The sequence below is a fragment of the Streptomyces sp. NPDC093260 genome (assembly GCF_040683715.1).
In the GTDB taxonomy this organism is placed as follows: Bacteria; Actinomycetota; Actinomycetes; order Streptomycetales; family Streptomycetaceae; genus Streptomyces; species Streptomyces sennicomposti.
The window spans coordinates 1-55,497 of record NZ_JBFBEK010000020.1; the positions used below are offsets into that span (position 1 = coordinate 1).

Genomic DNA, 55,497 nt, shown 5'->3' on the forward strand with positions numbered 1-55,497 from the left:
CCTTTCTTCCCCCCCCCCCGCCTCTTCGTTTCTCGGGTTTTGCCCCGGGCGGTGGGGGGCCCGGGGCCGCCGTCCCGCGGCGGCCCGGGACCGCGAGACCCGACGAACCGGCGGGCCGGAACCTCAGGGGCCCAGCGACCCGGCGGGCCGGAACCTCAAGGCCCGGCGACCCGGGACCCCGGCGGGACCTGGGGTCTTCGTCCGGATCAGGCCGGACCAGGGAGCGGGGTCCGGTGAGCGGGGCGCCTTCCACGCCGTCCAGGCGGTGGGGGAGCCTCGCGAGGCGGAGGAGGGCGTCATGGCGGAGCCATGGCGACCGACGACAACGCGGCGCGTGGGGGTCCCCCTGCCCGAAGAGCCTGGGGGAACGGCGCCAGGGCCCGCGAGCCCGTCATGATCCCAACGAGAGACCCTAGTGGCCCGAGGTGACCTTCAGCCCCACCACGGCCACCAGCAGCAGACACACGAAGAAGATCCGGGCGGCGGTCGCCGGCTCCCCCAGCACCACCATGCCGAGCACCGCCGCTCCGGCCGCCCCGATGCCCACCCACACCCCGTAGGCGGTGCCGATGGGCAGGGAACGGGCGGCGTAGGACAACAGCAGCATGCTGGCGACGATCCCGGCGCCGGTGAGCACACTCGGCAGCGGGCGGGTGAAGCCCTCGCTGTACTTCATGCCGATGGACCAGCCGACCTCGAGCAGACCGGCGACGACGAGCAGGACCCAGGCCACGACGGGCACCTCCGGGACGAACCACGGCGGTCGACGGCTCGCGCCGGCCGCCCACGGACAACGGATGCGTCGTCTTTGCCTTCGTCCCGGTACGGCGCGTCTCGTCGGGCTGACTCCCGAGGCTAGCAAAAGCACGCCGAAGGGGCCGGTGACCTCGGTCACCGGCCCCTTCGGACGCCCGCTCACCCCGGGGGCCGGCGCGGGGCGCCGCCACAGGCCCCTACCGGTACAGCCAGGCCCCTACAGGTACAGCCCCGTGGAGTCCTCCGACCCCTCGAACCGGTCCGCGGCGACGGCGTGCAGGTCACGCTCGCGCATGAGCACGTACGCCGTGCCCCGCACCTCCACCTCGGCCCGGTCCTCCGGGTCGAACAGCACCCGGTCGCCCGGCTCCACGGTCCGTACGTTCTGCCCGACCGCGACGACCTCCGCCCAGGCCAGACGGCGGCCCACCGCGGCCGTGGCCGGGATCAGGATGCCGCCGCCCGAACGACGCTCGCCCTCGCTCGTGTCCTGCCGGACGAGCACCCGGTCGTGCAGCATCCGGATGGGCAGCTTGTCGTCGTGGGTGCTGTTCTCGTTTCTGTTGGCGCTCACGCCTCGAACCTACCTGCCTTCAGCACGTCCGTACGCGGTGGGTCAGCCCCGGCGCCGACGGCTGCCCAGGGTGAGCAGCCCGACCACGCCGACGGCCAGCAGCGCGACCGGCACGATCCGCTCCAGCCGGGGCGCGCCCTCGGCGTCCACGAACTGCGCCCGCACATCGCTGACCACGCGGTTGACCTGCACATAGGCCCGTCCGAGGGTGTGGTCGACGTTGGCGGCGACCTTGGCCTTGGCGTCGCCGACGAGCGTCTTGGGGTGTACCCGTACACCGATCTCGTCGAGCGTCTCGGCCAGTACCTCGCGACGGCGCCTGATGTCCGCCTCGATCTCAGCCGGGGTTCTGGTGTCCGCCGTGTCCGCCACCGTACCGCCTCCGATGTCAACTACTGCCTGTTCGGGACAGTCTGTCAGCTCTCGCCGCGACCGCACTGTCGGCACCCCCGGTTACCCTCGGACCGACACGGTATTGGCACGACGAGGAGACGAACTTCGATGACCGAGCGACTCCAGCCCGGGGACGCGGCCCCCGCCTTCACCCTCCCCGACGCCGACGGCAACGAGGTGTCGCTGGCCGACCGCAAGGGCCGCAAGGTCATCGTCTACTTCTACCCGGCCGCCCTCACCCCCGGCTGCACCAAGCAGGCCTGCGACTTCACCGACAACCTCGACCTGCTGGCCGGCGCGGGCTACGACGTGATCGGTATCTCCCCCGACAAGCCGGAGAAGCTGGCCAAGTTCCGTGAGGCGGAGTCACTGAGGGTCACCCTCCTCGCCGACCCTGACAAGAAGGTCCTGGAGGCCTACGGCGCCTTCGGCGAGAAGAAGCTCTACGGCAAGACGGTCACCGGCGTCATCCGCTCCACGGTCGTCGTGGACGAGGAGGGCAGGGTCGAACGCGCCCTCTACAACGTCAAGGCCACCGGACACGTAGCCAAGATCATCAAGGACCTGGGCATCTGACTCCCGCACCTCGGGGAATGCGGCCCGCACCGGAGTCCTCCGGCGCGGGCCGCTCCGCTTCCCGCACGTGACCGTCCGATAACCGGATCGTTGCTCCGTACGAGGCCGCGAACACACGGCCGGAACGGAGGGGATCGATGGGGGCCAGCGCGTACACCAAGGAACGCCTGGAGGCGGCGGCACGCGGGGCGCGGACGCTGTCGGAGGCGCTGGAGCGGCTGGGGGTGGATCCGAGGAGTTCCACGCGGCGCTATGTGCGGGAGCGGATGAGGACGCTCGGCGTGGACGTCTCGCACTTCGAGCGGGAGGGGGTGAAGTGGACCAGAGAAGTCCTGGAACAGGCGGTGGCGGCCTCGACGAGTGTGCGCGGCGTGCTGCGCCACCTGGGGCTCGAACTCGTCGGTGGACACCACACCCACATCAGCCGGAAGATCAAGGCGTACGGCATCGACACCTCGCACTTCACGCGGTCGGTCCGCACGGAGAGGATGCGAACCAACCAACGCCGCCGCTCCGCTGCGGAGATCCTCGTCAGGGACACGTCCGTACACGCCGCACGGGTCCCCAGCGCCCGGCTCAAGAGGGCCATGGCCGAACTCGGCGTCGAGGAGCGGTGCGCTCTCTGCGGGACGGGGCCCGTCTGGCACGGGGAGCCGCTCCCGCTGGAAGTCGACCATATCGACGGCGACTGGCGGGACAACCGAATCGCCAACCTCCGGCTCCTGTGCCCCAATTGCCACTCGACGACGGACACCTACCGGGGTCGTGGCAAGGGACGCGGCAGGGTCGGTGACGCATGAGCAGGGGGGTGCGACGCGGTCCGTTCGACCCGGACGAACTGCGGGCGGCAGTCGCGGAGTCGGACTCCCTCGCGGAGCTGCTGCGACGTCTGGGGCGGCCGGACAACGGCAGGCAACGAGCGGCAGTGCGGGAGCAGATCGCTCGACAGGGCCTGACGACGGCCCATTTCCGCGGGCAGGCACACCGGCGGGGAAGACGGGGCACGAATGCCAAGGACCCGGGAGAAGTACTGGTGCGCCACACGGGCACGTACCGGATCAGGACCTGGCGCCTGCGCCGCGCACTGCGCGAAGCGGGCGTGCCCGAGCGGTGCGCCAGGTGCGGGCTCCGTCCCGAGTGGCTCGGCAGGCCCATGACGTTGGAGATCGACCACGTCAACGGTGACTGGCGGGACAACAGGCCGGAGAATCTGCGGCTGCTCTGCCCCAACTGTCACGCGGTCACCAGCAGCTGGTGTCGTGGAGGGCGGCGAAGGCGTACGCCAACCCCAGTAGAGTAGGACCGCTGCGGGCCCGTACCCCAGCTGGCAAGAGGGCGCCGGTTTAGGTCCGGTGTGTCGTGGGTTCGAGTCCCACCGGGCTCACAGGGTGAAACGCCCCCGCACCTTCGATTCGAAGGTGCGGGGGCGTTGTCGTGGAGTCAGCCCAGCAGCTCCCGCACCACCGGTACCAGGGCACGGAAGGCCTTGCCGCGGTGGCTGATCGCGTTCTTCTCCTGGGGGGTCAGTTCCGCGCAGGTACGGGTCTCGCCGTCGGGCTGGAGGATCGGGTCGTAGCCGAAGCCGTTGACGCCGGCCGGGGTGTGGCGCAGGGTGCCCGTCAGGCGGCCCTCCACGACGCGTTCCGTGCCGTCCGGGAGGGCGAGGGCCGCGGCGCAGGCGAAGTGGGCCGCGCGGTGTTCCTCGGCGATGTCGGAGAGCTGGGCGAGCAGCAGGTCGAGGTTGGCCCGGTCGTCGCCGTGGCGGCCCGCCCAGCGGGCCGAGAAGATGCCGGGGGCGCCGCCGAGGACGTCGACGCAGAGGCCGGAGTCGTCGGCGACCGCCGGGAGGCCGGTGGCCTGGGCCAGGGCGTGCGCCTTGAGCAGGGCGTTCTCGGCGAAGGTGACGCCGGTCTCCTTGACGTCGGGGACCTCGGGGTAGGCGTCGGTGCCGACGAGTTCGTGGGGGAGTCCGGCGTCGGTGAGGATCGCCCTGAGTTCGGTGATCTTTCCGGCGTTGCGGGTGGCGAGGATCAGGCGGTTCATGTCCACCAGTATCGACGCCCGCCCACTTCGCTCCGTATGCGCCCGCCTCGGCGCACGGACTCGTAGGCGGTGTCTCGGCCCGCGGGCGCGTGCGTGTCCACCGCGTGCTCCGTCCGCTGCGTCCGCTCTACGGGGTGCAGACCTTGGAGAGTTCGCCGGCCGCGTCGGTGACGGGGGCGACGTCGGGGGTGCGGTCGCCGTTCCTGATCGCGGTGCGGACGTTCTCCACCGCCGTGCCGAGGTCGTCGACCGCCTGGTTGACGTCCGTGTCGTCGGTCTTGTCGCCGATCTTCTTCAGGTTCTGTTCGATCGACCGCAGCGCCTGGTCGGTCTGCGTGGGGTCGTTCGCCGCGTTCTGCACGGCCTGCTGGAGGTCGGTGACGCTGTCGGCGATGGCGTCGGCGGTCTGGACGCAGTTCAGTGCCTTGTCCATCGCGTCGCAGCCGGTCAGTGCGGTGAGTGTGAGTGCGAGGGCGGCCGTGGTGGCGGCGATGGCGGTCCTGCGGCCCAGGCGTCGGTGGCGGCTCGCGGCCATGGCGTGGGTTCCCTCCCCGGTGTGGTGGCCGGGCGGCACGGCGGTGTGCCGTGCGCCCGTACTGGTAGGGACGCGGGGAGGGCGCCCGCGGGTTGCCCCCGGCGGACGCCGTTCTTGGGGTTTCCTTTACTTTTCCAGTGCGGCCCGCTGGATCGCGGCCAGGTCGGTGCAGCCGGCGACGGCGAGGTCGAGCAGGGCGTTGAGTTCGTCGCGGGCGAAGGGCTCGGCCTCGGCGGTGCCCTGGACCTCGACGAAGCGGCCGTCGCCGGTGCAGACGACGTTCATGTCGGTGTCGGCGCGGACGTCCTCCTCGTAGCAGAGGTCGAGCAGTGGGACGCCGCCGACGATGCCGACGGAGACGGCGCTGACGGTGCCGGTGAGGGGCTGGCGGCCGGCCTTGATCAGTTTCTTGCCCTGGGCCCATGCGACGGCGTCGGCGAGGGCGACGAAGGCGCCGGTGATGGCGGCGGTGCGGGTGCCGCCGTCGGCCTGGAGGACGTCGCAGTCCAGGACGACGGTGTTCTCGCCGAGGGCCTTGTAGTCGATGACGGCGCGCAGTGAGCGGCCGATGAGCCGGCTGATCTCGTGGGTGCGGCCGCCGATGCGGCCCTTGACGGATTCGCGGTCGCCGCGGGTGTTGGTGGCGCGGGGCAGCATGGCGTACTCGGCGGTGACCCAGCCCTCGCCGCTGCCCTTGCGCCAGCGGGGGACGCCTTCGGTGACGGAGGCGGTGCAGAGGACCCTGGTGTCGCCGAAGGAGACGAGGACGGAGCCCTCGGCGTGCTTGCTCCAGCCGCGTTCGATGGTGACCGGGCGGAGTTGTTCGGGCGTGCGGCCGTCGATTCGAGACATGGCGACGAGCCTAGCCCCCCATGCGGAAGGGGCTCCTCCCGCGGGGGGAAGAGCCCCTTCCGGGTGAACCGCGGCGGGCGGTCCACGGCGTCATGGGTTCACATCATGTCTTCGATCTCGGCGGCGATGGGGTCGGCGTCGGTGCCGATGACGACCTGGATGGCGCTGCCCATCTTGACCACGCCGTGGGCTCCGGCGGCCTTGAGGGCGGCCTCGTCGACCAGCGAGGGGTCGTTGACCTCGGTGCGCAGGCGGGTGATGCAGCCCTCGATCTCGTCGATGTTGTCGATGCCGCCGAGCCCGGCGACGATCTTCTCAGCCTTGGTGGCCATGTTCCTTCTCCCTGATCCGAACCGCTTGGTCGCAGTAACCCACAGTTGGCCCATCTTCGCGAGCGGTCGTGCCGTGGGCGGCCGATGATGGCGTTCACGACAGCGGAACCGTTCCGTCGACTGGTCTACACCACCGCCGGGGCGGTGGCCAAACGCGGTGCGGGGAGGACGTTCATGAGTGCGGGCGGCACCGAGATCGGGGCCTCTTCCCTGCGTGCGCGCTGGGGCACGTTGTTCCAGGGGCTCCAGAAGATGGGCCGCAGTCTCCAGCTGCCGATCGCGGTGCTGCCGGCGGCGGGCATCCTGAACCGGCTGGGGCAGCCGGACGTGTTCGGGAAGGACGGTCTGGGCTGGACCGACGTGTCGAAGGTGATGGCGGGGGCGGGCGGCGCGCTGCTGGACGGCCAGTTGGGGCTGCCGCTGCTGTTCTGCGTGGGTGTGGCCATCGGGATGGCGAGGAAGGCGGACGGTTCGACGGCGCTGGCGGCGGTGGCGGGCTTCCTCGTCTACTACAACGTGCTGCACCAGTTCCCGGTCGGCTGCCCGGCGGGGGCGAAGGTGATCGCGACCGGCTGCCAGGCGGCCGACGGCACGGCGACGCCGTTCACGTACCAGAACCCGGGGGTGTTCGGCGGGATCGTGATGGGGCTGCTGGCCGCCTTCTTCTGGCGGCGTTTCCACCGCACCAGGCTGGTGGACTGGCTGGGCTTCTTCAACGGCCGCCGTCTGGTCCCCATCCTCATGGCGTTCGTGGCGATCCTGTTCGCGGCGCTGTGCCTGTGGATCTGGCCGCCGATCGGGCGTGGTCTGGAGGGTTTCGGCGACTGGCTGAGCGACGCGGGGGCGTGGGGTGCGGGGATCTTCGGCCTGGCGAACCGGGCGCTGCTGGTGATCGGTCTGCACCAGTTCCTGAACGTGCCCGTCTGGTTCCAGTTCGGCAGCTACACCGAGCCGGACGGGACGGTGGTGCACGGCGACATCAACATGTTCCTGGCGGGTGACCCGAACGCGGGGCAGTTCACCTCGGGCTTCTTCCCGATCATGATGTTCGCGCTGCCGGCCGCCGCGCTGGCGATCACGCACACGGCCCGGCCGGAGCGGCGCAAGGAGGTGGGCGGGCTGATGCTGTCGGTGGCGCTCACGTCGTTCGTCACGGGGATCACCGAGCCGCTGGAGTACTCGTTCCTCTTCATCGCGCCGGCGTTGTACGCGGTGCACGCGGTGCTGACGGGCGTGTCGATGGCGGTGACGTGGTCGCTGGGGGTGCACGACGGGTTCAGTTTCTCGGCGGGGCTGATCGACTACGTCATCAACTGGAACCTGGCGACCCGGCCGTGGGGGGTCGTCCCGATCGGGCTGTGCTTCGCCGCGGTGTATTACGCGGTCTTCCGATTTGCCATCACGCGGTTCGGTCTGGAGACTCCGGGGCGGGAGCCGGCGGACGAGGTCGAGGACACCACGAAGGCCTGAGTTCCCTCCGGGAGCGGTCCGGGACCGGCCCGGCCGGCCCGCCGAGACCGGCCCGGCATCGGCCCGGAACCGGGCGGTGACCGCCCGCGCGCGCCCGTACGCGGCGTAGTGGTCCGGTAGCGGATTCGCGGGTTCCTTACGTCACCTTCATCGTGCTACAACAGGTCTACACCACTGAGTGGTGTAGACCACCACCCGATGGAGGACGGACGTATGAGCACCGCCACCGCCGAACAGAAGGCGGCCCCCGCGAAGAAGCGGGGATCAGGCCTGTTCCAGGGCCTGCAGAAGGTCGGCCGAAGCCTGCAGCTTCCGATCGCCGTGCTGCCGGCGGCGGGCATCATGGTCCGCCTGGGCCAGGACGACTTCTTCGGCAAGGACGGCCTGGGCTGGGACAAGGTCGCCGCCGTGTTCAACAACGCGGGCGGCGCGCTGACCGGCCAGCTGCCGCTCCTGTTCTGCATCGGTGTCGCCATCGGCTTCGCCAAGAAGGCGGACGGCTCCACCGCCCTCGCCGCCGTGGTGGGCTTCCTCGTCTACAGCAAGGTCCTGGAGGCCTTCCCCCTCACCGAGCAGCACATCGAGAAGGGGAAGATAGTCGAGGCCACCTACAACAACCCGGGTGTCCTCGGCGGCATCATCATGGGTCTGCTGGCGGCCGTGCTGTGGCAGCGCTTCCACCGCACCAAGCTGGTGGACTGGCTCGGTTTCTTCAACGGCCGTCGCCTGGTGCCGATCATCATGGCCTTCGTCGGCATCGTGGTGGGCGTCGTCTTCGCCCTGATCTGGAAGCCGATCGGCACCGGCATCAGCGACTTCGGCGACTGGATGACGGGTCTCGGCTCCGGCGGCGCGGCCCTGTTCGGCGGCGTGAACCGCGCCCTGATCCCGGTCGGCATGCACCAGTTCGTGAACACCGTGGCCTGGTTCCAGCTCGGCAGCTTCACCGACACCGCCGGCCAGGTCTGGCAGGGTGACATCCCGCGCTTCCTGCACGGCGACCCGTCCGCCGGTCTGTTCCAGACGGGCTTCTTCCCGATCATGATGTTCGGTCTGCCGGCCGCCGCCCTCGCCATCGCGCACTGCGCCCGGCCCGAGCGCCGCAAGGCCGTGCTCGGCATGATGGTCTCCCTGGCGCTGACCTCGTTCGTCACCGGTGTCACCGAGCCGATCGAGTTCTCCTTCATGTTCATCGCGCCGGTCCTGTACGTGCTGCACGCCGTGCTCACCGCCGCCTCCATGGCCATCACCTGGGGCCTGGGCGTGCACGACGGCTTCAACTTCTCCGCCGGCGCCATCGACTACGCACTCAACTGGCACCTGGCGACCAAGCCCTGGCTGATCATCCCGATCGGCCTGGTGTTCGCGGCGATCTACTACGTGACCTTCCGCTTCGCGATCACCAGGTTCAACCTCCCCACCCCGGGCCGCGAGCCCGAGGAGGAGGTCGAGGACCTCACCAAGGCGTGAGCCCCCCGCCGGTGACGCCGGAACGTGACGAGGCCCCCCGAGCCGGAGAATCCGCTCGGGGGGCCTCGTCGTACCGTCGTCGCACGGCCCGCTTCGGGTTCAGATCTCGTACGTCGCTCCCGGCGCCGCCAGGGTCACCGGCCCGGCGTAGGCGGCGCGGGCGTGGGCGAGGTTGGTCTGCGGGTCGGTCCACGGCGGGATGTGGGTGAGGACCAGGCTGCGCGCCCCCGCCCGGGCGGCGGCCTCGCCGGCCTCGCGGCCGTTGAGGTGGAGGTCGGGGATGTCCTCCTTGCCGTCCGTGAAGGCGGCCTCGCACAGGAACAGGTCCGCGCCGCGGGCCAGTTCCTCCAGGGCGTCGCTCACTCCGGTGTCGCCCGAGTACGTCAGCGTCCGGCCGCCGTGCTCGATGCGGATGGCGTACGCCTCCACGGGGTGGGCCACCCGCTCGGTGTGCACGGTGAACGGGCCGATCTCGAACGTGCCCGGCTTGACCGTGTGGAAGTCGAAGACCTCGCTCATGGACGAGGCGGAGGGGGTGTCGGCGTAGGCGGTGGTCAGGCGGTGCTCGGTGCCCTCGGGGCCGTAGACCGGCAGCGGGTCGCAACGGCCGCCGTCGTAGCGGTAGTAGCGCGCGACGAAGTAGACGCACATGTCGATGCAGTGGTCGGCGTGCAGATGACTCAGGAAGACGGCGTCGAGGTCGTAGAGACCGCAGTGGCGCTGCAGCTCGCCCAGGGCGCCGTTGCCCATGTCGAGGAGCAGCCGGAAGCCGTCGGCCTCTACGAGGTAGCTCGAACAGGCCGATTCCACGGACGGGAACGACCCCGAGCAGCCGACGACGGTGAGCTTCATGAAGCAGAAACCTCCGCTGGCGGGATGGATACAGAAGGTGACGGGGGTCGTGCGATCCGTCGAGCGTAAGGCGCGAAAGGGCTGGTCGCTCCTCCGGCAAGGGCGGTTGTGGGCGAACTCACCTGCGGTGTCACCGGTTCGGCTGGACGTGGGGCGCATGAGGTCCGGAAGAGGGCGCGCGCCGAGTCTCGCGCGCCGGTAACGTCGTCCTTATGGACACGTCCTGGTGGCTGGCGCTCGCGGCGGTGGTGCTGCTGGCGCTCGTCGCCACGCTCGTCGACGGCTGGGGGCGGGGCCGCCGGCCCGCGGGCCGCAGGTCGCGCCCGCCGGGGCGGCCCGGGCAGCGGACCACCGCCGCGCGCCCGCGCCCGGCGGAGATCTGGTGGGCCAACGTGCCCTACGAGGACGGTCCCGGCTCCAAGGACCGGCCGTGCCTGGTGCTGTCGGTGCACGGCAAGCGGGCCCGGGTGGCCAAGATCACCAGCAAGTTCCACGACGAGCGCGCCGGGGTGATCCCGTTGCCGCCCGGCTCGGTGGGGGACGGACAGGGGCGGACCAGCTTCCTGGAGACCGACGAGGTGCGCGAGGTGCCGGTGTGGGACTTCCGGCGCCGGGTGGGGGTCGTGGACCCGGTCCTGTGGGACCAGGTGCGCTACCTGGCCGGCTGAGCCGCGCCGCCCCTGGTGCGGGTACGGCGTTCATGGCGTTCATGGCCGCGTCACCTTCACCGTGACCGCCCATTCCTGGACGCCCAGGCAGGAGATCTTGCCGGGGCCGGTGGCGCACAGCGGGCGGGAGGCGGAGAGGTGGGCCGTGCCGGGGGCGGTCGCCGTGAACGCGGCAAGGGCGTCGCCCGGCAGGATCACGATCCCGGCGTTGGTGCCCTTGAGGACGCCGCCCTCGGCCCTGACCGGGCTCCACGGGCGTTCCTTGGTGCCGTCCAGGTTCATCCGCACCGATCCGCCGACGGTCAGGCAGACGGTCCGCCCGGTGTCGGCGGCGGTCAGCTCCACGTGCCGCACACAGCCGGAGGGCGGCCCGGAGGCGGACGCGGACGGAGAACCCGACGCGGGCGGCGAGGCCGGGGCGGGCCCCGACGCGGAGCCCGAGGCCGACGCCGTCGCACCGCTGCCCGCCCCCGTCGAGCCGCCCTTGCCGTCGTCGTCCTGCGTGCCGCAGCCCGCGAGCAGCAGAGCCGCCGCGGCCGCTGCCGCCGTGGTGGCGGCGAGGGTGCCGCGGTGGAGGGTGCGCGTGGTGAGCGTCGTACGGCGCATGGGCGTCCGCCTTCCTTGCCGACCCGGTTGCCGGGTGTCCCGTGCCCTGATGCCGATGTGACGTTTTCCCAGCACATCAGGATCCCTTCCCCCACGCACGCCGGGACGCCCACGCACGCGGGACGCCCGGGCACGCCGGGACCCCGGCCGCTGTGCCGGCCGGGGTCCCTCAGGTGCGGTGCGGATCGCGTCGGGCGCCGGTCAGCCGGTCGTCAGGGCGGTGTCGTCCACGACGAAGCTGGTCTGGAGCGAGGAGTCCTCGACGCCGTTGAACTTCAGGGTGACCGTCTGTCCCGCAAGCGAGGACAGGTCGAAGGTCTTCTGCGCGTATCCGGAGGCCTTGTTGAGGTTGGAGTAGGTCGCCAGGGTGGTCGAACCTGCCGTCACCGTCAGCTTGTCGTACTGCGAGGTGGTGGTGGTCTCGGCGGTGTCGATGTGCAGGTAGAAGGTGAGCGTGGCCTTGCAGCCGGCCGGGATGGTCACCGACTGGGACAGCGTGTCGGTGTGCGCGGAGCCGTAGCCGTCGAGCCAGGCCTTGTAGGAGCCGCCGTGCGCCGCCTCGCCGCTGTCGGTGGTGATGACGCCGCTGGAGGAGGTCCAGCCGGTGCTGCCGGACTCGAAGCCCGGGTTGGCCAGCAGCTGGGTGGCCGAGCAGGTGCCCCCGCCGCCGGAGCCGACGGTCCAGGTGAAGGAGGCCGAGCCGGTGGCGCCGGTGGAGTCCTTGGCGGTGACGGTGACCTGGTAGGTGCCGGCGGTGGAGGCGGTGCCGGTGATCAGGCCGGTGGAGCTGTTGATGGACAGTCCGGTGGGCAGGCCGGTGGCGCTGTAGGTCAGGGCCGCGCCCGCGCTGTCGGTGGCCTTGATCTGGAGGCTGGCCGAGCCGCCGGTGGTGGTCGACTGGCTGCCGGGGTCGGTGACGGTCACCGTGTTGCCGGTGCCGCCGCCGCCCGAGGTGAACGCGGCGGTGCCGTTCGGGGTGCCCCAGCCGGTCGGGCCGTCGTAGCCGGTGGTCGCCTTGCAGAAGTACGAGGTCGAGCAGGAGCCGTTGGAGCCGCTGGTCACGTCGTACAGGTTGCCGGCGTGGCTGTAGGGGTACTTCGCCGGGTAGTCGCTCGCGCCCGGGGTGCCCGCGAGGGCGTAGACGCCGGCGATGATCGGGGCGGAGGCGCTGGTGCCGCCGTAGACCGCCCAGCCGGAGCCGCCGTAGGTGTCGTAGACCGCGACGCCGGTGGCCGGGTCGGCGACGGCGGAGACGTCGGCCTCCATGCGCTTGGAGCAGCCGGTGTCGGACTGCCAGCTGGGCTTCGGGTCGTAGGCCGAGCAGCCGGAGCCGGTGCCCTCGGTGGAGTTGGTGTTCCACACCGACTCGCTCCAGCCGCGGGAGGTGGCGGAGGTGGTGAGCGCGGTGCCGCCGACGGCGGTCACGTACTGCGAGGTGGCCGGGTACTCGGCGCCGTAGCCGGAGTCGCCCGCGGAGACGGTGATGGCGACGCCGGGGTGCTTGAAGTACTGGCTGTCCTCGGTGGTCTGGCTGGAGGCCTCGTCGCCGCCCCAGCTGTTGGAGACGAACTTGGCGCCGAGCGCCACGGCCTCGTTCTCGGCGGTGCCGAGGTCGGCGTCGGTGGCGGAGTCGGCCTCGACGAGGATGATGTCGCAGTTCGGGCAGACGGCGCTGACCATGTCGATGTCCAGGGCCTCTTCACCGGCCCAGCCGCTGTCGTTCTTCGGCAGCGAGGTGGTGGAGCCGGTCTGGCTGACCTGCTTGAAGCAGCCGTTGGCCTTGGTGCACGCGGACAGGCCGAACTGCGAGCGGTAGGTGGCGAGGTCGGACTCGGCGTTGGGGTCGTTGTAGGCGTCGACCACGGCGACGGTCAGGCCGGAGCCGCCGGTGCTCGGCAGGTTGTAGGCGCTGTGCAGGTTGGCCGGGGAGAGTCCGGAGGGCGCGGCGGCGGCGACCGCCGACGCGAGCCGCTGCTTGATGTCGGTACGCCGCTGGGCGAAGCAGGACGCGTGGCCGGGCTCGGCGGTGGCGCACAGGTGCTGGGTGGGCACCTTCTGGCCGGCCGTGCCGGTGGTGTGGAAGGTCTGCCGCTCGGGGGCGGTCAGGGCCTTGGCGTTCTGCGTGACCCGGGAGGTCTGGTGCGCGGGAGCGGGTGCGGCCGCGGTCTGGGCGCCCGCCGTGGGCGCCGCCGCGAAGCCGGCGACGGTGAGGGCGAGCGCGGGGAAGGCGAGGGCGAGGAGCCTCGGCAGGCTCCGTCTCGGCCCGCTCGGGCGTGACTCACGCATGGGGTACTGCCTCCATCGGGAAGTGGGGTTTCGCTCTGGTCGGGCAGGCCCGTGACGCGCGTAGCGGCGGCGTGACCGCGCAGTCATGAGCATGACACTCAGACACCTTCGCCATGTCGATGATCGTGACATGACAGGTGCGGTAGGAACGTAGCCCCGGCCCGCGGGAGACCGGCAGTGGCGGAGGGGATTCTTTGCCCCTCCATAGGGTGCGGTTGGCCCCCTCGTGGGAGGGGGCTGGCGCGTCCTTGATTCAACGACCGGCCGGGGCGATCGAGCGCCCGGCCGGGGTCAGGCCCAGAGCTGGCCCTGGAGCGTCTCGATGGCCTCCTCGGTGGTGGCCGCGGTGTAGACGCCGGTGGAGAGGTACTTCCAGCCGCCGTCGGCGACGACGAACACGATGTCGGCGCTCTCGCCGGCCGTGACCGCCTTCCTGCCGACACCGATCGCCGCGTGCAGCGCGGCACCCGTGGAGACGCCCGCGAAGATGCCCTCCTGCTGGAGGAGTTCACGGGTGCGGGTGACCGCGTCGGCCGAGCCGACCGAGAAGCGGGTGGTGAGGACGGAGGCGTCGTACAACTCGGGGACGAAGCCCTCGTCGAGGTTGCGCAGACCGTAGACCAGGTCGTCGTAGCGCGGCTCGGCGGCGACGATCCTCACGCCGGGCTTGTGCTCGCGCAGATAGCGGCCGACGCCCATCAGGGTGCCGGTGGTGCCGAGGCCGGCGACGAAGTGCGTGACGGAGGGCAGGTCGGCGAGGATCTCGGGGCCGGTCGTCGCGTAGTGGGCGCCGGCGTTGTCCGGGTTGCCGTACTGGTAGAGCATCACCCAGTCCGGGTGCTCGGCGGACAGCTCCTTGGCGACCCGTACGGCGGTGTTGGAGCCGCCGGCGGCCGGCGAGGAGATGATCTCCGCGCCCCACATGCCGAGCAGGTCCCGGCGTTCCTGGGAGGTGTTCTCGGGCATCACGCACACCATGCGGTAGCCCTTGAGCTTGGCCGCCATGGCCAGCGAGATGCCGGTGTTGCCGGAGGTGGGCTCCAGGATCGTGCAGCCCGGGGTGAGCCGGCCGTCCTTCTCCGCCTGCTCGATCATGTGCAGGGCGGGGCGGTCCTTGACCGAGCCGGTGGGGTTGCGGTCCTCCAGCTTCGCCCAGATCCGGACGTCGGCGGACGGCGAGAGCCGCGGCAGGCGCACCAGAGGGGTGTTGCCCACCGCGGCCAGCGGGGAGTCGTAGCGCATCGCTGCTCAGCGGCCGATCCGCGCACGCCCGCCCGCCGTCCGGCCACCGGCACCGGCCGGACGCGGCTTCGCCGCGGCGGACCCTCCGGCGACAGCCGGCAGGATCGTCACGTTGTCGCCGTCGCCGAGCTTGGTGTTGATGCCTTCCAGGAAGCGGACGTCCTCGTCGTTCAGGTAGACGTTGACGAAGCGGCGCAGCTGGTCGCCGTCCACGATGCGTGCCTGGATGCCCGGGTGCCGGGTCTCGAGGTCGGCGAAGAGCGCGGCGAGCGTCTCCCCGTTGCCCTCCACCGCCTTCTGCCCGTCGGTGTAGGTGCGGAGGATGGTCGGGATGCGGACCTCGATGGCCATGGTGGCGGGCTCCTGTCAGGAAGGATGTCGTCGGTTCGGGTGGGCGCGCGATCGGGCTCCCGGCCGTCGGGCACCGGGCTGGGCCGCGGCGCACGGCCGTACGGCGGCAGGGAACGTCAACAGATGGCGCTGTTCAACCTGCACAGGTCGACGTGCAGCCGTGCCACGAGCAGCGTGCCCGGGATCTCGTCGCTCACGTCGTTCAGAACCATGCGCTCATCGTAACGATTCCCGGGCCCCGGCCTGGAGTGTGATCTCGCGCCTCGGACACATTCCGTCCACCCTGCGAGACCCGAGGGGTTCGGCGCCCGCTCAGTAGGCCTCGACGACCTTGACCTCCTCCTCGGTGACCTCGCCCTCGACGATGCGGAACGAGCGGAACTGGAACTCGCCCGCGCCGTCGGCGTCCGCGGTGGAGACCAGGACGTAGTGGGCGCCGGGCTCGTTGGCGTAGGAGATGTCGGTGCGCGAGGGGTACGCCTCGGTCGCGGTGTGGGAGTGGTAGATGACCACCGGCTCCTCGTCGCGGTCGTCCATCTCGCGGTAGAGCTTGAGCAGGTCCTGCGAGTCGAACTCGTAGAACGTGGGCGAGCGGGCCGCGTTCAGCATCGGGACGAACCGCTCGGGGCGGCCGGCGCCCACGGGCCCGGCGACCACGCCGCACGCCTCGTCGGGGTGGTCGGCACGCGCGTGCGCGACGATCTGGTCGTAGAGCGACTGGGTGATGGTGAGCATGCGGCACAGGATAGGCCCGGGGCCGAAAGGTGCCGCGCGCAGCGCGTCAGGCAGGGCGGCGGCGGGCGACGGGTGGGCCGTTCCGTACCGGGGAGTGGTACGGAACGGCCCGTATCGCGGACGCCTGAGCGGCAGCGGGAGCGGCTTCCACGAGTATCCGCTCCCGCCGGACGTCCACGCTGGGGGGCTACCGCCGGTTGAAGGCGGCGGCCTCCGGGTTGCGGCGCTTGAGCACCAGGTAGGAGACGGCGAGGATCAGGCCCCACAGCGGCGCGCAGTACAGCGAGACACGGGCGTCCTTGTCGATGCCCATCAGCACGATGACCATGCCGATGAAGGCGAGCGCGAACCAGCTCGCGAAGGGGGCGCCGGGGGCGCGGAACTCCGACTTGGGCAGCTCACCGCGGTCGGACCTGGCCCGGTAGCGGATCTGGCAGACCAGGATGACGATCCAGGCCCACATGCCGGAGATGGTGGCGAAGGAGACGACGTAGTCGAACGCCTTGCCCGGCCACTGGTAGTTGATCCACACGCCGACCAGCATCAGCGCGGCGGAGAACGTGGTGCCGACGAGCGGGGTGCCGCTGCGGGTCAGCTTGGTGAAGAACTGCGGGCCCTGGCTGTTGAGCGCGAGGTCGCGCAGCATGCGGCCGGTGGAGTACATGCCCGAGTTGCAGGAGGACAGCGCGGCGGTGAGGACCACGAAGTTCACGATGCCGGCGCCCGCGGGCAGGCCCATCTTCTCGAAGGCGACCACGAAGGGGCTCGCGCCTGCGTGGAAGCTCGTCCACGGCACGACGGACAGGATCATGATCAGCGCGCCGACGTAGAAGACGGCGATGCGCCACGGCACGGTGTTGATCGCGCGGGGCAGCACGGTCTTGGGGTCCTTGGACTCGCCCGCGGTGACGCCGACCAGCTCGACGGCGAGGAAGGCGAACATGACCATCTGGAGCGTCATCAGCGTGTTGCCGACGCCGTGCGGGAAGAAGCCGCCCTCGTTCCACAGGTGGGCCATGGAGGCGGTGTCACCGGCGTCGGAGAAGCCGATGGTGAGAATGCCGGCGCAGATCAGGATCATGCCGATGATGGCGGTGACCTTGACCATGGAGAACCAGAACTCCAGCTCGCCGAAGAGCTTCACGGAGATCAGGTTGGCGCCGTAGAGCACGATGGTGAAGATCAGCGCCGACACCCATTGCGGGATGTCGAACCAGTACGTCATGTACGCGGCAGCGGCGGTGACCTCGGTGATGCCGGTGACCACCCAGAACAGCCAGTACGTCCAGCCGGTCACGAAGCCCGCGAAGGGGCCGATGAACTCGCGCGCGTACTCCGAGAAGGAGCCGGAGACCGGGCGGTACATCAGCAGCTCGCCGAGCGCCCGCATGATCAGGAAGATGACGAAGCCGGCGACGGCGTACGCCAGGATCAGGCTCGGGCCCGCCTTGGAGATGCCCTTGCCCGCGCCGAGGAAGAGTCCGGTCCCGATGGCGCCGCCGATGGCGATCATCTGGATCTGCCGGGCGCCGAGACCGCGGTGGTAGCCCTCGCCGTCCTGCACGGCCTCTTCGCCGGATTGTGCTTGTTCGACCTGCGCTGAGGTCATGCGTGGTGCGCCTTTCTCCATGCCGACCCGGACCGTTCGTCGGCCGCGGATCGGGTTTCGATCCCCCCGGATGATGGAGTTGAGCGCCCCCGGACCTGCCCGGGCTCGCTCAGCCTGGCCGGCGGTTGCCGGCTCGGTGGCGCACCCGGCTGAACATGGGTGGTGTTCGCCGGGCGGTCGTGAAGATGTACCACGCCCGGGCCGCTGATCGCAGGTATCGACTGTGACGCGCGACACAGAAGAAAACAGGCAAGACCCGCCCTAGAGCGACCATAGAGGTCACAAAGGTGACGGGATCGTTATCCGGATTTGAGCGTCCTCTGAGCGAACACCCGATCGTCGCAAATCGGTGGATCTCGGGGCGGCGGGGTGCGGATCTCAGGGCAGCAGGGTGGAGACCAGGGTCTCCTGGAGCCCGCCGAGCCACAGATAGGCCATCACCATCGGCTTGCGCGGGTCCTCGTCGGGCAGCCCGTACAGCACGTCGGCGTCGTCCTCGTCGGTGATGTCCAGCCGCGCCGCGATGGCCAGCCGCAGGTCGTTCAGCGCGCCGAGCCAGCTCCTGGACTCCTCCGGCGACAGCTTCAGCACCGCCGCTCCCCCGCCGCCGGCCGACAGCTCGTCCAGCGTGCGGATCACCGCGAGGGCGTTCTCCCGCTTGCCGGCCCTCAGGTCGTTCTCGGTGTAGCGGCGGAACTCGGCGGAGTGGTCGCGCCGCTCGGCGGCCTCCTGCTCGGTGGCCGGCGCCTTCTCCGGGTCGGTGTAGGCGTCCGGGAACAGGCGCTTGAGGACGGGGTCGGAGGGCGGCTCGCTCGGGCCCTCGGCGAACAGCTCGGCCAGCGGGTCGGCCGGGGCGTCCTCGGCCGGTCCGGGGCCGATCAGCTCCAGGAGCTGCACGGCCAGCGAGCGGATGATGGAGATCTCTACGTCGTCCAGGGCGACGGCCGCGCCGCCGCCGGGAAGCGGTTCGAAGTGTCCTGGCATGGAGAGGGTCGCTACTTCCGGTCCGGGCGGTCTGGCGGGCTACTTGCGGTCCTGCTGGAGGGTGGCCCACAGACCGTATCCGTGCATGGCCTGCACATCCCGTTCCATCTCCTCGCGACTCCCGCTGGAGACGACCGCCCGCCCCTTGTGGTGGACGTCGAGCATGAGCTTGGTGGCCTTGTCCTTGGAGTAGCCGAAGTACGTCTGGAAGACATACGTCACATAGCTCATGAGGTTGACGGGGTCGTTGTGGACGATCGTCACCCAGGGGACGTCCGGCTCGGGTACGGCGAACACCTCTTCCGCCGACTCGGTCTTCTCGATCTCGATGGGTGCGGCTGCCGTCACAAGGCCCATGCTGCCACCACAGGGGGGTAGGAGCACAAACGAGCAGCACCGGGGGCCCTAAATCGTCAGACTGACGAAATGGGAGTACGATCCTTCGCCAGGACGCTCACGCCGGGGACCGACCCCCGGATTCCAGGTGCGCGGGCGCCTCGAACCGCAGGATTCACGGCTAGGAGAGTTTGGTGGGCGTAGCGGACCTTGGGCTGCCGGTCGATGTTCCCTCGACGGCGCTCTTCACCGATCACTACGAGCTGACCATGCTGCAGGCGGCGCTGAAGGCCGGGACGGCCGAGCGGCGCGGGGTCTTCGAGGTCTTCACCCGACGGCTGCCGGACGGACGGCGCTACGGCGTGGTGGCCGGGACCGGGCGGGTGCTGGACGCGGTGGAGAACTTCCGCTTCGACGCCGGCGTCCTCGGCTATCTGCGCGAGCGGCGGATCGTGGACGAGACCACCCTCCAGTGGCTGGCCGACTACCGCTTCAGCGGCGACATCTGGGGCTACCCCGAGGGCGAGGTGTACTTCCCGGGCTCGCCGATCATGCGGGTGGAGGGCCCCTTCGGCGAGTGCGTGCTGCTGGAGACCGTGATCCTGTCGATCCTCAACCACGACTCGGCGATCGCCGCCGCCGCCTCCCGGATGGCCTCGGCCGCCGGTGACCGGCCGCTGATCGAGATGGGCGCCCGGCGCACCCACGAGCTGGCCGCGGTGGCCGCCTCCCGCGCCGCCTACGTCGGCGGCTTCGCCTCCACCTCGGACCTCGCGGCCGGCTTCCGCTACAACATCCCCACCGTCGGCACCTCAGCGCACGCCTTCACCCTGCTGCACGACCGCGAGCGCGACGCCTTCCAGGCGCAGGTCGACTCGCTCGGCCGGGACACGACGCTGCTGGTGGACACCTACGACGTCACCGAGGCGGTCCGTACGGCCGTCGAGGTCGCCGGTCCGGAGCTGGGCGCCGTGCGCATCGACTCCGGCGACCTGCTGCTGGTCGCCCACCGGGTGCGCCAGCAGCTGGACGAGCTGGGCGCCCGCCACACGAAGATCGTCGTCACCTCGGACCTGGACGAGTACGCCATCGCCTCCCTGGCCGCCGCGCCCGTGGACGCCTACGGGGTGGGCACCCAGCTGGTCACCGGCTCCGGCCACCCGACCGCCTCCATGGTCTACAAGCTGGTCGCCCGCGCCGAGTCCGCCGACCCGAAGGCCCCGCTGAAGCCGGTGGCGAAGAAGTCAAGCGGCGGCAAGACCTCCGTCGGCGGCCGCAAGTGGGCGGCCCGCCGACTGGACGCGGACGGCATCGCCGAGGCCGAGGTCGTGGGCACCGGACCGGTCCCCGCCGCGCTGGCCGACCGGCAGCTGCTGGTCGAGCTGGTCAGGGGCGGAGAGGTCGTCGGGCGCGAGCCGCTGGACGCCGCCCGGGACCGGCACGCCGCCGCCCGTGCGGGGCTGCCGCTGTCCGCGACCCAGCTCTCGCGCGGGGAACCCGTCCTTCCGACGGAGTACGTGACCGAGGGCTCGGGTAACTAAAGCGGGTGCCCGTCCGAAAACGTACGCCCGGCCCGCGCCGGCCCCGACAGCCCTGACCCGACAGCCGAAGGACACCCACCATGCGCCGCGCACTGATCGTCGTCGATGTGCAGAACGACTTCTGCGAGGGAGGCAGCCTCGCGGTGGCCGGCGGCGCGGACGTCGCCGCCGCGATCACCGAGCTGATCGGGCAGGCGCCGGCCGGCTACCGGCACGTGGTGGCCACCCGCGACCACCACATCGCGCCCGGCGGGCACTTCGCGGACGACCCCGACTACGTGACCTCCTGGCCCGCGCACTGCGTGGCCGGCACCGAGGGCGTGGGCTTCCACCCGAACTTCGCGCCCGCCGTCGCCTCCGGCGCCGTCGACGCCGTCTTCGACAAGGGCGCCTACTCGGCGGCCTACAGCGGCTTCGAGGGCTTCGACGAGAACGGCGTGTCCCTGGCCGACTGGCTGCGGGACCGGGAGATCGACGAGGTGGACGTGGTCGGCATCGCCACCGACCACTGTGTACGGGCCACCGCGCTGGACGCCGCCCGCGAGGGCTTCCGCACCCAGGTGCTGCTGGACCTCACCGCGGGCGTGTCCGCCGCGACCACCGACCGGGCGCTGGAGGAGCTGCGCGAGGCGGGCGTCGAACTGACCGGCAAGCCGGTCCTCGCGTAGCCCCACGCCCCCGCGACCTGCGGACCCGGTCCGCGTGACCGCGGTCCGCGGCCCGGCGCGCGGGTGGGTCTCGGTGGTCCGGCGTCCCGGGCGGGCCGTCCCGTGCCGCGGGTGCGGCCGGGCCGGCCGGGGTCTTTCGTCTGGATCAGGCCCCGCGAGCCCCCCGTGATCCGGACGAGAGGCCCTCCTAGGCCCCCGCCCCGGCCGGGGTGTGGCGGCGCAGGAGGGCCCGGATCGGCTGCCACAGCTGCGGCGGGCCGGCGGCGTCGGGCGAGGTGCGCCATATCAGGCCGTCGGGGTGGTGCAGGACCGCGGTGATCTCGTCCGGGGTGGGCGGGGCGCCGTTGCCGCGCAGGTAGACGGCGCGCAGGCCGAGGTTGCGCAGCCTGGTCAGGGCGCGGGCGCGGTTGTGGGCGTGCACCAGCACCCGGACGCCGCCGGCCTCGCCGGGGGCGGTGCCGGGCAGGTTCAGGGCCACGACCACCCGGCCGTTGGGCAGCTTGCAGAAACCTCCTGCGGCCATGCGGTCACTTCCCCGTTCCGGTCGGTGTCAATAAGCGAGTCACAGCAGGCACCTAAACACGATCGGCGGCAACCCGCCAGGGGGGTTGCCGCCGATACGTCTGTGAGCTGCGCTTTTACCGACTACTTCGTCGCGCGGCCGACCTCGAGCTCGATCGTGGAGCCGTCCTTGGCCTCCTTGTTGATCTTGATCTTGGTGTTGGTGTCAGTGACCTTGACGCCACCGGCCGGGTTCGCCGCGTCGTAGTAGGAGCTGGTGTGGTCGTTGAAGACCGACACGCCCTTCGACGACTTGATCGTCGTCGCGACGTCCGCCTTGTGCAGCGTGATGCCGTCGGTGCGGTACAGGCTGAACGGCGAGTCGTAGGCCTGGACGCGGTTGCGCATCAGGGTGCCGTCGGTCCACTTGAGCACGTTCGGGTGCGAGTCGATCGGCAGGATCAGACCGGTGCCCGGGTGGGTGCCGGTGTTGTTGTCCACCTGGGAGGTGTCCCACTTCCAGATCAGCAGGCCGTTCTGGTACGGGTAGTGCTCCACCCAGTCGGGGCGCTTGGCCGAGCCGAAGTTGTACGGGCCGGTCTTCAGCGTGGTGTCGTACGAGACGTACTGGCGGTTCTCGGCGAGGTAGTACTGCTTGTAGTCCTTGGTGAAGGACGCGCCGATGCGGGAGAAGCCGTTCGCCGTCCAGGCCGCGTCCGCGCTCTCGGCGTCGTCGGCGAAGACGGTCGCGCCGTCCGCGGTCAGCGTGATCTCGTCGGCCGCGAAGCCCTTCAGCGCCACGCCGCCGTCCGTCTGGTAGCGGAAGCGGAGCTGGAACTTCTGGCCGGCGTAGGCGCCGAGGTCGTACGACAGCTTCTGGTAGGCGTCCACCGAGCCGGTCAGGGCCGGGGTGCCGCTGGCGTCACGCGGGATCGGCCGGCCGTTCTGGGTGCCGTCCAGGGCGGTCCAGTTGGCGCCGCCGTCGGTGGAGACCTCGGTGTAGAGGTAGTCGTAGTCGGCCTCGATGTCGTACCAGCCGTCGAGGGTGAGGGCGGCCGACTTCTTGCCGGTGAGGTCCACGGACCGGGTCAGCGTGTTCTTCAGGTCGTTGGCGCTCCCGCTCCACCACTGGGTGGCGCCCTGCGCGGGGGCGACGACCTCGGTGGTGACCGCCTTCTCCGGCAGCGAGACGACCAGCGCCTGCTTGTACTTGGTGTTGTACTCGGACACGCCCAGCTTGTGCCAGGAGCTGACGCCCGCCTTGGCGGTGTCGTAGTTCAGCCAGCCGAGCTGGAGCTTGTCCCAGGCGTTCATGTCGCCGGGCAGGTCGCCGATGGCGTCCTCACCGCGGCCGAGCCAGGAACCGGAGGACATCAGGGTCCAGAAGCCGGTGGAGTTCTCGCCGCCCGCGGTGTCGTACTCGTCGGGCAGACCGAGGTCGTGGCCGTACTCGTGGGCGTAGACGCCGAGTCCGCCGTTCTCCGGCTGGATGGTGTAGTCGCCGACCCAGATGCCGGTGTCGCCGACCTGCGCGCCGCCGAGCTTGTTGTAGTTCGGGCCGGTGGCGCCGGCGTCGGTGCCGAAGGCGTACCAGCGGTGCGCCCAGATGGCGTCGGTGCCCTGGACGCCGCCGCCCGCGGACTCGTCCTCGCCGGCGTGCACGATCTGGAAGTGGTCGACGTAGCCGTCGGGCTCGTTGAAGTTGCCGTCGCCGTCGTAGTCGTAGCGGTCCCACTGGTCGTACTTGGCCAGGTCCGCCTTGATGTCGGCGTCGGACTTGCCGGCCGCCTTCTGCTCGGCGACCCAGGCGTTCAGACCGTCGCTGACGACGTTCCACACGCTCGGGCAGTTGGTGGAGCCGCAGGCGTTGTTGCCGTAGCGGGCCTCGTTGTAGGGGACCTTGACCCAGTCGGAGACCTCGCCGTCGACCGAGTAGCGGCCCGAGGACTGCTTCTCGTAGTACTTCTTGACCGACTCGGTGTCCTTGCCGGTGCCGAAGTACAGGTCCTGGAAGTGCTTCTGGTCGTAGTCCTTCTGCCAGGCCGTCGAGTTGTCCTTCTTGCGGTCCGGCTCGGCTATCTGGTTGTGCAGCGGACCGGCCGCGCCGCCGTACTTGGGGTCGGTCTGGTCCCCGAACTCGACCAGGATGGTGAAGATCTTGTCCGTCTTCTCCCGCCCCAGCTCGACGTACTTGGTGTCGCCCTTCTTGCCCTTGAGCTGCACCACCTTGGAGCCGTTGCGGTCCTGGACCTTGCTGCGGCCCTCGATGACCTGGTTCAGCGCCTCCTGACGCTGGGCGTCCTGGGTCTTGCTCAGCGGGCCGTCCAGGTCGTGCTTCTGCTGCTTCACCGGCTGCGGGTCATGCCGGTGCACGGTCGCGGAGGCGCTCGTGGTGGCGGCCTCCGCTACGGCGAACGTCGAGAACGCGGCGGTAGCCGACGCGAGCGCCACACCGATCGCGGCCGCTCTGAACGTCCAGGGTCTGCTGGTCACTTGTTGTCCTCCCCTGACGCGTGTCCATACGCGCGGAAGGGGGGATGGGTGAGGTGCGAGTCCGCGCGCGATCAACGCGTTTAGCCAAGTGCCGCTATTTGACTAGAGGTTTACGAGAAAAGACAGACCTTGACTTGAGCAGATCAAGTGCACTATGCGGAGCAGACGTTCGTTTTACGGACAGGCGGCCGCCACCCGGGGTGCCCGCCGGGGGTGCTGCGTGACTCCGTGCGCCCCCCGTGCACCGGCACCGTGGGTTAGGTCACGCTTACCACGCGTTCCGCTCGGGCATGGAGGCGAATAGAGTCGACTGGCCGGACGCCCGGAATCGGCGGAACGCCAGGCCGTCAACGTCATCCCGTCGCCCCCGAAGACCTTCCGAGGACACGATTGCCATGCCTCGTCCGACCGCCGCACAGCTCGCCTACGGTTCCTGCACCGTGATCATGTCGACGCTCGCCATGCTGCTGCTGTCGCAGACGAGTTCGGGCGTGGGGATCGCCGTCATCGCCCTGGCCGCCCTCGCCCTGGGGCTCCTGGTCGCCCTGACGGTGCCTCTGCCCAAGGCGCGGGAGGCGGCGGCCGGGGCCGCCGGGGCGACGACTGCGGGGCCCGTCGGGTCCGCCGGGGCCGGTGCGGCGTCCGGGCGGGTGTGGGCGCCGGAACGGCGGGAGGCCGTCTCCGCGGGCGCGGAGTCGGGCCGGCGGCGGTCCTCGGGGTCCTGAGCCCCGACGGGACGCCCGGGGCGTCCCCTACGGGTGGGCGACCTCACGGACGGGCGACCGGGCACCGCCCGCGCGTCAGTCCGTGCTGACCACCACCGTCTTCGCCGCCTTGTCGTGCAGGCCCTGCTTGTAGGGCCGGTCGAAGAAGCTCCAGCCGCCGCAGATCGCCAGCCACAGGCAGGCGCAGCAGAACCAGAACGGCACCCAGAGCACGGCGGCGCGGGCCAGCGAGGTCGCGACGGTCGGCGTGGAGCCGTCGGACAGGTTCGCCACCCGCATCCCCAGCCACCGCTTGCCGAGGGTCTGGCCCCGCCGCGCGGTCATGAAGGTGTCGTAGGCGATGTACAGGACCAGGCCGACCGCGGACTGGCCGAGTGACCTGCCGACCTCGATCTGGTCGGCGTTCATCGCGTACTCGTTGACGTGCAGGGCCCAGGTGACCAGCCAGGCGATGACGCCGATCAGGATCAGGTCGATGATCCGGGCGAGGGTGCGGCGGCCGCTGTCCGCGAGCGGGGGCATGCCGGCGAGGGGGTCGTTCGGGTACGGGCCGCCGCCGTGGGGACCACCCCCGTAGGGGCCGCCTCCGCCGCCGTAGGGGCCGCCTCCGCCGCCGTAAGGGCCGCCGCCTTCGCCGTAGGGGCCGCCTCCGCCCCCGTAAGGGCCACCGCCTCCCGGTCCGGGGCCCGGCCCGTAGGGGCCGCCGCCCGGTCCACCGCCGTAGGGGCTGCCGCCGCCCGGTCCGGGACCGCCCTCGTACGGGTTTCCGCCGCCGGTCCCCGTGCCGCCGTCGCCGGCGGGCGGGTGCTCGTCGTACGGGTTTCCGCCGCCCTGGGGCGGGGGCGGGGGTCCGGAGCCACGCGGTGGTTCGGAGCCGGGGGGCGGTTCGGTGCTCATGCGCCGAGTGGATCTCGAACCCGCCCGCGCCGCATCCGGCGAGCATCCGTACGGATGACCCCGAGGGCCTCCCCTACGCCGTCCCGGTCACCCCGCCCGCGCCGGCCCGGTCACCCGGCGACGAACGTGTGCGCCGCCTTGTCGTGCCAGCACTGGTGCCACGGCCGGTCGAACAGGCACCACACCACGCCCACCACCCCGATCACGAGGAGTCCGGGCACGCCGTAGACGAGCCAGCGGCGCAGCGCCGCCCCGAAGGACGGCGGCTCGTGCGCCTCGATGTCCCGCACCTGGAGGCCGCACAGCTTCTTGCCCAGGGTGCGGCCCCAGCGGGCGGTCGGCAGCGCCTCGTAGACCACGCCGAACAGCAGCAGCACGGCCAGCACGATGCCGAGGCAGGTGGCCGTCGTGCCGTCCAGCAGCCAGACGGTGACCGTCTGGCCGGAGCGCTTCGCCGCGTCGATCTTCTCGTCGACGTGGTCGGCCGCCTTGACGCCGAGCGGCACGGCGGCCACGGCGGTGACGGCGCCGAGGACGACCGAGTCGACCAGCCGGGCGGCCAGCCGCCTGCCGAGTCCGGCGGGCCGAGCCTCCGCCTGGCGGCGCGCGGCGGCCTGGAACGGGTCCTCGACCGGCGGTTTCCAGGGGGCGACCGGCTGGTCCTCGCCCGCCCCGGCGAGCTGGTGCACCTGCTGCGCCCAGGACGCCTGCCCGCCGCCGGGACCGCTGGTCGTGGGAGCGGGCACGGCGACGGCCGGGGCGGGGACGGACGCGGGCTGGGGCAGTCCGGACTGGTGGGGCAGCGAGGGGGCGGGCGGCGTGGGCGGGACGGAGGAGGCGGGGGGCGCGGGGGGCGCGGAGTGGGCGGCCGGAACGCCGGGGGCCGGTCCCGGTCCCGGTGTCTGTGCCTGCGAGTGGCGCGGAGCCTGGCCCTGTCCCGGGACCTGGCCCTGCGCGGCCGACGCGCGGGCGGCGGCGGCCTTCCCGGCGCCGAAACCGGGGGCGCCGGCCGACTCCGGGGCGCCGACGGGACCCTGCGGGTCCGGGCCCGCCGGCAGGGGTGAAGCCTGCGCGGGCACGGACGGCGCCCCGGGGCCGGCCGGGCCGCCCCGCCGGGCGGGGCCGGGCACCGGGCGGAAGGTCATGGTGCCGTCGTCGGCGCGGGGCCCTGCCGGCCCGGGGATGCCGGGCCCGCCGGGCGTCTGCCCCGGGGCGTCGTCGTCCGTGGGACGGCGGAACACGAAGGTGCTGCCGGTCTCCGGCCGGCCCTGCGCCGGGCCGTCCTGGCCGTGCGGCGCGTGGTGGCCCTGGTCGTCGGCCCGTGTCCCGGGCGTGGCCGCCGGGCCGCCGGCGTGGGGCAGCCGGGGGTCGGCGGCCGCGGGCTCGCCCCAGGAGACCCGGCGGTCCTGGTCGCCGCCGAAGCCCGACTGCCGGGACGCGTCGGCGCCCCAGGCCGTCGCCGGTTCGGGGCGGACGCCCGTCGCCGGGGCGGGGCCGGGCTCCTCGACGGGGTCCTCGTCGAAGAAGTGCGGGCCGGTCTCCTCCAGCGCGGGGGCCGCCGCCTGCGCGGGACGCACCCCGGGCGGCGGGCTGAGCGCCTCGCCGTCGGCGGGCGCCGGCCGGCTGGTGCCCGGCACCCAGGAGGCGCCGTTCCAGTACCGGACGTATCCGGGGATGGACGGGTCCGGGTAGTACCCCTCGCGGGGCCTGTCGTCACCTGGTGCCGGGGTTGGGGCGCTCATGTCCGTCGTCCCGTATCTGCTCGGGGGTCGTCTTGGGGGCCTCCACATCTACCAGACCCGCGCACCCCTTAGCGCCAGTCCCGCCGGACCCACCCCTTTCCGGGCAACCTCGGGCACGTACTTCACATCGGCGGAAGGAGGCGGAAGTGGGGGGGCGTCAGGGGAAAGCCGGCGGAAGGCCGGTGAGAAGCCGGGGTGAGGCTGGTGCGGAAGGGCGGGCGAAGATCCGCCGGGCGGCGTAATCCCGAAGCCCCCGGACACGGGGGTCAGAACAGCTTGCCCGGGTTGAGGATGCCGAGCGGGTCGAAGACCTGTTTGACCGCACGCTGCATCTCGACGCCCACCGGGCCGATCTCGCGGGCCAGCCACTCCTTCTTCAGCACGCCCACGCCGTGCTCGCCGGTGATCGTGCCCCCCAGCCGCAGGCCGAGGGCCATGATCTCGTCGAAGGACTCGCGGGCGCGCCGGGACTCGTCCTCGTCCCGGGCGTCGAAGCAGACGGTGGGATGGGTGTTGCCGTCGCCGGCGTGGGCGCAGACGCCGATGGTGAGCCGGTACTTCTCGGCGATCCGCTCGACCCCGTCGAGCATCTCGCCGAGCTTCGAACGCGGCACGCACACGTCGTCGATCATCGTCGTGCCCTTGACCGCCTCCAGCGCGGTCAGCGACAACCGACGTGCCTGGAGCAGCAGTTCGGACTCGGTGGCGTCGTCGGCGGGGACGACCTGGGTGGCGCCGGCCGCCTCGCACAGCGCGCCGACGGCGGCGAGGTCGGCGGCCGGGTCGGGGGTGTCGAAGGCGGCGAGCAGCAGGGCCTCGGTGGTCTCGGGCAGACCCATGTGGGCGAGGTCGTTGACGGCCTTGACGGTCGTACGGTCCATCAGTTCGAGCAGTGAGGGGACGTGCCCGCCTGCCATGATCCGGCACACCGCGTCGCAGGCGTCGGCCGCGGAGGCGAACTCGGCGGCGAGGACGAGCTGCTGCGGCGGCTGCGGCTTGAGGGCGAGCACGGCCCTGACGACGATGCCGAGGGAGCCCTCGGAGCCGACGAACAGCCGGGTGAGGTCGTAGCCGGCGACGCCCTTGGCGGTGCGGCGGCCGGTGGACATCAGCCGGCCGTCGGCGAGCACCACGTCCAGACCGAGGACGTACTCCGCGGTGACCCCGTACTTCACGCAGCACAGGCCGCCGGAGGCGGTGCCGATGTTGCCGCCGATGGTGCACATCTCCCAGCTGGAGGGGTCCGGCGGGTAGTACAGGCCGTGTTCGTTCACGGCGCGGGACAAGGCGGCATTGATCACGCCGGGTTCGACGACCGCGACCCGGTCGACCGGGTTGATCTCCAGGATGCGGTCCATCTTCGTCAGGGAGAGCACGATGCAGCCGTCGGAGGCGTTGGCCGCGCCGGACAGTCCGGTGCGGGCGCCCTGCGGGACGACGGGGACGCGTAGTTCGGTGGCGGTGCGCATCACGTGCTGCACCTCTTCCACCGTGCGCGGCAGGACGACGACGGCCGGGGCTCCGGACGGGCAGAAGCTCGCCATGTCGTTGGCGTAGGAGGCCGTGACGTCGGGGTCGGTGAGGACCGCCTCGGCCGGCAGGCCCCTGAGGAGCCGGTCGGTGAGGGGGCCCGGGGCGGCGACGCCCTCGTGGGGGTCGGCTTGGATACGGCTCATGATCACAGCCTTGCACTCGGGACCATCCGTGTGAACCCCGCCGCGCGCACCCCTCCGCCTGCCGGGTGGCGGTCGCCGTGGCCGCCGGGTCGCGGGCCGCCCGGGGGCGGGCGGCGGCGCACAGTGTGCGCCATGGAGAAGCGTCTGCGCGGCCCGGCCACGTCCCTGACGAGCGAGGGCGAACGGCGGTCGCGGCTGCTGCCGAGAGTACTGCTCGGGCTGGGGGCGCTGCTCGTGGTCGCAGGGGCGGCCGGGGTGCTGGCGACGGTGTGGCTGCTGCCGCCGGACCGGCCGGAGCGGCACGCCGGACGGCCCTCGCCCGCGCCCGCGGTGTCCGGTGCGGCGGGGGCGCTGAGCGCGGTGACGGCGGGGGCGCCGGCCGCGCCGCGCGCCCTGGCGCAGCTGATCGCCGACCGGGAACGGCTGGTGCGCCGGCGGCCCACGGACGCGGCGGCGTGGGCGGTGCTCGGGGCGGCCTATGTGGAGCGGGGCCGCCGCACCGCCGACCCGGCCGACCTCCCGAAGGCCGACAGCGCCCTGCGGACCTCGCTGCGGCTGCGTCCGCGGCGCAACGCGGACGCCCTGACCGGGCTGGCGGCGCTGGCGGACGAGCGGCGGGACTTCGGTGCGGCGCGGAAGTGGGCCGAGGCGGCGCTGGAGCTGGAGCCGAAGCGGTGGGCGGCGTATCCGCCGCTGCTCGACGCCTACGGCGGTCTCGGCGACCACCAGGCCGCCCGGCGCGCCCTGGACGAACTGCTGAAGCTGCACCGCTCCCCCGCCGCCGCGGCGCGGGCCGCCGCCGTGTACTGGGACCGCGGCTGGCGGGAGGACGCGGCGGCCCAGCTGACCGACGCGGCGCAGCGGGCGACCGAGCCCGCCGAGCGGGCCGCCTACCTGGCGCAGTACGGGCGGATCGCCTGGGAGCGGGGGGACTTCGCCGAAGCGCTCCGGTACGACGAGGCGGCGCTGCGGCTGGACGGCGGGCAGCGGGAGGCGCTGGCCGGACGGGCCCGGACGCTCGCCTCGCTGGGGCGTACGGCGCAGGCGCGGGCCGCGTACGGCGCGGCGCTCGCCGGCCGGCCGGACCCGGAACTGCTCCTGGAACTGGGGGAGCTGTACGAGGCGGCGGGCGACGAGGAGCGGGCGGCGGCGCAGTACGAGCTGGTGCGGACGCGGGTACGGCAGCAGGCGGCGGCCGGCGTGGACGGCGAGCTGGTGCTCGGGCGGCTGGAGGCGGACCACGGCGACGCGGCCGAGGCGGTGGAGCGGCTGCGCGAGGAGTGGCGGCGCCAGCCGGGGATCGCGGTGGCCGACGCCCTGGGGTGGGCACTGCACCGGGACGGCCAGGACGACGAGGCGCTGACGTTCGCCACGACGGCGACGGACTCGGCGAAGGGGGGTGGCGTACGGAAGGCGCTGTACGCGTACCACCGGGGCGCGATCGAGCTGGCCCTGGGCCGCCCCGGCGTCGCCCGCCGCCATCTGGAGCTGGCGCTGCGCACCAACCCGGCGTTCTCGCCGCTGTGGGCCCCGGCGGCGCAGGAGGCGCTGTCCGACCTGGGCGACCCGCCGCTGACGGAGGCCCCGGAGGGCGTCCTGCTCCAGGCCGCACCAGCGCCTGCGCCTACGGCACCGCCCCCGCCCGCGGCGGCACCGCCGTCCCCGCCGCAGGCGGTCACTCCGACGTCTGCGGCGGGCGGGGACGGGGAGGGCGCGGGTCAGGATTCGGGGACCGGGGCCGGCGCGAGGCGGTGACCGTACGCCGAGCGCGGCGTACGGCGAGGTCCGGCATCCGGTTCCCGTCCGGCACCCGGTGCGCCCACCACGGCACCCGTACCGGTCGCGCACCGACCGGCACCACGCCGAGGCCGAGCACCGACCGAGGCCGAGGACCGGCCGGGGGCGGGCGCGCGGAGGCCGGGCGCGCCGACGCCGGGCACCTGTACGAACGTCAGGCGCGTGCCGGAGACCGGTCAGGCGCCGGGAACCGGGAGCGCGCCCGAAGGAACGGGCAGGCGCCCCAGGCCCGGAGCGCCCCCGGGGCCAGGCGGGTGCGCGAGATCCGGAGCGTACCCCGCGCCGGCGACGCGACCCGAGACCGGCGGGGCCGGGCCGGCCCCCGGGCGCCGGGCCGTCAGAGGTTGCCGCGGCGTTCCTGCTCGCGCTCGATCGCCTCGAACAGGGCCTTGAAGTTGCCCTTGCCGAAGCCCATCGAGCCGTGGCGTTCGATGATCTCGAAGAAGACGGTCGGACGGTCCTGGACCGGCTTGGTGAAGATCTGGAGCAGGTAGCCGTCCTCGTCGCGGTCCGCGAGGATCTTCAGCTCGCGCAGGGTGTCGATCGGCACCCGCGTGTCGCCGACCCACTCACCGAGCGTGTCGTAGTAGCTGTCGGGGGTGTCGAGGAACTCCACGCCCGCCGCCCGCATCTGCCGCACCGTGTGCACGATGTCGTTGCTGTTCAGCGCGATGTGCTGGACGCCGGCACCGCCGTAGAACTCCAGGTACTCGTCGATCTGGGACTTCTTCTTGGCGACGGCGGGCTCGTTGATCGGGAACTTGACCTTGAGCGTGCCGTCGGCCACGACCTTGGACATCAGCGCGCTGTACTCGGTCGCGATGTCGTCGCCCACGAACTCCTTCATGTTCGTGAAGCCCATGACCTTGTTGTAGAACTCGACCCACTCGTTCATGCGGCCGAGCTCGACGTTGCCGACGCAGTGGTCGACGGCCTGGAAGGAGCGCTTGGCGGGCGGTTCCACGATCGGCTTGGCGGCGACGTAGCCGGGCAGGTACGGGCCGGTGTAGCCGGAGCGGTCGACCAGGGTGTGGCGGGTCTCGCCGTAGGTGGCGATCGCGGCCAGGACCACCGTGCCGTGCTCGTCCTTGATCTCGTACGGCTCGGCCACGGAGCGCGCCCCGTGCTCGACGGCGTACGTGTACGCGGCGCGCGCGTCCGGCACCTCGATGGCGAGGTCGACGACGCCGTCGCCGTGCTCGGCCACGTGCTGGGCGAGGAAGGAGCCCCACTCGGTGGCGGGCTTGATCACCGAGGTGAACACGAAGCGGGCGGAGCCGCTCTCCAGGACGTAGCTCGCGGTCTCCCGGCTGCCGTTCTCCGGTCCGGAGTAGGCCACCAGGGTCATGCCGAAGGCGGTGCAGTAGTAGTGCGCCGCCTGCTTGGCGTTGCCCACCGCGAAGACGACCGCGTCCATTCCCTTGACCGGGAAGGGGTCGGCCTGCCGGGCGGTCACTTCGGGAGTGTGCTCTGTGGTCTGCGTCATAGCGGAAGGTTCACCCGGGTCCGCAAGGTGCGCAATAGTTCGCGTATTCACTGGGCAAAGTGACCAGTGACGGCCCGGCACCGGCGGGCTTTCTGTACAGGATGACCACCTCGGGAGGCGGGCTCATGGCGATCGATCGACTGGACGGCCGCATCATCGTGCTGCTGGCGCGCGAACCGCGGATCGGCGTGCTGGAGATGTCCCGGCGGCTCGGGGTCGCCCGCGGGACGGTGCAGGCCCGGATGGACCGGCTCCAGGCGAACGGGGTGGTCCGCGGCTTCGGCCCGGAGGTGGACCCGGCCGCGCTGGGCTACCCGGTGACCGCGTTCGCCACGCTGCAGATCCGGCAGGGGCAGGGCGCGGGAGTCCGGGCCCATCTGGCGACCGTGCCGGAGGTGCTGGAGCTGCACACCACCACCGGCACCGGCGACATGCTGTGCCGGCTGGTGGCCCGCTCCAACGCCGACCTCCAGCGGGTGATCGACCGGGTGGTGGGGATCGAGGGCATCGTCCGCGCCTCGACGGCGATCGTGATGGAGAACCCGGTGCCGCTGCGGATCATCCCGCTGGTGGAGCAGGCGGCGGAGGAGGAGTAGGCGCAGGTCCAGGGGCCTCCCGTCGGAACACGCCGGGGCCGGGAGCCCGGGCCGCCGAGATCCGGAAGACTGCTTGCAAAGAACACGTTGCAAGCATTCCTTTGCAACGCTACCTTTGTACGCATGACGGAGCCCTCACCCTCGGAGTCCCCGCAGCCCTCGGAGCACAACTTCCACCGGCTCGACGCCCGTTCACTGCGCGGCCTCGCCCATCCGCTGCGCGTCCAACTGCTCACCGCGCTGCGTTTCGGCGGCCCGGCCACCGCCTCGCAACTCGCCGGGAAACTGGGCGAGTCGAGCGGTGCGACCAGCTACCACCTGCGGCAGCTGGCGACCTACGGCTTCGTGGAGGACGCCCCCGAGCACGGCAAGGGGCGCGAGCGGTGGTGGCGGGCGGCCCACGAAGGCCTGGTGTTCGAGGAGGAGTTGTTCACGGACACCGACCCGGCCGTGCGCGGCGCGCTCGACATGGTCATGCACGAGGTGGCGACCCGGCACACCCAGGAGCTGTCCACCTGGCTCGGCAACCGGCACACCTGGCCGGAGCCCTGGACCCACGCCTCCGACCTGAGCGACATGACCCTGCGGCTCACGCCCGGGCGCACCCGCGAACTCATCACACGCATGCACGCACTGGTCAACGAGTACCGCGACCTGCCCGAGCCGGCGGACGCCCCCGACGCCGAGCGCGTCCGCGTCCACACCCACGTCTTCCCCACCCACACGGACTGAGAGGCCCCGCGATGCATCCCGAGACTCATCTGATGCTGCACCACGCCCGCGCCGCCGAACTGCGCGCCGCGGCGCAGGCGCGGCGGCCGGCCGCGGAGGCCGGGCGGCCGGGCGAGCTGCGGGCCCGGCTCGGCTGGACCCTCGTGGAGGTCGGCCTGCGGCTGGCCACCGCCCCGAAGCCGACGCTCGCCCACGCCTGAACCCGGGAGACCTGAAAGACCGACGAAACCAGCCGAACCCACCAACCCGACGAGACCGGAGGACCCGGCGAGGCGACCGGCTGCGCCGCGTGGGGCCCCTGCTCGAAGAGCTTGGGGAAGCGGCACCAGACCCCGCGGGCCCGGCAGGATCCAGCCGAGAGGTCCTAGCAGCTCGGGATCGAGCCCTTGCCCGTCCGCAGGGCCGTCAGGGCGTTCACCGCGCCCTTGAGGGTGGTCACCGGGATCAGCCGGAGCCCCTTCGGCAGCTCCGCCTTGGCGTCGGCGCACTCCGCCTTGGGGACCACGAAGACGGTGGCGCCGTCGCGGCGGGCGGCCTGCGTCTTGAGGGCCACGCCGCCGACCGCGCCCACCGTGCCGTCGGCGTCGATCGTCCCCGTACCGGCGATGGTGCGGCCGCCGGTGAGGTCGCCGCCGTCGCCGGCGCCGTGCAGCTTGTCGACGATGCCGAGGGTGAACAGCAGGCCCGCGCTGGGGCCGCCGATGTCGGCGAGCTTCAGCGACACCTTGATGTCCTTGTCGCCGCTCAGCCCCAGGTACTTCAGCGCGGCCTCGGTGGCCGCGTCCTGGGACTGCTTCATCTGCTCGCTGTTGTGCCGCTCGATCTCCTTGACGGTGTCGCCGCTCGGGTAGACCGCGTCGCGCGGCATGACCGCCCGGTCGGTGGCGAACCAGCCGTCCACCACGTCGCCCAGCGAGACGTGCGCGTCGGGGCCGGTCGCCACGATGGTCGTCATCCGCAGCTGCCCGCTGGTGTGCCGGACGGGCGCGCCGGAGATGGTGATCACCTGGCTGCCCTTGAACGACCCGAGCACGTCCGCCGTGGACCCCGGCTGCGCCACCGAGAACGGCAGCGGAGCGAGGGCCGCCGTGGCGAGGAGGGCCACGACGGGCAGCGCGCAGACGGCTACGGCCTGGGGGCGTGTGAGGCGAGAGAGCACGGGGTCAATCTACGCGACCCCCGTGCACGGCCCGTCGCCGCCCGCGAGCGGCGACGGGGCCACGGCACGGGCCGCGCCGCGCACTCCACCGCCCCGGCCGCCGCCCGGCGGCCCGCTCACCGCAGCGCTTCGGCCACCTCGCGGGCCGCGTCCATCACCCTCGGGCCCACCCGCTCGGGTACGGAGTCGGCGAGCATCACCACGCCCACGCTGCCCTCGACGCCGGTCACGCCCAGCAGGGGCGCCGCCGCGCCGCAGGCGCCGGCCTCCAGTTCGCCGTGGGTGAGGGTGTAGCCGGGCTCGGCCATGGGCTGGCGGCGGGCGGACAGGATCGCCTTGCCCGCCGCGCCCCGGTCCAGCGAGTGGCGGAACCCGGCCCGGTAGGCGACGTGGTAGTCCGTCCAGGTCGGTTCGACCACGGCGACGGCCAGCGCCTCGGCCCCGTCCACCAGCGTCAGATGGGCCGTCGCCCCTATGTCCTCGGCCAGCGAGCGCAGCGCGGGCAGGGCGGCCTCGCGCACCAGCGGATGCACCTGCCGGCCCAGGCGCAGCACGCCGAGTCCGACCCGGGCCCGGCCGCCGAGATCGCGGCGGACCAGGGCGTGCTGTTCCAGGGTGGCCAGGAGCCGGTACACGACGGTACGGTTCACGCCCAGCTTCAGGGACAGCTCGGTGACGGTCAGCCCGTGGTCGGTGTCGGCCAGCAGTTTGAGGACCCTGAGGCCCCGGTCGAGCGTCTGGGAGGTCTCCGCGGTCACGACGCCCACTCCTTAAGTGGTGAGGTCGGCGGCGACCGTCGCGGCGGTTGCGTCACCGAGTCCCGTCAGTGACGCGCGACAGAGGCCGCCGATCGGCCGGCGGTCCGGGCCGTCCCGGACTCGGTCGCTTCACGGCTGCGCTCCGCGGCGGCGCTGCCACGGGGCGTGTGCGTAGCGGGACACTAGCGAAGCCGGTTCGCTGAGCGGAAGTCTCCGTCCAGAATCCGGGCAGGGGCGGCCCCGGCCTGCCAGCATTCGTCCCCATACGGCCCGGCGGACGACGCGGGCCGTACACGGGACGCCGCCTGCACCGACCGGCCGCACCGCACACACGCGACACCCCGCCCCGCAAGGGGCGTCACCGCATCCGCGTCGCCCACTCCTGCACCTTGGCGATGCGCTGGCGCAGTTGCCCGGCCGTGGCCTCCGCGCTCGGCGGGCCGCCGCACACCCGGCGCAGCTCGGTGTGGATCACGCCGTGCGGCTTGCCGCTCTGGTGGACGTAGGCGCCGACCATGGTGTTGAGCTGCTTGCGCAGCTCCATCAGCTCCTTGTGGGTGACCACCGGCCGCCGCTCGGCGGGCAGTTCGAGCAGATCGGCCTCGTCGTCCGGCTTCTTTCGGCTGTGCGCGATCTGCCGGGCCTGCCGCTTCTGGAGCAGCAGCTGCACCTGCTCGGGCTCCAGCAGTCCGGGGATGCCGAGGTAGTCCTGCTCCTCCTCGCTGCCGGGATGGGCCTGCATGCCGAACTCGGCGCCGTCGTAGAGGACGCGGTCGAAGACGGCGTCGGACTCCAGCGCCTCGAACGGCAGCATGTCCTGCTCGCCGGTGTCCTCGTCCTGCTCCCGGTTCGCCTCCTCCATCTCCTTCTCGGACTCGGCGTACGGGTCCTCCTCGCCCTCCTTCTTCGGCCTGTCGAGGGCGTGGTCGCGCTCGACCTCCATCTCGTTGGCGAAGGTGAGCAGGTCGGGGACGGTCGGCAGGAAGACGGAGGCGGTCTCGCCGCGCCGCCTGGACCGTACGAAACGGCCGACGGCCTGAGCGAAGAACAGCGGCGTGGAGATGGTCGTCGCGTACACCCCGACCGCGAGGCGGGGCACGTCGACGCCCTCGGAGACCATACGGACGGCGACCATCCAGCGGTCGTCGCCGGCGCTGAACTCGTCGATCTTCTTCGAGGCGCCGGCGTCGTCGGACAGGACGACCGTCGGGCCCTTGCCGGTGATCTCGCGGATCAGCTTGGCGTAGGCGCGGGCGGAGTCCTGGTCGGAGGCGATGACGAGCGCTCCGGCGTCCGGGATGCCCTTGCGGACCTCGGTCAGGCGCTGGTCGGCGGCGCGCAGCACGGCCGGCATCCACTCGCCGCGCGGGTCGAGGGCGGTGCGCCAGGCCTGGCTGACCGCGTCCTTGGTCATCGGCTCGCCGAGGCGGGCCTCGATCTCGTCGCCGGCCTTGGTGCGCCAGCGCATGTTGCCGCTGTAGGAGAGGAAGATGACCGGGCGGACGACGCCGTCGGAGAGGGCGGAGCCGTAGCCGTAGGTGTAGTCGGCGGACGAGCGGCGGATGCCGTCCTGGCCCTCCTCGTAGGTCACGAAGGGGATCGGGTTGGTGTCCGAGCGGAAGGGCGTGCCGGTCAGGGCGAGCCGGCGGGTGGCGGGCTCGAACGCCTCCAGGCAGGCCTCGCCCCACGACCTGGAGTCACCGGCGTGGTGGATCTCGTCGAGGATGACGAGGGTCTTCCGCTGCTCGACGCGGTTGCGGTGCAGCATGGGGCGCACGCCGACGCCGGCGTACGTCACGGCGACGCCGTCGTACTCCCGCCCCAGCGGGCCCGCGCTGTACTCCGGGTCCAGCTTGATGCCCACGCGCGCGGCGGCCTCCGCCCACTGCTTCTTCAGGTGCTCGGTGGGCGCGACCACGGTCACCTGCTGGACGACGTGGTGGTGCAGCAGCCAGGAGGCCAGGGTCAGCGCGAAGGTGGTCTTTCCGGCGCCGGGGGTGGCGACCGCGAGGAAGTCGCGCGGCTGCTCCTGGATGTACTTCTCCATCGCGCCCTGCTGCCAGGCACGCAGCTTGCTGGCGGTGCCCCAGGGGGCACGGCCGGGGAAGGCAGGCGAAAGGTGGTGGGAGGAGGGGGCGGTGGTAGTCACGGTCTCCGGTTCGCAGTGCTGAGGGCTCGGCTACGTATGACAACCGGGCCACCCTACCGGCGGCCCGGCGGTGCCGATGCGCGAACGGCGCGGCGCGACCGCGGGATGGGACTCAGCTCACACGGCTCGCTCCGCGAGCTCCCGCAGTGCCTCGCCGATCGCCTCGACCTCGTCCACCGCGCCGGTCGCGACCGCGATGACCAGGCGTTCCGCCGCATCGACGCCGGGACGCAGCCGCACGTCGTCCGGGGTCAGGAACACGACGCAGGAGGCCCGGGCGGTGCGCTTGTTCCCGCCGACGAAGGGGCGGTTGACCGCCAGGGACTGGAGGAGTGCCGCCGCTTCGTCCAGCAGGTCGGGGTACGCGTTGCCCGGACATCGCGGCCGGGGCCGGTGCACGGCCGACTCCAGCAGTCCCGCGTCCCGTACGACGACGTCCTGGTCGTCGACGGCGAGCGCGACGACGGCCAGGACGTCCTCGGCGGACAGACGGACGGACGTCACGTGAGCCGCTCCAGCAGTTCGGCCCACTCGGCGGTCTGCTCCTACCACTCAGGGACGCGCGTGCAACCGCCTCGTCACCCACGCCCCCGTGAGCGCGACCGCCGCCATCGGCAGGAACACCGCCGCGAAGGCGGCCGGGTGGGCCGGCGATGTGGTGGTCGTCGTGTGGGCCACCGTGCCGCCGCCGAGGGCGGCGAACGCCGCGCCGCCGATCGCCAGCAGGACGACGTTGGACAGGGCGTCGGAAATCTGGAGGGCTGCGGAGTTCGCGCCGGCCTCCTCGGGCGCGGAGAGCTGGAGCAGCAGCACGCTCGTGGAGGCGACCACCAGCCCCATGCCGAAGCAGCCGAAGCCCCAGGCGACGGCGACCGTCCAGACGGGCACGGAGTGGATCAGCACGCTGGGCGCGGTGGCGATCGCCGCCGCCACCAGCACCATCCCGAGCGTCATCAGCCGCTCCCGGTACGGCCCCGCGGCCGGCCGCGACTGCACCCACGAGCCGAGCGCCCACGTGGCCCCCCCGGCCGCGAGCGAGAAGCCCGCCAGCGTCGGTGACAGCCCACGCTGGGTGACCAGCATCAGCGGCACGAAGGACTCGGCGGCGATGAAGGACCCGGCCGCGACCCCGCGCAGCAGCACCACCGAGGGCAGTCCGCGCGCCGCCCGGTAGGTGCCGCGCGGCAGCAGCCCCCGCACGGCCGGAACCAGCAGCGCGGCCCCCGCGGCCCCCGGCAGCAGGGAGATCCAGCGAAGATCCTGCGCCGCGTACTGGAGGAGCCCCGCGCCCAGCGAGATGCCGAGGGCGAGCCGGATGCGCCGCGCGTCGAACGACTCCCCCAAATCCCCGGCCGCCTCCCCCACCGGCCCGGAGGCCCGCCGCCGTATCTGCGGCAGGGCGATCGCCAGCGGGAACACCACCAGCACCGGGATGCCGACGAACACCCAGCGCCAGCCGAGGTGCTCGGTGACCGCGCCCGCGGCGAGCGGGCCGACGATCGACGGCACCACCCAGGCCGCCGCGAACGCCGCCATGATCGCCGGACGCAGCCGCTCGGGGTAGGCGCGGCCGACGACGACGTACAGGGCGACGATCACCAGCCCGCCGCCGAGTCCCTGCACGGCGCGCCCCAGGATGAACACCCACATCGTGCCCGCGGTCCCGGCCAGCAGCAGCCCCGCCGCGAACGCCCCGATCCCCGCGGTGAGCGCGCCGAGCGGTCCGCGCCGGTCCGCCCACTGCCCGGCGAGGACCATCCCGAACAGGCTGGTCGTGAAGTACCCGGAGAACGCGAACGCGTACAGCGGCACCCCGTGCAGTTCCCGCGCCGCGACCGGCATCGCCGTGCCGACAGCGGTCGCCTCGAAGGCGATCAGCAGCACGACGGAGACGATCCCGACGCTGAGCGCCCGGTAGGCCCGGCCGAGCACGGTGTCGGCGGGCTCCTTGTGCGGGCCGGGGGCGTCGGGGGAGGCAGCGGCCGCGACGTCTCTGTCGCGTGGTTCGAGGACGGTCATGGCCGTCAGCGTAAGGTCCGCCGCCGACTTTGACTCCTGTCGGAAGCCCGAACCTGCCTGCGACCTCGGGCGTACGTCCCACCCGCCGGGGTCTTACTCCCCGCCCTTTCATGAACGGCGTATGGCAGTCCCGTTGCACCACCGGCCGATCCCTTGAGCCGCCCCTCCCCGGCCGCCTACGGTCGACGTACCGAGTTCGGAACGAGCGAACAGCTCCCCGACCTGGCCGTGTGCCCGAGTGGCCGAGGGACTCGCCTGCAAAGCGAGGTACGCGGGTTCAATTCCCGCCACGGCCTCGAGAGCGATGCGGGCGGTGCGCTTCACGTGTGCCGCCCGCGTCGTCGTGTGCGCCCGCTTCGTTGTGGCGCCGGCCGCATCGCCGGGTCAGGGCGTGCCCGTCGTCTCCCCGGCCAGCAGGCTCGTCCAGAAGTGCCAGTCGGCGGGCCGGGGCGTGGGCGGGCGGGATGTCGCCGTCAGGGCCTGGAGCAGCAGGAGGGCCAGGCGGTCGTACGCGTCCGTCGTCGGGACGGTGTCCCGGCCCTCGCCGTGCAGCAGCCAGAGGGCGCAGGTGAAGGTGGAGACGTCCTTCGCCAGGGGGTGCAGGGTGGGTCCCTGGGCCGTCCGGAGCCACACCTCGCCCGTGGCGCCGTCCAGGACCGCCTCCGCGTCCCCGGTGAGAACGCCGAGGCGGATCAACCGGTCGGCCGCGGGCGGGAGTCCGCAGGGCCGCGGGGCTTCGGTGAGCGTCGGCAGCGGGGCGTCGGCCGGGTCGGCCGGGCGGAAGACGCGGCCGTCCTCCGGCAGGCCCGTCTCGCTCAGGAAGCGGCGGGTCGCCTCGTGGGTGAGGGCGGGCGGGAAGTCGATCTCCTCGAAGCGGGTCACCGCGGCTGCGCCGAACTCCTGCGCCAGGAGGCGGTGCGGGAGGCTCAGCACCAGGCCCGGACGCGGGGCGAGGTCGGTCAGGGACAGCGGGCGGAGCAGGGCCGTCGCCTTGCGGTGGGGCGCGCTCCCGCCGTCGGCCGCCTCCGCCAGGGCCGCCAGGAGGCGGCGGGTCGCCTCGGCCGCCGCCCGCGGGCCGTGGCAGACCGCGTGGGACGCCAGCCGGGCGCGCAGGGAGGCCAGTTCCTCGGCGAGCGCGGTGAAGCGGAGCAGCGTGCGGAGGGACGGAGCCAGGGAGCCTGGGGCCGGCGGGAGCGGGTCCGGGGCCGCCTCGGGGGTGCGCGGGCCGCGGGTGAGGAGGTCGTCCAGGCCCGCGGCGATCGGGTCGTACGCGTACGAGACGCAGGGGTCGTACGAGACGCAGACGGCGTGCGGGGCGAGGGCGGCCGGCGGCCTCGTCGCGGTGCAGGTCGTCGTGCTCATCGCTCCCCCGTGCGGATCGGTTGACCGGCCCGGGCCCACGCCGCTCCCGGGCAGGGGACGCCGCGACGGCCGACCGCGGCCGCCCTCGCCCCCACTGCCCCGCACACTACGCCGCACCACTGACAACGCCCCCGGCCTGCGCGAACGCCGGGAGAACAGCCGGTCACCCGCCGGTGACCACCGCGGCCTGCGGCCGGATCGGGAGGCGGTTGACGGGGCGTCCGGTCGCGGCGCGCACCGCGGAGGCGATCGCCGCCGGCGAGGTCACCACGGGCACCGCGCTGACCGCCTTCGCGCCGAACGGCGCCACCACGTCCCGCTCCTCCACCAGCTTCACGATCTTGATGTCGGGGATGTCCAGTGCGGTGGGCAGGGCGTAGCCCGTGAGGTCGGGGTGGCGTACCAGGCCGCGCGGGGTGCGCAGGTTCTCGGTGAGGGCGACGCCCACGCCCTGGGCGACCCCGCCCTCGATCCGGGAGGCCAGCTGCGCGGGGTTCAGCACCCGGCCGACGTCCTGGGCGACGGCCAGCTCCACCACCCGTACCGAACCGATCTCGATGTCCACGTCCACCACCGCGCGGATCGCGCAGAAGGCGAGGCCCACGAACGCGTCGCCCTGGCCGGCCTCGTCCAGCGGTTCGGTGGGGTGCGGGCGGCACTGCGCCGTCGCCCACAGCTCCTTGCCGTCCATCGCCTCGGTGACCGTGGTCGACAGCACGCCGTCGTAGGAGGTGATCTTGCCGTCGGTGATCTGGAGCAGCTCGGTGGACATGCCGAACTTGTGCGCGAGCGGCTGGAGGAGCTGGGTGCGGACCATCTTCGCCGCCCGCTCCACCGCGCCGCCCGACACCCAGGTGTGCCGGCCGCGGCAGCCCGCGCCCGCCGGGGGCTGGTCGGTGTCGACCGGGGCCACGTGCACCTCGTCGATGCCCAGCGTCTCCTGGACGATCTGCCGGGCCAGCGTCGTGAAGCCCTGGCCGGTCTCGACGGCCGCGCACAGCACGGTCGCGACGCCGTCGTGCACCTTCACGGTGGCCGTGGACACCTCGTCGGCGCCCTCCGCGCCGAGCATGTGCACCATGCCGAGGCCGTAGCCCACGCCCCGGCGCACCGCGCCCGGTTCGCCCGCGCCCTCAGGGCCGCCGGGCAGCAGCCACTCGTCCTCAGGGGTGTCCTTGGGCAGCGGCGGCAGGGGGTGCTCCTGCACGGCCTGGAGGAGTTCGGCGACCGGGGCGGGACAGGTGACCGTCTGCCCGGTCGGCAGGACGTCGCCGGTCGCCAGCACGTTGCGCAGCCGCAGTTCGGCCGGGTCCGCGCCGAGCTTCTTGGCCAGCTTGTCCATCTGCGCCTCGTAGGCGGCGCACACCTGCATGGCGCCCTCGCCGCGCACATGGCCCGACGGCGGGTTGTTGGTGCGCACCGCCCAGCCCTCGATGAAGGCGTTCGGGACGACGTACGGGCCGCAGGCGAAGGAGACCGCGGCGGCCAGGGCCTCGGCGGAGGTGTCGGCGTAGGCGCCCGCGTCCAGCAGGATCTGCGCCTCGACCTTCACCAACCGGCCCTCGGCGTCGGCGTGGTGGCGGTAGCGCAGCAGGGTCGGGTGCCGGTGGGCGTGGCCGAGGAAGGACTCCTCGCGGGTCGCCGTCAGCTTCACCGGGCAGCCGGTGCGCAGCGCCAGCAGGCCGAGCGGCAGCTGGAAGCCCTGGTCCTCGCGGTCGGCGGTGGCGCCGGGCACGCCGGTGACCACGATCTTGACCCGCTCGGGCGCCAGGCCGTAGCAGGCGGCGAGGGCGTCGCGGTCGGCGTGCGGGTCGGTGGAGGCGACGTACAGCTCGACGCCGCCGTCGGGGCGGGGCACCGCGAGACCGGCCTCGGCTCCGATGGGGGCCGGGTCCTGGCGGCCGATGCGGTACAGGCCCTCCACGACGACCTCGCCGACCGCCTCCGGGTCGCCGTGCCTGAGCGGGATGTGCCGGATCAGGTTGCCGTCCGGGTGCAGCGGCTCGGCCTCGAAGGCCTGCTCGGGATCGGTGACCGGTTCGAGCACCTCGTACTCGACGATGACGGCGGCGGCGGCCATCCGCGCGGTGTCCGGGTGGTCGGCGGCGACGGCCGCGATGGGCTCGCCGTGGTGGCGCACCACCTCGGAGGCGAACACCGGGCGGTCGGCGCGGCCCCGGCCGTGCAGCGGGCTGCCGGGCACGTCCTCGTGGGTGACGACGGCGCGCACGCCGGGCATGTCGCGCGCGTGGCTGGTGTCGATGGACACGATGCGCGCGTACGGGTGCGGCGAGCGCAGCACCGCCGCCCACAGCAGTCCCTCGGCCCACAGGTCGGCCGCGTACGGGAAGGTGCCCTCGGTCTTGGCACGGGAGTCGGCGGCCGGCAGCGAGGAGCCGATGCCGTGCGGCAGCGGCTCGGGCGCGGGGGCGCTCTCCGTGGCGGCAGCGGCGACGGCTTCGTTGCTCACGCCTGGCCTCCGTTTCCGTCCTGGCCGTAGGAGTCGTGACCGTCCTGGCCGTAGGAGTCGTGCGGGTGCTGCGGGTGCTGCTGCTGCGGGTCGAACACCGAGGAGTGGACGGCGTCGGCGCCCGGGCCCGCCTGACGGGGAATACGCGGCCCGTCGCCGTCCGGTTCGGCCGCGTCCTCGCCGGTGTCCGCGGCGCGCTCGGCGACGACCTCCCGGACCGCGTCCAGGACGCCCCGGTAGCCCGAGCAGCGGCACAGGTTGCCGCACAGCGCCTGGCGGGTCTCCAGCTCGGTCGGGTTCGGGTTGCCCTCCAGCAGGTCGTGCACGGTCATCGCCATGCCGGGCACGCAGAAGCCGCACTGCACGGCGCCGCACCGGGCGAGCGCCCGCTGCACGTCGGACGGCTGCCCGTCGGCGGCCAGGCCCTCGACCGTACGGACCTCGCTGCCGGCCGCGGTGACGGCGGGCACCAGGCAGGAGGCGACGAGCCGGCCGTCGACCTGGACGTTGCAGGCGCCGCACTCGCCCTGCGAGCAGCCGTCCTTGGCGCCCGCGAGGCCGAGCCGTTCGCGCAGCACGTACAGCAGTGACTCGCCGATCCAGGCCTCGGTGACGGGCCGGTCGGCGCCGTTGACGCGCAGCACGTAGGAGGCGAGGGGGTGTTCGTCCTGCGGGGGCGCGGAGGGTGGGTCGTCCTGAGGGGTCGGGGCGAGCTGGTCGTCGGCGACCGGGGCGTCGGAGGCCGCGTCCGGCTCGGCGCCCGGCTCGGTCCCCGGGGACGCGGACCCGCCTGCGGGCCCGGCCGTCCCGGCGGCCGTGGCGGCCTCTTCGGGGGCCGTGGGCGCGGGGGCGGTCCCCTCGGGCTCAGCGGGGCCTGAGACGGCCGCTACGGGGTCTTCGGAGGCCTCGCCGGGCTCATGGACAGGGGCGGCGGGGCCGGACCCGGGGGCGGCGTCGTGCGGGTGGGCGGGCGCGCCGTCGTGCCGGTGCGCGCCCTCGGGTCCGGGTCCCGCGACGGGGGCGGCGGCGTGTCCGTCGGTGGACGGGGTGGCGCGCCCGTGGTCGGCGCTCCCGGCGTCCTGCCCGTGGCCGGTGTCGGTCGCGTGTCCGTCCGGCCCGCCCGCGTACGCGCCCGGCGCTCCGGCGTCGGCGGCAGGGGCGTCGGGAGCGTGCTCGGCGGCCCGCGCGGATTCCGGGTGTCCGGCGGATTCCGGGTGTCCGGCGGATTCCGGGTGCCCCTCGGTCTCCAGGTGGCCGGCGGGCCCGGGGGCCCGGTGCGCGTCCGCCGCGGGAGCGTCCGTGCCGTGCGTGTGCGCCGGCTCCTCCGCGTGCGGGTCGGCCACCGAGGGGTCCGCCCGGTACGCGTCCGCCGCCGGCCGGTCCTCGTATCCGCCCGCCGGGTGCTCGGCGTGCTGGTCCTGGGGCCGGTCCCAGGGTTGCGCGGGCGGCTGGGTCGCCCACGGTGCGGGCGCGCCGCCCGGCAGGGTGGCCGGCGGGGTGCCGCCCCACTGCTGGACCAGGGACGACGTGGTGAACTCACCCGACTCGTCCGGAAGTTCGCCCCCGGCGACCGGGATCGACCACTGTCCGGTCACATCGTGCCCGGGGGCGGCCGGCTGACCGGCCTGGGTGTCGTGCTGCCCCGGGGCTTCCTGGAAGTTCCACTGCTGGGTGGCGGCCGGCCGGTAGGTGAAGCGGTCGCCGCCCTCGCCGCCGTCGCCGTCCTGCGGCAGGGCGTTCGCCTCGGGCCACCGGGTGCCCTCGGCGGGCGCGCCCGGCACGGCCCAGCTGCCGGTGGCCGCCGGGTCGGTGGCCTCGGGCGAGGCGGAGGCCACCGTTATCTGCGGCGGCACATAGCCGTGGCCGGGGGCGGCCAGCGGGCTGTCGGCGGCCAGGAGGGCGTCGATGCCGCCCTCGGGGAGCTTGACGAACGCGGTGGCGCCGTCGTCGTAGTCGCCTTGCGGCAGCGGGTTCCAGCGGCCGCCGCTGTCGGGCGCGCCCTCCGCGTGCTGGTCGTCGGTCACGACAGCGCCCTCCCCAGTGCTCGTCGGGCCAGCGCGGCGACGGTGCGCCGCAGGTGCAGTACGGCGGGCGGAAGCTGCTGCACGGAGCCGTCCGCGGCCGGGACCGGGTCCGGGATGCAGGCCGCGGCGACGTACTCGCCGAAGGCGCTCAGCGCCTCGGGGACGATCGCCCGGTTGTTGTCCCAGTCGATGAGCTGCGCCACCCACTGCTCGGCGTCCAGCGGCCTGAGCGGCATCGGCGCTATGGCGCCGACCGCGCAGCGCACCCCGCGCCGCGCCGGGTCCAGCACCAGCGCCACGGAGGCGATCGCGCGGCCGGGGCCGGTGCGGCCGGTCGCCTTCAGGAAGACCTGGGGCGCGTGCAGCAGCGGTACGCGCACGTAGCCGATCAGCTCGCCCGCGCGCAGCATCTCCACGCCGGCCAGCAGGTGCGACACCGGGATCTCCCGGCGGGCGCCGCCCGGCCCGGCGATGACCACGGTGGCCTCCAGGGCGGCCAGCACCGGCAGCGCGTCCCCGGTGGGGGCGGCCGAGGCGATGTTGCCGCCGAGGGTGCCGGCGTTGCGGATGTGCGGCGGTCCGGCGGCGCGCGCGGCGGCGGCGAGCGCCGGGATCAGCGCGGCGAAGTCGGGGCGGCCCATGCGGGCGTGGGTGAGGCCGGCGCCGAGCAGTCCGTGGCCGTCCTGGTACTGCCAGCCGCGGATCTCGCTGATCCGGCCGAGGCCGACCAGCGCGGCGGGCCTGAGCTGACCGGAGTTGACGGCGGCCATGAGGTCGGTGCCGCCGGCCACGGGCACGGCCGCGGGCATGGCGGTGAGCGCCGCCACGGCCTCGTCCAGCGTCGTGGGCAACGTGACGGCCTGCGCCGTCCGCGGTGCGTGCGTGGTCAAACCGGCTGCCCCTTCCCGCTGCCCCCACTGGTCCCGCCTGTGTTGCCGTACGGTACGACCTGACAGGGCGGACGTGGCAACTCTGGCACATCTTCGCAGGGCTCGCGGACACGGGTCCGTCACGCGCGGATCGCCCACCTCATCGGGGACATGGACCGTTTTGCCACGGCATCACCGGTGCGGGCGAATCAGCGCCCTTCGCTGACCCTTGCGGTGCTTTTTCCAGCGCCAGTTCGATCCTGGCCGCCAGTTCGGGCGGGCGGCCGCCTCCGGTCACCGCACCTCCGCCCGGCCCGGGACCGGCGGCGGTCCGGCGTCCGGCCGAGGGCCGGCGGCCGATCGGTCGCCGCGAGGTCCGGCTACCGCTGCGGCGGCGGTCCGTCCAGGGGCCGGCCGAGGACGCCGGGGCGGCGCTGCCAGGGGTGGGGGCCGGCGGGCGGGCGGTAGCCGACGCCGAGGGCGTCCAGGCGGCGGTAGTGGGCGGTCATCCGGCGTTCGAACCGGGCGAAGTCCCGTTCCTCCGGGGCGGGCAGCGCGCTCCAGGCGACCTCGGCGAAGGCGGCCAGGCGGGGGAAGGCCTGGTAGTCCACGCGGGCCTGGTTCTCCAGCACTTCGGACCAGACGTTGGCCTGGGCGCCGAGGACGTGCGCGGCGGCCTCCGCGTCGAGTCCGGCGGGAACCGGCTCGAACCGGTAGACGTCCTCCAGGGTGCGCACGAAGCCGATCGGCACGGGCTCGTCCTCGCCCGGCGCCTGGCGGTGGTCCAAGTACACGTACTGCTCGGGGCACATGACCACGTCGTGGCCGGCTCGCGCGGCGGCGATCCCGCCCGCGTAACCGCGCCAGGAGGACACGGCGGCGCCCTTGGCGAGGCCGCCCTCCAGGATCTCGTCCCAGCCGATGAGCCGGCGTCCGCGCGCGGCGAGCCACGCGTCGAAGTGGCCGATGAACCAGGCCTGGAGACCGTCCTCGCCGGCCACCCCGAGTTCCCGGATGCGGGCCTGGGCGGTGGGCGAGGCGCGCCACTGGTCCTTGGGGCACTCGTCGCCGCCGATGTGCACGAACGGCGCGAACTCGCCCGCGTCCGCCGGGAAGACGTCGAGGACCTCCTCCAACACGCCTTCGTAGAAGCGCAGGACGTCCTCGGTGGGGGCGAGCACGTTGGGGTTGATCCCCCAGTCGTCCCAGACGGTGAGGGCGGCGGTGTCGACGACGTCGGTGTTGCCGAGTTCGGGGTAGGCGGCGATGGCGGCCTGGGAGTGGCCGGGCAGGTCGATCTCCGGGACGACGGAGATGTGCCGCTCGGCGGCGTAGGCGACGATCTCGCGCAGGTCGTCCTGGGTGTAGTGACCGCCGTGCGGCTTCTCCTCCCACCGCGAGGACAGCCGGTGGCCGAGTTTCGTCCGGGCGCGCCAGGAGCCGGTCCCGGTCAGCTCCGGGTAGCGCTCGATCTCGACGCGCCAGCCCTGATCGTCCGTCAGGTGCAGGTGCAGGACGTTGAGTTTGTGCGCGGCCATCAGGTCGAGGTAGCGCAGCACGCCGTCCTTCGGCAGGAAGTGCCGGGCCACGTCGAGCAGCAGGCCGCGCCAGCGGAAGCGGGGCGCGTCGTCGATGGCCTGCGGCGGGATCGCGCGGGGCACGCCGGGGCGTACGGGGGCGCGCCGGAAGGCGTCCGGGCCGAGCAGCTGGCGCAGGGTCTGCGCGCCCCAGAAGACGCCGGCCGCGTCGCCGCCCGCGATCTCGACGCCGGTCCCGGCGACGAGGAGCCGGTACCCCTCGGGCTCCAGCGTGTCGTCCACGCGCAGCCGTACGCGGTTCGGCGAGTCCGCGGAGGGGGCGGGGGCGAGCGGCAGGCCGAGCGCGGCGCCGAGGGTGCCGCGCAGCCAGCGTTCGGCGGTGGCCGTGCCGGGGCCGGCCCACAGGGTGGTGTCCGCGTCGAGCACCGCCGTGCCGTCCCTCAGGGCGGCGGTGACGCGCGGCGCCGGAATGACATCGTCCGTGAACTCGTCCTGGGCCACGGTGGGAGCCTAGGGACTGCCGACGCCGCCCACAAGAGGTCTGGACCAAAAGGTCTGGACCACTCTCGGAGCGGCGTCGTGTCGCGTGCGCGGCCGCGTCGCGGCTACTTGTCGCCGCCCTTGCCCTCGTCGCCGCCGCCGCTCATGGACTCGTAGATCTCCTTGCAGAGCGGACAGACCGGGTACTTCTTCGGGTCACGGCCGGGCACCCACACCTTGCCGCACAGCGCCACGACGGGCGTCCCGTCCAGGGCGCTCGCCATGATCTTGTCCTTCTGGACGTAGTGGGCGAAGCGCTCGTGGTCGCCGTCGCCGTGGGACACCTGCGGCGTCGGCTCTACGAGGGTCCCCGTACCAGTCCCGCGCTCGGGCTCGAGAGTGCTCATACGGAAAGGGTACTGAAACCGGCGCGTATCAGTTGAGCGACGGGTCGTCCGGATACGTGGCGACCATCGCCAGCTCGTTGCGCTGGCGGCGCAGCACCTCCCGCCACAGCCGTTCGGGCGCCGGCGAGGAGACGTCGCCGGGCTCGGACTCCACGACGTACCACGCGCCCTCGGCCAGTTCGTCCTCCAGCTGGCCCGGTCCCCAGCCCGCGTACCCGGCGAAGATCCGCAACGATCCGAGAGCGGAGGCCAGCAGCTCGGGCGGGGCCTCCAGGTCGATGAGGCCGATCGCGCCGTACACCCGGCGCCAGCCCAGCGGGGCGCGCTCGCCGGGGCCGTCGCCGGGGATGACGGCGACGCCGAGCGCCGAGTCCAGCGACACCGGGCCGCCCTGGAAGACGACGCCGGGCTCCCCCGCGAGATCCGCCCAGCCCTCCAGGATGTCGCCCACGTCCACGGGGGTGGGGCGATTGAGGACCACGCCCAGGGAGCCCTCCTCGTCGTGGTCGAGGAGGAGCACCACCGCGCGGTCGAAGTTCGGGTCCGCCAGGGCGGGCGTGGCCACGAGCAGCCGTCCTGTGAGCGAGGACACCTCGGTCATGCCAGACATGATCCCGCATCTTCCCCCGGCGTGGGGAGGCAATCGGGCCGGCGGAGTGAGAGCAGCCCGCGGGGGTATGGGAGCGTGGTGTGGCGCACGGCCGGACCGGTGACCCCATGTGCCCGGTCTGGCACGGTTCGTGTTGTGACACAGCCATGACGTACCCGGGCGGTCCTCGGGCTTACTTCAGGGGGGTGCGCGGCGATTACTCTGTCTCTCCGGCCCCTGACCTATGTGATCGGCCGGCCCCTGCCCAACTCATCGGAACGCGAGATACATGAGCGTCAACGACGATGTCCTGCTTGTCCATGGCGGAACCCCGCTGGAGGGCGAGATCCGTGTCCGCGGTGCGAAGAACCTCGTGCCGAAGGCCATGGTCGCCGCTCTGCTGGGCAGCGAGCCGAGCAGACTGCGCAACGTTCCGGACATCCGTGACGTCCGTGTCGTCCGCGGCCTGCTGCAACTGCACGGCGTGACGGTCCGGCCGGGCGAGGAGCCGGGCGAGCTGGTGCTCGACCCGACCCGGGTGGAGAGCGCCAACGTGGCTGACATCGATGCCCACGCGGGCTCCAGCCGCATCCCGATCCTCTTCTGCGGCCCGCTGCTGCACCGCCTCGGCCACGCCTTCATCCCCGGCCTGGGCGGCTGCGACATCGGCGGCCGGCCCATCGACTTCCACTTCGACGTGCTGCGGCAGTTCGGCGCGACGATCGAGAAGCGGGCGGACGGCCAGTACCTGGAGGCGCCGCAGCGGCTGCGCGGCACCAAGATCCGGCTGCCCTACCCGTCGGTCGGCGCGACCGAGCAGGTGCTGCTGACGGCCGTACTGGCCGAGGGCGTCACGGAGTTGTCCAACGCGGCCGTCGAGCCGGAGATCGAGGACCTCATCTGCGTACTGCAGAAGATGGGCGCGATCATCGCGATGGACACCGACCGCACGATCCGCATCACCGGTGTGGACAAGCTCGGCGGCTACACCCACCGCGCGCTCGCGGACCGGCTGGAGGCCGCGTCCTGGGCGTCGGCGGCGCTGGCCACCGAGGGCGACATCTACGTGCGCGGCGCGCAGCAGCGCTCGATGATGACGTTCCTGAACACCTACCGGAAGGTGGGCGGCGCCTTCCAGATCGACGACGAGGGCATCCGCTTCTGGCACCCGGGCGGCCAGCTGAAGTCGATCGCGCTGGAGACGGACGTGCACCCCGGCTTCCAGACCGACTGGCAGCAGCCGCTGGTGGTGGCGCTCACCCAGGCGACCGGCCTGTCGATCATCCACGAGACGGTCTACGAGTCCCGGCTCGGCTTCACCTCCGCGCTGAACCAGATGGGCGCGCACATCCAGCTCTACCGCGAGTGCCTGGGCGGCTCCGACTGCCGCTTCGGCCAGCGCAACTTCCTGCACTCGGCGGTCGTCTCCGGCCCGACCCGGCTGCAGGGCGCGGACCTGGTCATCCCGGACCTGCGCGGCGGCTTCTCGTACCTGATCGCGGCGCTCGCGGCGCAGGGCACCTCCCGCGTCCACGGCATCGACCTGATCAACCGCGGCTACGAGAACTTCATGGAGAAGCTGGTGGAGCTCGGGGCGAAGGTCGAGCTGCCGGGCCAGGCGCTCAGCTAGAACGGGCCGAACCGCCCGCTCCCCGGCACGGCACACAACCCCCTGCCGGGGGCCCGGGGGTCGCTCCCGGGCAAGCACAGCACGGAGAAGCTGGTGGGGACCGGCGCGAAGGCCGAGCTGCCGGGCCAGGCGCTCGGGCAGTCCTTCACTGTGAGCCGCACCGGCGCCGAAGCCCCGGCACGGCTCACAGCGGCGCGTACGTCGATGGGGCGGCCCCCTGGGAAGGGGGCCGCCCCATTGACGTCGTGGTCGGCCCTAGCGGGCCCCGTACGCCCTCGTGCGGCGTACGGACGGCAAAGTCACTTGCCCTTGGCGGCTTCCTTGAGCTTGCTGCCCGCGGAGACCTTCACGCTGTAGCCGGCCGGGATCTGGATCGGCTCGCCGGTCTGCGGGTTGCGGGCGGTGCGAGCGGCACGGTGGGTGCGCTCGAAGGTGAGGAAGCCAGGGATGGTGACCTTCTCGTCCCCCTTGGAGACGATGTCGCCGACGACGTCGGCGAACGCGGCCAGCACGGCGTCGGCGTCCTTGCGGGTCACCTCGGCGCGGTCGGCCAGCGCGGCCACCAGCTCACTGCGGTTCATGTTCTTACTCCCGTGTTCTTCTTGCCATTGAGGCGTGCCACGCGGCGGAGCCGCATGTTGGGCCAGCCAAGCCGATGCTGCCAGGGTCCTGGTGGGTCCCCGGACCCGGGTCCCTCGTCAGACCCTCGCGCCCAGGGAGGCATCCTGCCCCCACCTGCGGCGGGAAAGCCAATCCGGCACCCCCAGGAGTCGTGAGAACACCCTTGGGAGTCACACGAAAAGGGGCCTGCGACAGGGCCTGGCCGATCACGATAGGGGGCGGCACTGACAGCGCCGCCCCCGACGCGCCGGATCCGGGCGCACCGTGGCGATCATCACGCCCGGCGCGGGCGCGGGGTGCGCGGGCGCACCGCAGGGCTCACGCCCCGCACCGGGGCTCCCCGGCGGCCTTCCGCCGGCGGCCGTCGGCGGCGCCGGCGATCGTCGGCGGTCGCCGTCGGCCGTCCGTGGGCGTCAGACGCCGGAGGAGCTGCCGCCGGCCGTCGCACCGGCCGCCTTGGCGGCGTCGCGCACCGCTCCGGCGACGGCGCCGGCGACCTTGTCGTTGAAGACGCTCGGGATGATGTAGTTCGGGTTCAGCTCGTCCTCGGTCACCACGTCGGCCAGGGCCTGCGCGGCGGCGAGCATCATCTCGGTGTTGACGGTGCGGGACTGCGCGTCCAGCAGGCCGCGGAAGACGCCCGGGAAGACCAGCACGTTGTTGATCTGGTTGGGGAAGTCGGAGCGGCCGGTGGCCACAACTGCCGCCGTCTGACGGGCGATTGCCGGGTCCACCTCGGGGTCGGGGTTCGCGAGCGCGAACACGATGGCGCCGTCGGCCATCGCGGCCACGTCGTCGCCGTCGAGGACGTTCGGGGCGGAGACGCCGATGAAGACGTCCGCGCCGCGCACGGCCTCCTTCAGCGTGCCGGTGAGGTTCTCCGGGTTGGTGTTGTCGGCGATCCAGCGCAGCGCCGACTCGGGGGCGGCGTCCACCAGGTCCTCGCGGCCGGCGTGCACGACGCCGTGGATGTCGGCGACGACGGCGTTCTTCACGCCCGCGGCGATCAGCAGCTTGAGGATGGCGGTGCCGGCGGCGCCGGCGCCGGACATCACGACCCGGACGTTCTCGATGGGCTTGCCGACCACGCGCAGGGCGTTGGTGAGGGCGGCGAGCACCACGATCGCGGTGCCGTGCTGGTCGTCGTGGAAGACGGGGATGTCCAGGGCCTCGCGCAGCCGGGCCTCGATCTCGAAGCAGCGGGGCGCGGAGATGTCCTCGAGGTTGATGCCGGCGAACCCGGGGGCGATCGCCTTGACGATCTCCACGATCGCGTCGGTGTCCTGGGTGTCCAGGCAGATCGGCCAGGCGTCGATGCCGGCGAACCGCTTGAACAGGGCCGCCTTGCCCTCCATGACGGGCAGCGCGGCCTTGGGGCCGATGTTGCCGAGGCCGAGTACGGCGGAGCCGTCCGTCACGACCGCAACGGAGTTGCGCTTGATGGTGAGGCGGCGGGCGTCCTCGGGGTTCTCGGCGATGGCCATGCAGACCCGGGCCACACCCGGCGTGTAGACCATGGAGAGGTCGTCGCGGTTGCGGATGGGGTGCTTGGACGCCATCTCGATCTTGCCGCCGAGGTGCATCAGGAACGTACGGTCGGAGACCTTGCCGAGCGTGACGCCCTCGATGCCGCGCAGCTTGCTGACGATCTCGTCGGCGTGCGCGGTGGAGGTGGCCGCGATGGTGACGTCGATACGGAGCTTCTCGTGGCCGGACGCGGTGACGTCGAGGCCGGTCACCGAGCCTCCGGAGGACTCCACGGCGGTGGTGAGCTGCGAGACGGCGGTTCCGCTCGCGGGCACCTCCAGCCGGATGGTCATCGAGTAGGAGACGCTGGGCGCCGTTGCCATGGCCGACTTCCTCTGCTTTCACCGTGTCGCGAGTTGTGCCGTCCGATCGTCGCACCTACCGCTGAGTACGTGGTAGTCGCCCCGGGTTGCGGTCTTTGCGTTCACCGAGGGGTGCCGTTTTCGGAAAGTGGATTCCACCATACGAGAGTTGGCCGGACGGCGGTAGGTGCGGAAGCAAGAAAAGAGGCCCACGTCACATCAGATGCGACGCGGGCCTCTTCGAGGCTTATGACACCGACCCGCCATGCTCGCCTCGCGGCAAGTGGTCGCTCGTAGCGACGAAGGTTGGGCCCGGGGGCTTGGATCGAGCCGGTGTCACGTCCAGGCTAACAAACGGATCGGGAAAGACCATTCCCCGCGGCGAGGTTCACAGGATTCCGCCCGTGCGGACGCCCCCGCCCTCAGTCCCGCAGCAGGTCCGGCACCCCGCTCGCGTCCGGCTCGTCGCGCTCGCCCGCCACCACCGTCAGCTGCTGGGTGGCACGGGTCAGGGCGACGTAGAGGACGCGCAGGCCGGCCGGGGACTCGTCGGCGATCTCCGCCGGCGAGACGACCAGCGTCGCGTCGTACTCCAGGCCCTTGGCCTCCAGGCTGCCCAGCGCCACCACCCGCTCGCCGAGCCCGGCCAGCCAGCGCCGGGCCTCCTCGCGCCGGTTCATGGCGACGACCACGCCGACCGTGCCCTCCACCCGCTCCAGCAGCGCCTCGGCCTCCGCGCGCACGGTGGCGCCCAGCGAGCCCACCACCACCGCGAAGCGCGGCTTCAGCCCCGTCGAGCGCACCGCCGACGGCGACTTGGCGCCCGGCATGGCCAGGGCGAGCACCTTCGCGGCGAGATCGGCGATCTCGGCCGGGTTGCGGTAGTTCACCGTCAGCTCGAAACGCCGGGCGCGGGACGAACGGCTCGCCGCGCCCGCGTGCGCGGAGCCCGGCAGCCGGGTGCCCAGCGCCTCGTCGCGGGCCTCGGCCGCCTCGTCCGGGTCGGACCAGGAGGACTGCGCGGGATCGCCCACCACCGTCCAGGTGGCGTGCCGGCCGCGGCGGCCGACCATCCGCCACTGCAGCGGCGTGAGGTCCTGCGCCTCGTCCACGATGACGTGCGCGTACTCCACGCGCTCCTGCGCCAGCCGCTCGGCCCGCTCGCGCTGCGACTCCTCGCGCACCGGCATCAGCTCCTCCAGGCCGGTGAGCTGGTCCAGCGGGTCCAGCTCGCGCTTCCTGCGCGGCCGGGCCGGGGCGCCCAGGATCGCCTGGAGCTCGTCCAGCATCGCGATGTCGTGCACCGAGTAGCCGTCCCGCCTCAGCGAGCGAGCGACCTTGCGCACCTCGCCCGGGTTGAGGACGCGGCGCGCCCACCGGCCGAGCCGCCGCTCGTCGGCCATGGCCGCCAGCACGCCGCGCGGTGTCAGCTCGGGCCACCAGGCGTCGAGGAACGCGATGAAGGAGTCCTCGCTCGTCACGTCCTCGTCGAAGGAGGAGCGCAGTTCGGCGGCCAGCTCCGGGTCGCTGTGCCGCCCGGCCGCGCCGGACTTCTCCCACAGCGCGTCCAGCAGCAGCTTGCGGGCGCGCGGGCGCAGCAGATTCACCGGCGCGGTGCCGCCGAGGGCGGTGCGCCGGACCTGGTCCAGTTCGGGCGCCTCCAGCTCCAGCCGCCGCCCGAAGGCGACCACCCGCAGCCGGGCCGGCGGCCCGGCGGGCGCCTGCGGCGCCACGTCGCCGTCGGCGTCGTCGCCGAAGGCGAGCTGCCCGGCGGCGCCCGCCCCGGAACCCGTACCCGGACCGGAGCCGGTACGGGCACCGGCACCGGTGACCGCTCCCGCCGCGCCCAGCTCCAGCGCGCCCCGCGCCGCCTTGCGCAGCACCTTCAGCATCCGCGAGGACCCCTTGGCGCGGGCCACGGACGGGGCGTCGTACAGGGTGGCCTCGGCGCCGTCGACCAGCGAGCCGATGGCCCGGATGGCGACCTGGCCCTCCTCGCCGAGCGAGGGCAGTACGCCCTCGGTGTACGACACCAGCAGCGGCGTCGGCGAGACGATCAGGATGCCGCC

At 72.8% G+C, this 55,497-nt stretch carries 52 protein-coding genes, 2 tRNA genes and 1 riboswitch (1 of these 55 only partly in view); of the genes, 16 read left to right on the top strand and 38 right to left on the bottom strand.

Features of this window, described 5'->3' with window-relative positions:
- Positions 1-412: 412 nt before the first annotated feature.
- The 3 genes from AB0N63_RS24085 to AB0N63_RS24095 all read right to left on the bottom strand — a co-directional run bounded on the left by AB0N63_RS24085 (position 413) and on the right by AB0N63_RS24095 (position 1,702).
- A complete protein-coding gene (locus AB0N63_RS24085; protein ID WP_365531329.1) occupies positions 413-733 on the bottom strand; it encodes a multidrug efflux SMR transporter in 321 nt (106 codons plus the stop codon).
- A gap of 63 nt (positions 734-796) precedes the next feature.
- Positions 797-871, bottom strand: a riboswitch (guanidine-III (ykkC-III) riboswitch).
- Between the two features lie 102 nt (positions 872-973).
- The gene (locus AB0N63_RS24090; RefSeq protein WP_365531331.1) at positions 974-1,330 is read right to left on the bottom strand and encodes a co-chaperone GroES; all 357 of its coding nucleotides are present in this window, start codon (positions 1,328-1,330) and stop codon (positions 974-976) included.
- 42 nt (positions 1,331-1,372) lie between these two features.
- Positions 1,373-1,702 (bottom strand): DUF3618 domain-containing protein, encoded by a 330-nt coding sequence (locus tag AB0N63_RS24095; RefSeq protein ID WP_365531333.1) that lies wholly within the window; start codon positions 1,700-1,702, stop codon positions 1,373-1,375.
- 129 nt (positions 1,703-1,831) lie between these two features.
- Here AB0N63_RS24095 and bcp point away from each other — a divergent pair, with 129 nt between their 5' ends.
- The 4 genes from bcp to AB0N63_RS24115 all read left to right on the top strand — a co-directional run bounded on the left by bcp (position 1,832) and on the right by AB0N63_RS24115 (position 3,683).
- Complete coding sequence (bcp, locus tag AB0N63_RS24100) at positions 1,832-2,299, top strand: thioredoxin-dependent thiol peroxidase (RefSeq protein WP_365531335.1); 468 nt, start codon at positions 1,832-1,834, stop codon at positions 2,297-2,299.
- A gap of 137 nt (positions 2,300-2,436) precedes the next feature.
- Entirely contained in the window at positions 2,437-3,099 is a 663-nt protein-coding gene (locus AB0N63_RS24105) for an HNH endonuclease signature motif containing protein (RefSeq protein ID WP_365531336.1), read from the top strand.
- On the top strand, positions 3,096-3,599 hold the full coding sequence (locus tag AB0N63_RS24110) for an HNH endonuclease (protein WP_365531338.1): 504 nt from the start codon (positions 3,096-3,098) through the stop codon (positions 3,597-3,599). Before AB0N63_RS24105 ends, AB0N63_RS24110 begins: the two co-directional genes overlap by 4 nt.
- 9 nt (positions 3,600-3,608) lie before the next feature.
- A tRNA-Leu gene (locus AB0N63_RS24115) sits at positions 3,609-3,683 on the top strand.
- Between the two features lie 56 nt (positions 3,684-3,739).
- On the opposite strand, the gene rdgB is transcribed toward AB0N63_RS24115, so the two are convergent.
- The 4 genes from rdgB to AB0N63_RS24135 all read right to left on the bottom strand — a co-directional run bounded on the left by rdgB (position 3,740) and on the right by AB0N63_RS24135 (position 6,061).
- Positions 3,740-4,342 carry an RdgB/HAM1 family non-canonical purine NTP pyrophosphatase gene (gene rdgB, locus AB0N63_RS24120; RefSeq protein ID WP_365531340.1) on the bottom strand — a complete coding sequence of 201 codons (603 nt, stop codon included), beginning with the start codon at positions 4,340-4,342 and terminating at the stop codon, positions 3,740-3,742.
- Positions 4,343-4,469: 127 nt separating this feature from the next.
- Positions 4,470-4,877, bottom strand: a complete 408-nt coding sequence (locus tag AB0N63_RS24125; protein ID WP_365531341.1) for a hypothetical protein — start codon at positions 4,875-4,877, stop codon at positions 4,470-4,472.
- A 126-nt stretch (positions 4,878-5,003) separates the two neighbouring features.
- Positions 5,004-5,729, bottom strand: a complete 726-nt coding sequence (gene rph / locus AB0N63_RS24130) for a ribonuclease PH (protein ID WP_365531342.1) — start codon at positions 5,727-5,729, stop codon at positions 5,004-5,006.
- A 98-nt stretch (positions 5,730-5,827) separates the two neighbouring features.
- A complete protein-coding gene (locus AB0N63_RS24135) occupies positions 5,828-6,061 on the bottom strand; it encodes a glucose PTS transporter subunit EIIB (RefSeq protein WP_189420059.1) in 234 nt (77 codons plus the stop codon).
- A 174-nt stretch (positions 6,062-6,235) separates the two neighbouring features.
- Here AB0N63_RS24135 and AB0N63_RS24140 point away from each other — a divergent pair, with 174 nt between their 5' ends.
- Together AB0N63_RS24140 and AB0N63_RS24145 are read left to right on the top strand one after the other, a co-directional pair.
- Positions 6,236-7,531 carry a PTS transporter subunit EIIC gene (locus tag AB0N63_RS24140; protein WP_365531495.1) on the top strand — a complete coding sequence of 432 codons (1,296 nt, stop codon included), beginning with the start codon at positions 6,236-6,238 and terminating at the stop codon, positions 7,529-7,531.
- 213 nt (positions 7,532-7,744) lie between these two features.
- A complete protein-coding gene (locus AB0N63_RS24145; RefSeq protein ID WP_365531343.1) occupies positions 7,745-9,001 on the top strand; it encodes a PTS transporter subunit EIIC in 1,257 nt (418 codons plus the stop codon).
- A gap of 99 nt (positions 9,002-9,100) precedes the next feature.
- On the opposite strand, the gene AB0N63_RS24150 is transcribed toward AB0N63_RS24145, so the two are convergent.
- A complete protein-coding gene (locus AB0N63_RS24150; RefSeq protein WP_365531344.1) occupies positions 9,101-9,853 on the bottom strand; it encodes an MBL fold metallo-hydrolase in 753 nt (250 codons plus the stop codon).
- A 212-nt stretch (positions 9,854-10,065) separates the two neighbouring features.
- On the opposite strand from AB0N63_RS24150, the gene AB0N63_RS24155 reads away from it, so the two are divergent.
- Complete coding sequence (locus AB0N63_RS24155; RefSeq protein ID WP_365531346.1) at positions 10,066-10,521, top strand: type II toxin-antitoxin system PemK/MazF family toxin; 456 nt, start codon at positions 10,066-10,068, stop codon at positions 10,519-10,521.
- Between the two features lie 39 nt (positions 10,522-10,560).
- Here AB0N63_RS24155 and AB0N63_RS24160 read toward each other — a convergent pair whose 3' ends face one another.
- The 9 genes from AB0N63_RS24160 to clpS all read right to left on the bottom strand — a co-directional run bounded on the left by AB0N63_RS24160 (position 10,561) and on the right by clpS (position 18,691).
- Positions 10,561-11,127 (bottom strand): hypothetical protein, encoded by a 567-nt coding sequence (locus AB0N63_RS24160; RefSeq protein ID WP_365531348.1) that lies wholly within the window; start codon positions 11,125-11,127, stop codon positions 10,561-10,563.
- A 201-nt stretch (positions 11,128-11,328) separates the two neighbouring features.
- A complete protein-coding gene (locus AB0N63_RS24165) occupies positions 11,329-13,413 on the bottom strand; it encodes a putative Ig domain-containing protein (protein ID WP_365531349.1) in 2,085 nt (694 codons plus the stop codon).
- 291 nt (positions 13,414-13,704) lie between these two features.
- Complete coding sequence (locus AB0N63_RS24170) at positions 13,705-14,655, bottom strand: cysteine synthase (RefSeq protein WP_365531351.1); 951 nt, start codon at positions 14,653-14,655, stop codon at positions 13,705-13,707.
- Between the two features lie 6 nt (positions 14,656-14,661).
- Entirely contained in the window at positions 14,662-15,006 is a 345-nt protein-coding gene (locus AB0N63_RS24175) for a MoaD/ThiS family protein (RefSeq protein ID WP_365531353.1), read from the bottom strand.
- A 116-nt stretch (positions 15,007-15,122) separates the two neighbouring features.
- Positions 15,123-15,218 carry a putative leader peptide gene (locus AB0N63_RS24180; RefSeq protein ID WP_343235944.1) on the bottom strand — a complete coding sequence of 32 codons (96 nt, stop codon included), beginning with the start codon at positions 15,216-15,218 and terminating at the stop codon, positions 15,123-15,125.
- Between the two features lie 100 nt (positions 15,219-15,318).
- Positions 15,319-15,741, bottom strand: coding sequence for a M67 family metallopeptidase (locus AB0N63_RS24185; RefSeq protein ID WP_365531355.1), 423 nt, complete (start codon positions 15,739-15,741; stop codon positions 15,319-15,321).
- Between the two features lie 187 nt (positions 15,742-15,928).
- Positions 15,929-17,350, bottom strand: coding sequence for an amino acid permease (locus AB0N63_RS24190; RefSeq protein ID WP_365531357.1), 1,422 nt, complete (start codon positions 17,348-17,350; stop codon positions 15,929-15,931).
- A 378-nt stretch (positions 17,351-17,728) separates the two neighbouring features.
- The gene (locus tag AB0N63_RS24195) at positions 17,729-18,334 is read right to left on the bottom strand and encodes a DUF2017 domain-containing protein (RefSeq protein WP_365531359.1); all 606 of its coding nucleotides are present in this window, start codon (positions 18,332-18,334) and stop codon (positions 17,729-17,731) included.
- Positions 18,335-18,373: 39 nt separating this feature from the next.
- Complete coding sequence (gene clpS / locus AB0N63_RS24200; RefSeq protein WP_009188851.1) at positions 18,374-18,691, bottom strand: ATP-dependent Clp protease adapter ClpS; 318 nt, start codon at positions 18,689-18,691, stop codon at positions 18,374-18,376.
- Between the two features lie 173 nt (positions 18,692-18,864).
- Here clpS and AB0N63_RS24205 point away from each other — a divergent pair, with 173 nt between their 5' ends.
- Entirely contained in the window at positions 18,865-20,211 is a 1,347-nt protein-coding gene (locus AB0N63_RS24205; protein WP_365531361.1) for a nicotinate phosphoribosyltransferase, read from the top strand.
- Between the two features lie 80 nt (positions 20,212-20,291).
- Complete coding sequence (locus AB0N63_RS24210; protein ID WP_365531363.1) at positions 20,292-20,879, top strand: isochorismatase family protein; 588 nt, start codon at positions 20,292-20,294, stop codon at positions 20,877-20,879.
- Positions 20,880-21,066: 187 nt separating this feature from the next.
- Here AB0N63_RS24210 and AB0N63_RS24215 read toward each other — a convergent pair whose 3' ends face one another.
- Together AB0N63_RS24215 and AB0N63_RS24220 are read right to left on the bottom strand one after the other, a co-directional pair.
- On the bottom strand, positions 21,067-21,402 hold the full coding sequence (locus AB0N63_RS24215; RefSeq protein ID WP_365531365.1) for a hypothetical protein: 336 nt from the start codon (positions 21,400-21,402) through the stop codon (positions 21,067-21,069).
- A gap of 122 nt (positions 21,403-21,524) precedes the next feature.
- The gene (locus AB0N63_RS24220) at positions 21,525-23,873 is read right to left on the bottom strand and encodes an immune inhibitor A domain-containing protein (RefSeq protein ID WP_365531367.1); all 2,349 of its coding nucleotides are present in this window, start codon (positions 23,871-23,873) and stop codon (positions 21,525-21,527) included.
- 395 nt (positions 23,874-24,268) lie between these two features.
- On the opposite strand from AB0N63_RS24220, the gene AB0N63_RS24225 reads away from it, so the two are divergent.
- Positions 24,269-24,598 (top strand): hypothetical protein, encoded by a 330-nt coding sequence (locus tag AB0N63_RS24225; RefSeq protein ID WP_365531369.1) that lies wholly within the window; start codon positions 24,269-24,271, stop codon positions 24,596-24,598.
- A 75-nt stretch (positions 24,599-24,673) separates the two neighbouring features.
- On the opposite strand, the gene AB0N63_RS24230 is transcribed toward AB0N63_RS24225, so the two are convergent.
- The 3 genes from AB0N63_RS24230 to AB0N63_RS24240 form a co-directional block, all read right to left on the bottom strand.
- Positions 24,674-25,495, bottom strand: a complete 822-nt coding sequence (locus tag AB0N63_RS24230; RefSeq protein ID WP_365531371.1) for an RDD family protein — start codon at positions 25,493-25,495, stop codon at positions 24,674-24,676.
- 110 nt (positions 25,496-25,605) lie between these two features.
- Positions 25,606-27,237 carry an RDD family protein gene (locus AB0N63_RS24235; protein WP_365531373.1) on the bottom strand — a complete coding sequence of 544 codons (1,632 nt, stop codon included), beginning with the start codon at positions 27,235-27,237 and terminating at the stop codon, positions 25,606-25,608.
- 266 nt (positions 27,238-27,503) lie between these two features.
- Positions 27,504-28,919 carry an FAD-linked oxidase C-terminal domain-containing protein gene (locus AB0N63_RS24240; RefSeq protein ID WP_365531375.1) on the bottom strand — a complete coding sequence of 472 codons (1,416 nt, stop codon included), beginning with the start codon at positions 28,917-28,919 and terminating at the stop codon, positions 27,504-27,506.
- A gap of 126 nt (positions 28,920-29,045) precedes the next feature.
- Between AB0N63_RS24240 and AB0N63_RS24245 the strand changes: the two genes are divergently transcribed.
- Complete coding sequence (locus tag AB0N63_RS24245) at positions 29,046-30,668, top strand: tetratricopeptide repeat protein (RefSeq protein ID WP_365531377.1); 1,623 nt, start codon at positions 29,046-29,048, stop codon at positions 30,666-30,668.
- Between the two features lie 379 nt (positions 30,669-31,047).
- Here AB0N63_RS24245 and hppD read toward each other — a convergent pair whose 3' ends face one another.
- Positions 31,048-32,196: a 4-hydroxyphenylpyruvate dioxygenase gene (gene hppD, locus AB0N63_RS24250; RefSeq protein ID WP_365531379.1), complete on the bottom strand. Its 1,149-nt coding sequence runs from the start codon at positions 32,194-32,196 to the stop codon at positions 31,048-31,050.
- A 125-nt stretch (positions 32,197-32,321) separates the two neighbouring features.
- Between hppD and AB0N63_RS24255 the strand changes: the two genes are divergently transcribed.
- The 3 genes from AB0N63_RS24255 to AB0N63_RS24265 all read left to right on the top strand — a co-directional run bounded on the left by AB0N63_RS24255 (position 32,322) and on the right by AB0N63_RS24265 (position 33,724).
- The gene (locus tag AB0N63_RS24255) at positions 32,322-32,792 is read left to right on the top strand and encodes an Lrp/AsnC family transcriptional regulator (RefSeq protein ID WP_365531380.1); all 471 of its coding nucleotides are present in this window, start codon (positions 32,322-32,324) and stop codon (positions 32,790-32,792) included.
- Positions 32,793-32,915: 123 nt separating this feature from the next.
- Positions 32,916-33,524: a winged helix-turn-helix domain-containing protein gene (locus tag AB0N63_RS24260; protein WP_365531382.1), complete on the top strand. Its 609-nt coding sequence runs from the start codon at positions 32,916-32,918 to the stop codon at positions 33,522-33,524.
- Between the two features lie 11 nt (positions 33,525-33,535).
- Entirely contained in the window at positions 33,536-33,724 is a 189-nt protein-coding gene (locus AB0N63_RS24265; RefSeq protein ID WP_365531384.1) for a hypothetical protein, read from the top strand.
- Between the two features lie 164 nt (positions 33,725-33,888).
- Here AB0N63_RS24265 and AB0N63_RS24270 read toward each other — a convergent pair whose 3' ends face one another.
- The 5 genes from AB0N63_RS24270 to AB0N63_RS24290 all read right to left on the bottom strand — a co-directional run bounded on the left by AB0N63_RS24270 (position 33,889) and on the right by AB0N63_RS24290 (position 39,609).
- A complete protein-coding gene (locus tag AB0N63_RS24270) occupies positions 33,889-34,683 on the bottom strand; it encodes a S16 family serine protease (RefSeq protein WP_365531386.1) in 795 nt (264 codons plus the stop codon).
- Between the two features lie 116 nt (positions 34,684-34,799).
- Positions 34,800-35,441 (bottom strand): helix-turn-helix domain-containing protein, encoded by a 642-nt coding sequence (locus AB0N63_RS24275; RefSeq protein WP_009188866.1) that lies wholly within the window; start codon positions 35,439-35,441, stop codon positions 34,800-34,802.
- Between the two features lie 358 nt (positions 35,442-35,799).
- Positions 35,800-37,590, bottom strand: coding sequence for a DEAD/DEAH box helicase (locus AB0N63_RS24280; RefSeq protein ID WP_365531388.1), 1,791 nt, complete (start codon positions 37,588-37,590; stop codon positions 35,800-35,802).
- Positions 37,591-37,707: 117 nt separating this feature from the next.
- Positions 37,708-38,094, bottom strand: a complete 387-nt coding sequence (locus AB0N63_RS24285; RefSeq protein WP_365531390.1) for a Fic family protein — start codon at positions 38,092-38,094, stop codon at positions 37,708-37,710.
- Between the two features lie 48 nt (positions 38,095-38,142).
- Entirely contained in the window at positions 38,143-39,609 is a 1,467-nt protein-coding gene (locus tag AB0N63_RS24290; RefSeq protein ID WP_365531392.1) for an MFS transporter, read from the bottom strand.
- 224 nt (positions 39,610-39,833) lie between these two features.
- Here AB0N63_RS24290 and AB0N63_RS24295 point away from each other — a divergent pair.
- A tRNA-Cys gene (locus AB0N63_RS24295) sits at positions 39,834-39,905 on the top strand.
- Between the two features lie 88 nt (positions 39,906-39,993).
- On the opposite strand, the gene AB0N63_RS24300 is transcribed toward AB0N63_RS24295, so the two are convergent.
- From AB0N63_RS24300 to AB0N63_RS24330, 7 genes are all read right to left on the bottom strand, one after another.
- The gene (locus AB0N63_RS24300) at positions 39,994-40,971 is read right to left on the bottom strand and encodes an SUKH-4 family immunity protein (RefSeq protein ID WP_365531394.1); all 978 of its coding nucleotides are present in this window, start codon (positions 40,969-40,971) and stop codon (positions 39,994-39,996) included.
- A 163-nt stretch (positions 40,972-41,134) separates the two neighbouring features.
- A complete protein-coding gene (locus AB0N63_RS24305; RefSeq protein ID WP_365531396.1) occupies positions 41,135-43,441 on the bottom strand; it encodes a molybdopterin cofactor-binding domain-containing protein in 2,307 nt (768 codons plus the stop codon).
- The gene (locus tag AB0N63_RS24310) at positions 43,438-45,465 is read right to left on the bottom strand and encodes a 2Fe-2S iron-sulfur cluster-binding protein (protein WP_365531398.1); all 2,028 of its coding nucleotides are present in this window, start codon (positions 45,463-45,465) and stop codon (positions 43,438-43,440) included. Before AB0N63_RS24310 ends, AB0N63_RS24305 begins: the two co-directional genes overlap by 4 nt.
- A complete protein-coding gene (locus AB0N63_RS24315) occupies positions 45,462-46,355 on the bottom strand; it encodes a xanthine dehydrogenase family protein subunit M (protein WP_019980661.1) in 894 nt (297 codons plus the stop codon). Before AB0N63_RS24315 ends, AB0N63_RS24310 begins: the two co-directional genes overlap by 4 nt.
- Before the next feature lie 359 nt (positions 46,356-46,714).
- Positions 46,715-48,343, bottom strand: coding sequence for a beta-N-acetylhexosaminidase (locus AB0N63_RS24320; RefSeq protein WP_365531497.1), 1,629 nt, complete (start codon positions 48,341-48,343; stop codon positions 46,715-46,717).
- A 134-nt stretch (positions 48,344-48,477) separates the two neighbouring features.
- The gene (locus AB0N63_RS24325; RefSeq protein ID WP_009188882.1) at positions 48,478-48,759 is read right to left on the bottom strand and encodes a DUF3039 domain-containing protein; all 282 of its coding nucleotides are present in this window, start codon (positions 48,757-48,759) and stop codon (positions 48,478-48,480) included.
- A gap of 28 nt (positions 48,760-48,787) precedes the next feature.
- Positions 48,788-49,360 (bottom strand): YqgE/AlgH family protein, encoded by a 573-nt coding sequence (locus AB0N63_RS24330; RefSeq protein ID WP_365531499.1) that lies wholly within the window; start codon positions 49,358-49,360, stop codon positions 48,788-48,790.
- A 277-nt stretch (positions 49,361-49,637) separates the two neighbouring features.
- Between AB0N63_RS24330 and murA the strand changes: the two genes are divergently transcribed.
- Entirely contained in the window at positions 49,638-50,978 is a 1,341-nt protein-coding gene (gene murA, locus AB0N63_RS24335; protein WP_365531401.1) for a UDP-N-acetylglucosamine 1-carboxyvinyltransferase, read from the top strand.
- A 299-nt stretch (positions 50,979-51,277) separates the two neighbouring features.
- On the opposite strand, the gene AB0N63_RS24340 is transcribed toward murA, so the two are convergent.
- The 3 genes from AB0N63_RS24340 to AB0N63_RS24350 form a co-directional block, all read right to left on the bottom strand.
- A complete protein-coding gene (locus tag AB0N63_RS24340; protein ID WP_003990598.1) occupies positions 51,278-51,559 on the bottom strand; it encodes an HU family DNA-binding protein in 282 nt (93 codons plus the stop codon).
- Positions 51,560-52,012: 453 nt separating this feature from the next.
- The gene (locus AB0N63_RS24345; RefSeq protein WP_365531403.1) at positions 52,013-53,449 is read right to left on the bottom strand and encodes an NAD-dependent malic enzyme; all 1,437 of its coding nucleotides are present in this window, start codon (positions 53,447-53,449) and stop codon (positions 52,013-52,015) included.
- A 401-nt stretch (positions 53,450-53,850) separates the two neighbouring features.
- A protein-coding gene (locus tag AB0N63_RS24350) for a UvrD-helicase domain-containing protein (RefSeq protein WP_365531405.1) crosses the window boundary here: on the bottom strand, positions 53,851-55,497 show its 3' portion. The gene runs 873 nt beyond the window's last position; only the last 1,647 of its 2,520 coding nucleotides appear in the window; its start codon lies beyond the right edge, outside the window; its stop codon occupies positions 53,851-53,853.

Excerpts from the sequence above, each read along its gene's own strand:
- bcp (WP_365531335.1), top strand. The coding sequence starts at position 1,832 with ATGACCGAGCGACTCCAGCCCGGGGACGCGGCCCCCGCCTTCACCCTC.
- AB0N63_RS24105 (WP_365531336.1), top strand. The coding sequence starts at position 2,437 with ATGGGGGCCAGCGCGTACACCAAGGAACGCCTGGAGGCGGCGGCACGC.
- AB0N63_RS24110 (WP_365531338.1), top strand. The coding sequence starts at position 3,096 with ATGAGCAGGGGGGTGCGACGCGGTCCGTTCGACCCGGACGAACTGCGG.
- rdgB (WP_365531340.1), bottom strand. The coding sequence starts at position 4,342 with ATGAACCGCCTGATCCTCGCCACCCGCAACGCCGGAAAGATCACCGAA.
- AB0N63_RS24125 (WP_365531341.1), bottom strand. The coding sequence starts at position 4,877 with ATGGCCGCGAGCCGCCACCGACGCCTGGGCCGCAGGACCGCCATCGCC.
- rph (WP_365531342.1), bottom strand. The coding sequence starts at position 5,729 with ATGTCTCGAATCGACGGCCGCACGCCCGAACAACTCCGCCCGGTCACC.
- AB0N63_RS24135 (WP_189420059.1), bottom strand. The coding sequence starts at position 6,061 with ATGGCCACCAAGGCTGAGAAGATCGTCGCCGGGCTCGGCGGCATCGAC.
- AB0N63_RS24140 (WP_365531495.1), top strand. The coding sequence starts at position 6,236 with ATGAGTGCGGGCGGCACCGAGATCGGGGCCTCTTCCCTGCGTGCGCGC.
- AB0N63_RS24145 (WP_365531343.1), top strand. The coding sequence starts at position 7,745 with ATGAGCACCGCCACCGCCGAACAGAAGGCGGCCCCCGCGAAGAAGCGG.
- AB0N63_RS24150 (WP_365531344.1), bottom strand. The coding sequence starts at position 9,853 with ATGAAGCTCACCGTCGTCGGCTGCTCGGGGTCGTTCCCGTCCGTGGAA.
- AB0N63_RS24155 (WP_365531346.1), top strand. The coding sequence starts at position 10,066 with ATGGACACGTCCTGGTGGCTGGCGCTCGCGGCGGTGGTGCTGCTGGCG.
- AB0N63_RS24160 (WP_365531348.1), bottom strand. The coding sequence starts at position 11,127 with ATGCGCCGTACGACGCTCACCACGCGCACCCTCCACCGCGGCACCCTC.
- AB0N63_RS24165 (WP_365531349.1), bottom strand. The coding sequence starts at position 13,413 with ATGCGTGAGTCACGCCCGAGCGGGCCGAGACGGAGCCTGCCGAGGCTC.
- AB0N63_RS24170 (WP_365531351.1), bottom strand. The coding sequence starts at position 14,655 with ATGCGCTACGACTCCCCGCTGGCCGCGGTGGGCAACACCCCTCTGGTG.
- AB0N63_RS24175 (WP_365531353.1), bottom strand. The coding sequence starts at position 15,006 with ATGGCCATCGAGGTCCGCATCCCGACCATCCTCCGCACCTACACCGAC.
- AB0N63_RS24180 (WP_343235944.1), bottom strand. The coding sequence starts at position 15,218 with ATGGTTCTGAACGACGTGAGCGACGAGATCCCGGGCACGCTGCTCGTG.
- AB0N63_RS24185 (WP_365531355.1), bottom strand. The coding sequence starts at position 15,741 with ATGCTCACCATCACCCAGTCGCTCTACGACCAGATCGTCGCGCACGCG.
- AB0N63_RS24190 (WP_365531357.1), bottom strand. The coding sequence starts at position 17,350 with ATGACCTCAGCGCAGGTCGAACAAGCACAATCCGGCGAAGAGGCCGTG.
- AB0N63_RS24195 (WP_365531359.1), bottom strand. The coding sequence starts at position 18,334 with ATGCCAGGACACTTCGAACCGCTTCCCGGCGGCGGCGCGGCCGTCGCC.
- clpS (WP_009188851.1), bottom strand. The coding sequence starts at position 18,691 with ATGGGCCTTGTGACGGCAGCCGCACCCATCGAGATCGAGAAGACCGAG.
- AB0N63_RS24210 (WP_365531363.1), top strand. The coding sequence starts at position 20,292 with ATGCGCCGCGCACTGATCGTCGTCGATGTGCAGAACGACTTCTGCGAG.
- AB0N63_RS24215 (WP_365531365.1), bottom strand. The coding sequence starts at position 21,402 with ATGGCCGCAGGAGGTTTCTGCAAGCTGCCCAACGGCCGGGTGGTCGTG.
- AB0N63_RS24225 (WP_365531369.1), top strand. The coding sequence starts at position 24,269 with ATGCCTCGTCCGACCGCCGCACAGCTCGCCTACGGTTCCTGCACCGTG.
- AB0N63_RS24230 (WP_365531371.1), bottom strand. The coding sequence starts at position 25,495 with ATGAGCACCGAACCGCCCCCCGGCTCCGAACCACCGCGTGGCTCCGGA.
- AB0N63_RS24235 (WP_365531373.1), bottom strand. The coding sequence starts at position 27,237 with ATGAGCGCCCCAACCCCGGCACCAGGTGACGACAGGCCCCGCGAGGGG.
- AB0N63_RS24245 (WP_365531377.1), top strand. The coding sequence starts at position 29,046 with ATGGAGAAGCGTCTGCGCGGCCCGGCCACGTCCCTGACGAGCGAGGGC.
- hppD (WP_365531379.1), bottom strand. The coding sequence starts at position 32,196 with ATGACGCAGACCACAGAGCACACTCCCGAAGTGACCGCCCGGCAGGCC.
- AB0N63_RS24255 (WP_365531380.1), top strand. The coding sequence starts at position 32,322 with ATGGCGATCGATCGACTGGACGGCCGCATCATCGTGCTGCTGGCGCGC.
- AB0N63_RS24260 (WP_365531382.1), top strand. The coding sequence starts at position 32,916 with ATGACGGAGCCCTCACCCTCGGAGTCCCCGCAGCCCTCGGAGCACAAC.
- AB0N63_RS24265 (WP_365531384.1), top strand. The coding sequence starts at position 33,536 with ATGCATCCCGAGACTCATCTGATGCTGCACCACGCCCGCGCCGCCGAA.
- AB0N63_RS24290 (WP_365531392.1), bottom strand. The coding sequence starts at position 39,609 with ATGACCGTCCTCGAACCACGCGACAGAGACGTCGCGGCCGCTGCCTCC.
- AB0N63_RS24300 (WP_365531394.1), bottom strand. The coding sequence starts at position 40,971 with ATGAGCACGACGACCTGCACCGCGACGAGGCCGCCGGCCGCCCTCGCC.
- AB0N63_RS24325 (WP_009188882.1), bottom strand. The coding sequence starts at position 48,759 with ATGAGCACTCTCGAGCCCGAGCGCGGGACTGGTACGGGGACCCTCGTA.
- AB0N63_RS24330 (WP_365531499.1), bottom strand. The coding sequence starts at position 49,360 with ATGACCGAGGTGTCCTCGCTCACAGGACGGCTGCTCGTGGCCACGCCC.
- murA (WP_365531401.1), top strand. The coding sequence starts at position 49,638 with ATGAGCGTCAACGACGATGTCCTGCTTGTCCATGGCGGAACCCCGCTG.
- AB0N63_RS24340 (WP_003990598.1), bottom strand. The coding sequence starts at position 51,559 with ATGAACCGCAGTGAGCTGGTGGCCGCGCTGGCCGACCGCGCCGAGGTG.
- AB0N63_RS24345 (WP_365531403.1), bottom strand. The coding sequence starts at position 53,449 with ATGGCAACGGCGCCCAGCGTCTCCTACTCGATGACCATCCGGCTGGAG.